This is a genomic window from Joostella sp. (assembly GCF_048266025.1).
Classification (GTDB): domain Bacteria; phylum Bacteroidota; class Bacteroidia; order Flavobacteriales; family Flavobacteriaceae; genus Galbibacter; species Galbibacter atrarenae.
In genome coordinates, this window is record NZ_JBLXAF010000001.1 from 367,789 (window position 1) to 425,459 (window position 57,671).

The window sequence follows — 57,671 nt, forward strand, 5'->3', positions numbered from 1 at the left end:
CATCGCAAAACCAGAGAAGATAGCCCCAGCAACGAAGTACGGAGGATAAATTGTACTGTGCCAACCAGGAATTACCGACGTAGCAAAGTCAAAAGATACAATGGTGTGTACAGAAAGTACTAATGGAGTTGCTAAACCTGCCAACACTAAAGATACTTCTTCAAAACGTTGCCAGTCTTTCGCTCGACCACTCCAACCGAAACTTAATAAACTATATATTTTTTTCTGAAAAGGCTTAACTGCTCTATCTCTAAGCATTGCAAAATCTGGAAGTAAACCAGTCCACCAGAAAACCAATGATACTGATAAGTACGTGGAGATTGCAAATACATCCCAAAGTAATGGAGAGTTAAAGTTCACCCAAAGAGAACCAAATTGATTAGGAATAGGAAGTACCCAATATGCTAACCATGGTCGACCCATGTGAATTATTGGAAACAATCCTGCTTGTACTACCGAGAAGATAGTCATAGCTTCTGCTGAACGGTTAATTGCCATCCTCCATTTCTGACGGAATAACAATAATACTGCCGAAATAAGTGTTCCAGCGTGACCGATACCTACCCACCATACAAAGTTGGTAATATCCCAGGCCCATCCAATGGTTTTATTTAATCCCCATACACCAATACCAGTTGATACAGTATAGATAATACAGCCTATTCCCCAAAGGAAGGCTACTAAAGCTATTGAAAAGACAATCCACCATAGTTTGTTAGCTCTTCCCTCAACTGGGGCAGCAACGTCTACAGTAACATCATGGTAAGATTTTTCTCCCGTTACTAAAGGTTCACGTATAGGTGCTTCGTAATGCGACGCCATAATACTTTATATAATTATTCTTGTTAATTCTTTTTTTTATGCTTCTTCTGTATTTCTAACTTTCACGTGATAGAATACATTTGGTCTAGTTCCTTTAAACCCAAGTAAGTGATACATACGGTTGTCTTCTTTCAATTCAACTATCTCACTTTCCTTATCGTTAACATCTCCAAACTTAATTGATCCAGAGCTACAAGCTGCAGAACAAGCGGTCTTAAACTCACCATCTTTAATCGGTCTACCCTCTCTCTTAGCGTCTAAGATTGTCTTCTGTGTCATTTGTATACACATAGAACATTTCTCCATAACACCACGAGATCTAACCGTTACATCTGGGTTTAATACCATTCTACCAAGGTCGTCATTCATATGGAAATCAAACTCATCATTCTCACTATATAAGAACCAGTTAAAACGACGTACTTTATACGGACAGTTGTTTGCACAATAACGAGTACCTACACAACGGTTGTATATCATTTGGTTTTGACCCTGCTTACCATGAGAAGTTGCCGCAACAGGACAAACAGTTTCGCAAGGAGCATGGTTACAATGCTGACACATTACCGGTTGGAATGCCACCTGAGGATTCTCAGAAGGGTGCTCTAACTGATGATATGTACTTATTGAATTTGGAGCAGCTTCCACTACTTCATTATCTCCTTCAAAACTTTCTTCTGAAGAATAATATCTATCGATACGCAACCAATGCATATCTCTGTATTTTCTAACTTCGCTCTTACCTACAACTGGTACATTATTTTCAGCGTGACATGCTATAACACAAGCCCCACAACCAGTACATGAGTTAAGATCTACAGATAAGTTAAAATGATGACCAACACTAGAATCAAATTCTGCCCAAAGGTTAGCTTCTTCTGCCGCAACCTCCTGATGATTTACAGAAACCTCTGGTTGAGGATTCCAATCGTGAGAATTTTTAGTATTGAAAATCTCTAGAGAAGTTTCTCTTAAGATATCACCTCTTCCGTCCATAGTACTTTTCATTTGCACAGAAGCAAACTCATGAGTACCAGAAACTTTTTCTAACTTAACTTCTTGAGAAGCATTAAAACCTAAGTAAAGCGGATATGCATTTACTCCAGTTTTCATTTCTTCTTTCACACCAAGCGTTTTACCGTAACCGAAAGAAAGACCTACAGTCCCCTTTGCTTGTCCTGGCTGAATTAACGCTGGTACTTTATCTAATGTAACACCTCCAACAACTACTTTTACGTAGTCACCATTTAAGGCTCCATCAGAAACAGTATAATTTTCTACTCCTAAAGCTTCAGCATCTGCTAAAGATATAGTAAGGTAGTTATCCCATGTATTTCTTGTAATAGGATCTGGCAACTCTTGTAACCAAGGATTGTTTGCCTGACGTCCATCACCTAATCCTGTTTTAGGATATAGTGTAATTTCCATTCCATTTGCAGTTGCACCAGCAAGCTGATTAACAGCAGAAGCAACAGATGCTACCGCAGCTTCAGCATTCATTGGCTCTGTATCTGCAGGAGCAGCAAAAGGAACCGCATCTTCATCAGCTTCAGCAGTTACATTTCCATTTCCAACAAAAACACCATCGTGCAATGCAGTATTCCAAGAAGAACCACCAAGAATAGTAGATCTCCAAGTTTCTTTTATATAATCGCTATAACTAGCATCACTACCAGTCCATTTTAATAAAGAGTCTTGAAATTGTCTTGTATTAAATAAAGGACGAATAGTAGGCTGCATTAAGCTATAATGACCTTTTTTCATTTCTACATCACCCCAAGATTCTAAGTAATGAGGCTCAGCTGCAATGTATCCAGCTTTTGTAGAAGTTTCATCTTCTTTTAAAGAGAATGCAACAGATAAATCTACATTTGCCAACCCTGCCTCAAACTCAGCAGCATTTGGTAATGTATAAAGCGGATTAACACCACTCATAATCAATGCACCAACTTTACCAGCATTCATATCTTCAACTAAAGCAGCAACTTGTTTTACATTTCCTTGGCGAGTCATTCTAGGTGCATCTGCATCCATAACAACACTTCCAATAGATTTATTTATTGATAAAACAACTTTTTGAGCATTTACGTCGGTTATTCCAGTAACAACTACTGCATTTTTACCTGCTCTTGCTACTTGCGCAGCTGCATTTTTAACAGCTTCATCAATTTTTGCTGGCAACTCACCTCCAACAGATTTTCCATTTAAATACCCATAAAACTTAGCTAAAGCTACTTTTTGCTGAGATGGTGTTAACGGAACTCTCTTATCGGCATTTGCTCCAGTTAAGCTCATATTAGACTCAAACTGAATATGTCTCGACATTTTACCATGCGCAGGAACACGTCCTTTAGCATAACCAGTATCGAAACCTCCACCTTGCCAATCTCCTAAGAAATCAGCTCCAAACGAAACTATAACTTCAGCTTTAGAGAAGTCGTAATCCGCTAAAGCGCGAACTCCATATGACGACTCAAAAGCATCTAATGCTGCATCTTCAGATATGGCATCGTACTGAATATGCTTTACGTTTCCGTACTTAGCAGAAAATTCAGCAATTAATCTTTTTACAGAAGGACTAGCAAAAGTTTGTGTTAATAACACAATTTGTTTTCCACTAGCCTTAGCAGCGTTAAGTCCGTTTGTTACATTTGTATCAAGATCTCCCCAAGAAATATACTCGCCTTTTGCTTTTGGTCCTTGAACACGCATGCTATCATACAATCCTAAAACAGATGCATGAACTCTAGCATTTGCGCCACCATTAACTTTAGCGTCATTATTACTTTCAATCTTAATAGGTCGACCTTCACGAGTCTTTATTAATATGCTAGCAAAATCGTATCCATCTGCAATTGTAGTAGCATAGTAATTTGCTACTCCAGGAATAATATTCTCTGGCTGAACAACGTAAGGTATAGATTTTGTTACTGGACCTTCACAGGCTGCTAAAGAAGCAGCAGCTGTAGTAAATCCTACATATTTAAGAAAATCTCGTCTACTCGTAGACGAAGAACCTAATGAATCTTCATCTCCTAAAAATTCATCGTTAGGGATTTCCTCAACAAACTCATTCTGTTTAAGCGTCTCAGCGATAGAGCTATTTGGATTTAGCTCCTCAACACTTGACCAGTATTTTTTGTTTGATGCCATGTTATATATAACTATTTTAAATCAACCTGCCTAAACAGGCTTATCTTAGATTCTTTTATTCTAAATTCTTTTTTTAAAGCGTCTTTATTAATAGTGACACTTAGCACATTCGATTCCCCCAAGCTGAGCAGCCGTTAACTGATCTACTCCATATTTCTTAGAAAGCTCTTCATGTATTTTTGCGTAGTACTCATTACCCTCCATCTTAACATTTGTAGTACGGTGACAATCTATACACCATCCCATAGTTAAAGGAGCTTCTTGATGTACAATCTCCATCTCTTCGATTGGACCGTGACATTTCTGACAAGCTATCTGACCAACAGTTACGTGTTGCGAGTGATTAAAGTATGCGAAATCTGGTAAGTTATGAATACGAACCCACTTAACAGGTTTTGTTTCCCCAGTGTACTGCTGATTTTCGTTATCCCAACCAACAGCATCGTATAATTTAGCAATTTCCTTATCATAAAACTCTTTAGAATACTCCTCAGTAGCTGTAGACTCAGCAACTTCTGGAATACTTTTGTGACAGTTCATACAAACATTCAAAGATGGAATCCCTGAAGTTTTAGAACTTCTAGCAGATGAGTGACAATATTTACAGTCAATCTCATTATCTCCAGCATGAATTCTATGTGAATAATGAATAGGCTGTATTGGCTGATACCCTTGATCAACACCAACCTGCATCATCCAACCATATGCAAAATATCCTGAAGCTAATAATAAAAACACTACAGAAACCAATACTAAGAATTGATTCTTAACAAAGGCTTTCCATAACGGTAAGCTCTTTTCTTTAACAGCGTATTCAACACCATTCGCTTCTGCAATTCTTCTTAAGGTCTTATTAACCAAAACAAGCATTACAACTAAAACAGCAAAGATTAAAATAAGTGCCCCTAAAATAATGTCATTCCCTACACCTCCGGAATTAGCATCACCATCACCTGCAGCCTGCGCATTTGCTTCTGCAGCTGGCGCCTCTTTTTTAGGCTCCATTGTATAAGCGATGATATTATCAATATCTTCTGTACTTAATTGAGGGAAAGCTGTCATCACAGAAGGCTGATACTCATCCCAAAGCTTATTCGCCTCTGCATCTCCAGATTTAATTAACGCTTGACTGTTCTTGATCCAAGAATGCAACCATTCGCTATCATGTTTATCTCCAACACCTCTTAGCGCAGGTCCAGTCATCTTTCTATCTAGATGGTGACATGCAGCACAATAAGTATTAAATAAAGATTTTCCTGCAGCAGGGTCTCCTTGTTGATCCTGAGCAAAAGCAGTAGTTGTAAACGCTAGCAAAAGCGCTAATCCGATACCTAAAATTCGCGTAATTGAATTAGGGTGTATCACCTTTTTCATATTAGAATATGTATTTTCTATCATAAATTGGCACGATTTTTACACTGTAAAAGTCATAAACCGTTTTATTAATCCGAGCACAAAAATACGACATAGACTCGATTTGCGAAATGTTAGGGAAGCGTTAATACATAATTTATACTTATTCTAAATAAAAAAAATTATTTTTAAACAAAATATTAGATTTACATTTGCATAAAACAGCATTCATTATGAGAATATTAGCACATAAAAAACAATTAACTTTAGTAGTTTCCGCCCTTATTTTCAGCGGAATTACTCACGCTCAGAGCAGTGTTAAAACTTCAAAAGAGGTAGGAAAAATAAATATTGAACAGGACGCGAGGATAGAAAAACTGGTTGCATATAAAACCAATATCAATAAAACTGACGACGAAAAGCACTATAAAATCCAAATTTATAACGGAACATTAGAAGGTGCTCAAAAGGCAAAACAAGAATTCAATAGAGAATTTAAAGATATAGTTTCCGACATCGCCTTCGAAACACCAAACTACAAAGTAAGAGTAGGTCAATTTAGAACCAGATTAGAGGCCGACAGATATTTAATTGAAGTAAAAGAAGATTACCCTAGCGCATTTTTATTACAGCCTTAAATTGCGTAAAAATAAGACATAAAAAAAGCGACTCATTTGAGTCGCTTTTTTTATGTTTGATACTGAAATTATTTCAGCTTTTTCTTAACCTCTACTTCTCTAAAGCTTTCTACAACATCTCCAATATGGATATCGTTGTAGTTCTTAACTTGAAGTCCACAGTCATAACCTTTAGAAACTTCTTTAACATCATCCTTAAATCGTTTTAAAGAAGCTAATTCTCCAGTGTAAACTACCACACCATCTCTAATTAATCTGATTCCAGAATTTCTATAGATCCTACCATCTGTTACCATACAACCTGCAATGGTACCAACTTTAGAAATCTTGAATGTTTCACGGATTTCTGCAGTACCTGTAATCTCTTCTTTAAGCTCTGGAGACAACATACCTTCCATCGCATCTTTAAGATCATTAATTGCATCGTAGATAATAGAATATGTACGGATATCAATTTCTTCCTTATCAGCTACCGAACGAGCATTACCCATTGGTCTTACATTAAATCCGATGATAATCGCATCAGATGCTGTTGCTAATAAAACATCAGATTCTGTAATTGGACCTACTGCTTTATGTATAATATTAATATGAATCTCTTCTGTCGATAATTTTTGGAACGAATCTGTTAAAGCCTCTACAGAACCATCAACATCTCCTTTAAGGATAATATTAAGCTCTTTAAAGTCACCTAACGCAATACGTCTTCCAATTTCATCTAAAGTAATATGACGCTGTGTTCTTACAGACTGCTCACGTTGCAATTGTGTACGCTTCGTAGCAATTTGCTTAGCCTCACGTTCATCTTCATAAACATTAAATTTATCACCAGCCTGTGGCGCTCCATCTAAACCTAGAATAGAGATTGGAGTTGAAGGCCCAGCAACTTTAACTTCATTACCACGCTCATCTTGCATTGCTTTAATCTTACCACTATGCGTTCCCGCAAGTACGTAATCTCCAATATTTAATGTTCCTGCTTGCACAAGTACAGTAGACACATAACCTCTACCTTTATCTAAGTAAGCTTCTACAACTGTACCGTTAGCTATCTTATTTGGATTTGCTTTCAATTCTAAAATCTCAGCTTCCAATAATACTTTCTCTAATAATTCTGGAACTCCTTGTCCTGTTTTTGCTGAAATATCTTGAGATTGAATTTTACCTCCCCAATCTTCAACAAGAAGGTTCATTTGCGCTAACCTCTCTTTAATCCTTTCTGGATTTGAAGTTTCTTTATCAACCTTATTGATTGCAAAAACAATAGGAACTCCAGCAGCTTGTGCGTGACTAATTGCCTCTTTTGTTTGCGGCATCACATCATCATCCGCTGCAATTACAATAATTGCAAGGTCAGTTACTTGAGCTCCACGAGCACGCATTGCCGTAAAGGCCTCGTGACCAGGAGTATCTAAAAATGCAATTTTATTCCCATTTTTTAAAGTAACACCATAAGCACCGATATGCTGCGTAATACCTCCACTCTCTCCAGCAATAACATTTTCTTCACGGATATAATCCAATAAAGATGTTTTACCATGATCTACGTGTCCCATTACCGTTACAATTGGCGCACGGAATACTAAATCTTCAGGAGCATCTACTTCTTCAACTACTGCTTCTTCAATATCGGTTGTTATAAACTCAACTTCATATCCAAATTCATCAGCAATAATAGTTAATGTTTCAGCATCTAATCGCTGATTCATAGTAACCATCATTCCTAGAGACATACAAGCAGAAATAATTTGCGTAACAGGAACATCCATTAATGTTGCAACCTCACTTACAGTAACAAACTCTGTTACTTTAAGCACTTTGCTTTCTGCTTCCTGCTGCGCTTGTTCTTTCTCAGTTTTCTGTCTATGGAAATCTCTTTTCTCTCTACGATACTTAGCACCTTTAGACTTACTTGATTTACCTTGCAGTTTTTCAAGCGTCTCTCTTACTTGTTTTTGAACTTCTTCTTCAGTAGGCTCTACTTTCTCAACAGGAGCTGATCCACGTCTACCTCTTCCCGGTCCACCAGAATTTCTGCCTTTAGCAAATCTTCCGCCACCACCAGATGTGTTATTTGGTCTAGGCCCTTTATTATTATTGTTGTCTTTACTTATTCTACGACGACGTTTCTTTTTGTCATCAGCAGCTTTAGAACCACCTTTTTTATCAGTTGACTTAGCGTCTTCTTTCTTTTTCTTAGGCTTATTAAACTGGGAAAGATCTATTTTCTCTCCAGTAAAGTTAGGACCAGATAATTTAGTATACTTTGTCTTAACTTGTTCAGAATCTACTTCCTCACCATCTACAATAACCTTTTTAGTTTCCTTAGGAGCATCTGACTCTTTTTTGGCAACTGGTTTAGACTCTTGTTTAGGTTTTTGCTGAGTAGCTTCTTGCTTCTCTTTAGGAGCCTCCTGTTTAGCTTTAACAGGCGCCGCTTCTTCTTTCTTTTCAGTTTTACTTTCCACAGGTTTATTTGCTTCAGGTTTTTTATCTTCAACCTTTTTCTGTTCTACCTGTTTTGGCTCAACTTTTTTCTCCTGCACCTTCTCTACTTCAGCCTGCTTTTTCTCCTCCACCTTCTTAACCTCAGGTTTTTTTACTTCTTCCTTAGGCTCTTCTTGTTTGTTTTCTTGCTGAGGCGTCTCTAATTTCTCGGCTGGCTTTTCTTCCTTCTTCTCTGGAGCAGCTTTTTCTTTCTTACCATCAAGATCAATCTTACCAACAGTCTTTGGACCTGCTAAATTCGCCTTAGCCTTCACAATTTCTTGCTCTTCTTGCTTCTGACGCTTTAGCTCATTCTCTTTTTCCAATTCCTGCCTGATCGCTTCTTTCTCTTTACGCTTTTCCTCCCCAACCTCTTTAGAAGCAACTTTCTTACTTCTGTCCGTTTGAAATTCGTCTAAGAGAACATTATATACCTCATTGGTGATTTTTGTGGTAGGGCGTGCCTCCACATCATGACCTTTTGACGATAGATATTCTACCGCACGATCCAATGAAATATTTAACTCTCTTAAAACTTTATTTAGCCTCAATTTTGCGCTTTCAGCCATACAATATTTGTTATCCTAAATTTTATTTACCCACCCATTGTGAGTTGAATGTTTCGATATCAATCGAAATTCATTTATTATTCCTTTCAAAAACCTCGCAGGCATTACCCGAGGTTGTGCACTCTAAAAACTAGTCATCAAACTCTTCCTTAAGAATTCTTACTACTTCTAAAATTGTTTCTTCTTCAAGATCTGTTCTACGAATTAAATCGTTCACATCTTGATCTAGAACACTCTTAGCCGTATCAAGACCAATTTTTCTAAACTCATTAATAACCCATGCTTCAATTTCGTCAGAGAATTCTGTTAACTCAACATCTTCCTCTACACCTTCACGAAGCACGTCAATTTCATAACCGGTTAATTGACCAGCTAAACGTATATTGAAACCACCTTTACCAATTGCTTTAGAAACCTCTTCTGGTTTTAAAAGCACTTCAGCATGCATAGTTTCATCATTCAAAGTTACTAAACTTACTCTAGCTGGGCTCAATGCACGGCTAATAAACAACTGTGGGTTGTTAGTAAAATTAATAACATCGATATTTTCATTTCCTAATTCACGAACTATTCCATGAATTCTAGAACCTTTCATCCCAACACAAGCTCCAACAGGATCTATTCTATCATCATAAGAATCTACCGCTACTTTTGCTTTCTCACCAGGAATCCTAACAACTCTCTTAACAGATATCAATCCGTCAAAAACTTCTGGGATCTCTTGCTCAAATAATTTCTCTAAAAATGCAGGTGCAGTTCTAGACATAATTATCATTGGCTTATTACCTTTCAGCTCTACGCCTTCAATAATACCTCTTACATTTTCTCCTTTTCTGAAAAAATCTGAAGGGATTTGCTTATCCTTCGGAAGAAGAATCTCATTACCTTCATCATCTAACAAAATAACAGCTTTATGACGAATATGATGTACTTCCGCAGTATAAATCTCTCCAATAAGATCTTTAAACTGTTTGTATACAGTTGTATTATCGTGTTCGTGTATCTTAGAAATTAAGTTCTGTCTTAACGCAAGAATAGATCTTCTTCCAAGATCGATCAACTTCACCTCTTCAGACACATCCTCTCCTACCTCAAAATCTGGCTCAATTTTTCTAGCCTCTGTAAGTGAAATTTCTTGATTATCATCTTCCACCTCATCATCTGCAACAACAATTCGGTTTCTCCATATCTCTAAATCTCCTTTATCAGGGTTTATAATGATATCAAAATTATCATCAGATCCAAACTTTTTCTTTAGCGCATTTCTGAATACATCTTCCAAAATGGCCATTAACGTTACACGATCTATGAGTTTGTCGTCCTTAAACTCAGAAAATGATTCGATCAATGCAAGATTCTCCATGTCAATTTCTTAATTAAAATGTTATCATCACTTTAGCTTCTTTAATATCCGCAAAAGGAATCTCTTTTTCGTACTTTACGGTTACCTTACCCTTACCTACCGGCTTAGGTTCACGAGCTTTCCAACTTAAATGGATCCCGTTATCTGTAACAGCCGTAAGTTCACCTTCAATTTTCTCTTCAGCAGTTTTCACCTGAAGCTTTCTTCCTACACTTTTTTTATACTGCCTGTTGTGTACTACAGGTTCTGTTGCTCCCGGAGAAGCTACTTCTAGAGCGAAATCATGTTCATCTCTATCAATATTATGCTCAACATGCCTACTTACAGTCATACAATCTTTCAAAGTAACCCCATTGTCACCATCAATAACTATCTTGATTTTGTTATCTGGAGTCATAGAGAAATCGATCAAAAAAATTGACTCATTCTCTGCTAATACTTCATTCAAAAGCGCTGTTACTCTTTCCTTCAACATGTAATATTTGTATAAAAAGAGGGGACTTTTTGTCCCCTCTGAAATAGATTATTCATTTTCAACGGTGCAAATATACAATTTTTTTTAAACCTAAAAACACCTTGACACATCTTTATATTACATATCTTTCTATAAATGAATTTATTCCTACCCAAAAAAGACAAGCTCCACAGAAAATAATTCTGATTCTGAAGCAATAAAACACCTTAATATTTCGTCAATATTTCGTCTAAATAAATTACAACCTCCCACAAAAGGGATGTGTAGTATATACAATTTTACTAATATTTCATAATAATTTAAAGAACAAAACAAGATAAAAACCACTGCTATTATTAAAATCAGCTATTATCTTTTGAGATGATAATTACTAACTAAAACGGAAGCGGATATATGTAGTGTTCGCTCCAACTCTCTTATCATTTCGACAGTTAATTTCTTTCTTCGATTTAAAATTTCAGAAACACGACTCTTACCTCCAATTACTCCTACCAAATCCTTCTGACGCATATTTAATTCTTCCATTCTAATTTTTATCGCCTCAATTGGATCGGGTGCTTCAATAGGATAATGCTCATTTTCATAGTTTTCGATAAGCAAAGAAAGTATTTCCGCCTCATCTCCCTCTTCACTATCAATTGAGGCATCAAAAATCACCTCTAAACGACTAAGTGCATCTCGGTAATCTTTGTCAGATTTAATTGGTCTTAACTTCATAACAGTTTTTCTTAAATTGTATCAGCATCAATTTTATCATATTCAGCATGCGTACCTACAAAACGTATAAATGCCCATTGTTTTTCATAATTAAATTTAACAATCAATCGATAAGAATTACCTTTAATATTAAAAACAACTCGGCCATTTTTTAAAATACTTGCATTAATATAAGTCTGCTTAACATCACTTGGAGTAAACCATTTTGCACTTTTAGCAGTGTCATACCAAGTCTTTAAATATTGTTCGGAATCAGCATGACTTTCCCAATATTCTCGAAGCGTACTTTTTGCAATTATTCGTTTCATTTATCCGACTCTAAACCAAAGATACAACAAGTTCTCTAATAACGAACTAAATAACTTCTAATAAATCACTCTTAAAACAAACACACAACACCTAATCAATTTGTTTTAATAAAACCTAAACTGTACTTTTAAAGACAGATAATCTAAATATAATTTAATGAAAAAAATACTATTCTTACTTGCCTTAGCTGCAAATATTTGCACCGCACAAGAAAAGTTATCCTACCAAAAGCCATCAAGCGAAATTCTAGAACTCGCAGATGTACAATTAGCTCCATCAGTAAAAATAGCAAGCAATCAAGAATACATGATTATGCTATACAGAGATCGTTACAAAAGCATCAACGAGCTTTCTGAATCGGAATTACGTCTTGCAGGACTCCGAATAAACCCTAAAACGAATATCGGCAGCAGAACTACTTACTACAATAATATCACAATAAAAAACCCTAAAGAGAAAGAAGCCTCTGAAGTTAAAAACTTACCTAAAGAATTGCGTCTTTCTAACTACAAATGGTCTCCAGACGAATCCAAAATTGCCTTTACAAACACCGTAGATAATGGCGTAGAGCTATGGGTAATTGACTTAAAAAGTAAGTCTGCAAAAAAACTTACGGATGCAAATGTTAATGCAAACCTTGGAGATGTTATAAACTGGTACAAAGACAGCAACTCTCTTCTTGTAAAAATGATTCCTAATGAAAGAAAAGAACTTATAAATCAGAATGAAAGCGTCCCTACTGGACCTACAATTTCCACAAACAACGGGAAAAAGGCACAAAACAGAACATACCAAGATCTTTTAAGTAATCCTAATGACGAATTTAATTTCGAACAATTAGCGGTTTCCGAAATCTACAAAATCTCTCTCGACGGAAGCAAAACTAAATGGAAAGATAGCGATATGTACAGAAATATTAGCTTTTCTCCTGACGGAAACTATGTAATGACCACAACTATAAAAAGACCATTTTCATACCTAGTTCCTTATTATAGATTCCCATCAGTAACAACTATTTACAAGAAAGACGGAACACTCGTAAACGAAGTCCTTAACGCACCTCTTAACGAAGATTTACCAAAGGGATTCATGGCTACTGAAGAAGGTAGAAGAGACATTTCATGGAGGAAAGATAAAGCTGCAACTCTTGTTTATGTTGAAGCGTTAGACGGTGGAGATCCTGAAAATGATGTAGAATACAGAGACGAAGTTTTCACACTAGAAGCGCCATTCAGTGGAAATGGAACGAGCATATTAAAAACAAAGAATAGATTCAGTGGAATTATTTGGGGAAATGAAACAACAGCTATCGCCTATGATAGATGGTGGAACAACAGAAACACTAAAATATACCTTTTTAACCCTGAAAACACTTCAAAAGCACCAAAAATAATTTCAGATAGAAATTACCAAGACGTTTATAGCGATCCAGGTTCTTTTGTAACACATGAAAATAGATACCACGAAAACATACTTTATTTAGATAATAAAGAAAATACTTTCCTTATTGGAGATGGTTTTTCTGAAGAAGGACAACATCCATTTGTAGATAAGCTAAACTTAAACACACTAAAAAAGGAAACCCTTTACAAATCTAACTTAAAAGATAAAAAGGAAGACTTATTGGAGTATGATCCAGAGACAGATCAATTACTAACGAGAATTGAATCTCCAAGCGAATACCCAAATTACTATTACAAAAACATTAAATTAAGAAAAGCCGCACAACAACTAACATTCTTTAAAAATCCGTTTGATAAAATTAAAGACATTCACAAAGAGGTTATTACTTACAAAAGAGATGATGGATTAGAACTCTCTGGGACACTTTACCTCCCTGTAGGCTACGACATGAATAAAAAGGAGAAAATGCCAATGATTTTATGGGCATACCCAAGAGAATACAAAGACAAAAACAGCGCTTCTCAAAACACTCAGAATCCAAATGAATTTACATACCTATCCTATTCATCTCCTATTTTCTGGGTATCTAAAGGTTATGTAGTTTTAGATGATGCTGCTTTCCCTATAATTGGAGAGAATAATGAGCAACCAAACGATACTTTTAGAAAACAACTAGTTGCAAATGCAAAAGCAGCTATAGACGCAGTTGATAACTTAGGATATATTGATAGAGACCGTGTTGCTGTAGGCGGACATAGCTACGGTGCTTTCATGGTGGCCAACTTACTATCACACTCAGATTTATTTGCAGCTGGAATTGCAAGAAGCGGTGCTTACAACAGAACACTTACTCCTTTCGGATTCCAAAGCGAAGAACGTAACTATTGGGAGGCTCCAGAAATTTATTACAACATGTCTCCATTTATGCATGCTGAAAAGATGAACAATCCTCTTTTACTAATCCACGGAGAGGCAGACAACAACTCAGGAACTTACCCAATGCAAAGCGAGCGCTATTTTAATGCATTAAAAGGATTAGGAGCCACAGTAAGACTTGTAATGTTACCAAAAGAAAGTCATGGATACAGAGCTAAAGAAAGTATTTTACATGTTATTTGGGAGCAAGACCAATGGCTAGAGACGTATGTGAAAAATAAAAAGACAGAAAAAAGCAACTAACAGAAAGTATATAAAAAACAAAAATCCCGATTTTCATCGGGATTTTTTTTGGTTGGCCTACTAGGACTCGAACCTAGAACGACTGGACCAAAACCAGCTGTGTTGCCAATTACACCATAGGCCAATCAATCTTGCTTCACTTGACACGTGGTCTTTAAAAGCAGGTGCAAATTTAATACAAACTTTGATATGCACAAACATTTTTTTAAATTATTTTTAAATCATTTAAAACTCTCTTGTTAACATTTATCAAAAGTGGGGTACATTCGCTTATAATTTATTAAATTCGCCTGCTATATATGAAAAACAGTTACATGTCTGCAAATCAATTTAAAAAATGGGATACAATCCTTGGATGGATCGTATTTTTGATCGCATTAATTACCTACCATTTAACGGTTGAGCCCACCTCAAGTTTTTGGGATGCTGGGGAATACATTGCCACATCTGCAAAATTACAAGTAGGACACCCACCGGGAGCTCCTTTCTTTCAGATGATGGGTGCATTCTTTGCAATGTTCGCTCCAGATGCAGAAGCAGTAGCTGTAACCGTAAATCATATGTCGGTTTTTTCGAGTGCTTTTGCCATTCTATTTATGTTTTGGTCAATAACTAATATCACTAGAAAGTTAGCTTTAAAATCAGGAGAACTTACTACTGCAAACTATATTGCTATCTTAGGAAGCGGTGTAGTTGGCGCATTAGCATTTACATTTTCAGATAGTTTTTGGTTCAATGCTGTAGAAGCTGAAGTATATGCAATGGCCATGCTTCTTACCTCTTTAATGGTTTGGCTTGGACTTAGATGGGCAGACGAAATGAACACTCCACGAGGAAATCGCTGGTTGATTCTAATCTCTTTGGTAGTAGGACTTTCTTTTGGAGTTCACTTTATGGCATTACTTACCATTCCTTCCCTAGGAATGATTTATTACTTCAAAAACTACAAAGACTATAACGCAAAATCTTTCATAATAGCCAACATTGTTTCGATAGCAATTTTACTTTTCCTATTTAAATTACTCCTTCCAAACGTTCTTAAAGTATTTGGATATTTAGAGGTTTTCTTTGTAAACAGCATCGGACTTCCTTTTAATTCAGGAACAATTATCGCGGGGATTATAATTATTGCAATATTCTACTTCGCTTTAAACTATACGAGAAAGAAAAATTATAAACTCATAAACACGATCGTTTTAAGTGTTATGTTCATATTAATTGGGTTTTCCACTTGGATGATGATTCCTATCCGTGCGAATGCTGGAACGGTAATTAATGAGAATAGCCCAACAGATGCACGTCAGTTATTAGCCTATTATAATCTAGAGCAGTATCCAGAAACACATTTGTTTTACGGACCTATGTATTCTGATGCTTTTGCTGGTCAAGATCCAGACAATCCATATAAAGACGACAAACCTAAGTACGAAAGAAAAGGCGGTAAATATGTTATTGTAAACAAATACAAGAATTCTAGAGTAGCTCCAAATAGCAGTCAAGAAGGATTCTTACCGAGAATGTGGAGTAGCGAACACGCTGCTAACTACATGAAAATTACTGGACCATTAGACATAAAAGTAAAACCAGAATATCGTAGTGAAAAGCAACTGACCGATGCGGTTAGTCAGTTTAAAAGAGATCTTGAAAATGGTACTATTGATGAAGATGAATACATAAATTTCATCAAACAATTTAATGAATATCTCACCATAGAGAAACCTTCATTCATGCAAAATATGCGATATTTATTTGAGTTTCAAATGGGATATATGTATTGGAGATATTTTATGTGGAATTTTGTTGGACGCCAAGATGATATCCAAGGAAGGTTAGACAATCATGGAAATTGGCTAAGTGGAATTAAGTTCGTTGACGAATGGCGATTAGGATCTCAAGACAACTTACCTTCAGATGTACTAAATAATAAAGCTAGGAACACCTATTTCTTCCTTCCATTAATTTTAGGACTGATAGGATTTCTATTTATATTAAAATCCAGTAAGCAACAATTCTGGATTCTCTTTACGCTCTTCCTATTTATGGGGATTGCATTAAAAATATACCTAAATGAGCGCCCATTTGAACCTAGAGAACGTGATTATGCCTTGGTCGGCTCTTTCTTTGTCTTCTCTATGTGGATTGGAATGGGAGTTTATGCGCTTTTTGATGAATTTAAAAAACACCTAACTCCAAAAATATTAGCTCCGATTGTTACAGTAGTTTGCCTATTGGCAGTTCCTACAGTAATGGCTTATCAAAATTGGGATGATCACGATAGATCAGACAGATATACAGCACAATCTATGGCGAAATCGTATCTAAATTCTATCGAAGAAGATGCTGGTGCCATGCTATTTACTATTGGAGATAACGATACTTTCTCATTATGGTATGCACAAGAGATTGAAGAATACCGTACCGATGTAAGAACCATAAACACAAGTTTATTTGCTACGGATTGGTATATCGATCAGATGAAACGTGCTGCATACGAGAGCGCACCAATTCCTTCACAACTTACTCACGATAAGTATGCCTTTGGAGTTAGAGATGCCGTTTACTACCAACAGCTTACAGACGAACGCTGGGATATCAAGAAATTTATGGATTGGATTGCGAATGATGATAACACCATTCGAAACCTCATTAAGAAAAGAGGAGGCGATACGAGTCAGTATCCAGAAAGTTATTTAAACCTTCCTTTCTATCCTACCAATAAAATCCGTGTTCCTGTAAATAAGAAAAACGCTTTAGCTACAGGACTAGTAAAAGAAAAAGATGCTGCAGAAATTGTAGATTATATAGACATCGATTTACCTAAAAGCGCCTTGCCAAAAAACCGACTATTAATGTTAGATTTATTGGCAAATAACGATTGGGAACGTCCAATATATTTCACTGGTGGTAGTTTTGATCCTGCGGAATATCTATGGATGAAAGATTACCTTCAATTAGATGGATTGGTTTATAAGTTAGTGCCTATTAAAACACCTATCGATAAGAACAATCCATACGAAATGGGTAGAATTGATGAAGATCTTATGTATGATATCGTTATGGATTGGGATTGGGGTAACTCCGACTCACCAGATATTTATCACGACCCTGAAACTCGTAAAAACAGTATTTCTTATCGTGGTAATTTAGCGAGGCTTACAGAAAAACTTATCAATACTGATAAAAAAGAGAAAGCTAAAGATGTTTTAGATTTAGCTATGGATAAAATGCCATTTGGATACTTTGGATACTATGTATTCTTAGAACCTTATGTACAGGGTTATTACAAAGTAGGCGAAACAGAAAAAGCAAGAGAACTATATTTAAATGTAGCTAAGAAATACCAAGAGAGCTTAAATTACTATAGCAACCTTCCTATAGATGATCAATATGATTATGCTTCAGACATTGTTAGCGACATAGAGCGCTACAGAAGCCTTCTAGACATCGTAGTAAGTAATGACAGCAAAGAGTTTGGATTGCCAGAAACTACTAAATTCAACGAATATTTAGAGCGTTTTAATCATTTCTATAGAAGACCTCCTGGAAGTGCGGAGCCTACTCCTACTCCTAATGAAGAACCTATAACTGATGGAAATGCAATGCCTCAAAATATAGATTCTACTATTCTAGAAGATAATACTCCTATTAATGGAGATATAATTCCAAAGAGTGAATAGCAACAAAAATCTTATCCATAGAAATTAAAACTCTTTGGATAGTATAAAACAAATGCTACCTTTTTATACGAAGTCGAGAAAATTAAGATTTTAAATTTCTCGACTTCGTTAAAAGTAGCGACAAAATTCTGCTACTACGTGAAGCCCTATTTAATAAAAACACCTCGTGCCGTAAAGCTCATCTTCAAGAAACTTACTTGGGATATTAAAACGGAGAAAAAAGAGGTTTTTTTAACTTTTGATGACGGTCCAACTCCAGATGTTACCACTTTTGTCCTGGAACAACTACGGAAGTATAATGCCAAGGCTACGTTCTTCTGTATCGGTAAAAACGTCTCACTGTACCCAGAAATTTTAAAAGCTATTTTAGCTGAAGGACACTCTATTGGAAATCACACCAACAATCATTACAACGCAAGTAAGCATAAGTTAGCAGCTTACCTAGAGAATGTAACCCTAGCTGAAAATACAATTGCAGAGCACATTAATTTCTCTACAAAACTCTTTAGACCTCCTTACGGAAGGATTTCTTCAAAAGCATCTAAAGCCATCAGAAGAAAAGGGTATACTATAATAATGTGGGATGTACTAAGCGCCGATTTCGACACTTCTATTTCAGCAGAAAAATGTATTAATAATGTTATTAAGAACGTAACATCAGGGAGTGTTGTTGTTTTTCATGATAGTAAGAAATCCTATCCTGTATTAAAAAAAGCACTTCCTGTCATATTAGAAAAACTCCAAACAGAAGGCTACTCTTTTAGCGCTATTTAACCAATAAAAATCGAGAGAATAGGCTTAATTGCTAACCTATTTATACAACTAAAAAGGCAACTATATATAATCTTGCAACAAAGCTATTAGCGAATTTGCGTCTTGTTCTCCACTTTTACGCCATACCATTTCGCCAGCTTTATAGATCATTAATGTAGGCAAACCTTTAACTCTTAAAGCCTCTGCCAACTCCTGGTTTTTATCAATATCGATTTTTATAACTCTAGCTTTATCTCCCAATGCTGCTGCCACATCTCGAAGAACAGGATGCATCGCTGTAGAAGATTCATTCCAATCTGTATAAAAGTCTAATAAAACAGGTATGTTACCATGAATTAACTCACCAAATTTTGACATATATATCCAATTTTAACATCTTGATAAATCAAATGTAATAAAAAAACCGTTAAAATGCTCTAAACAAGGCTTTTTAGCTACTTTCAACCTATAAAAGGACAAAAACTTAAGAAACTACTCCTTTAGGTTTTTTCTTTAACTCTATTACCGTTACTTCTGGCCAGATACCTACTCTACCAGGGTATCCTATAAAACCAAGACCTCTATTTACATTAATAAACTGCCCTGCTTTTTCATAAACTCCAGCCCAATATTTATATCTATATTTTGCAGGACTCCATTTAAGCCATCCTGGAATTTCAACTCCAAATTGCATTCCATGCGTGTGTCCGCTTAAAGTTAAATGATAATGATAAGGGTGGTCTATAACTTGATATTGCCAATGAGAAGGATCATGACTCATCAATATTTTAAAATCATTGCTATCGATATTCTGAATTGCCTTCTCTAAATCTCCAGCCTTTTTAAAACCACCTTCTCCCCAATTTTCAACTCCTACAAGCGCTAATCGTTCGCCGTCTTTTTCTAAAAATCTGCTGTCATTCAATATCAAATCAAATCCCATATCTTTTTGAATCTGCTTCAATTCATCAAGATTAGCTTTTTTTGCTTCTTCTGAAGGCCACTCTGCATAATCACCATAATCGTGATTCCCTAGAACGGAATACTTCCCATCTTTAGCACTTAATTTTGAAAATGTATCTTTCCAAGGATGCATTTCTGCAGCCACATTATTTACAAGATCCCCAGTGAATAATAAAATATCTGAACCTTGCTCATTAATAAGACCCACAACATATTCTATCTTCTCCTTATTATCGAAACTACCACTGTGAATATCTGAAATCTGAGTTATTTTATATCCATCAAAAGCATCTGGAAGATCGTCAAATTCTAACGTATGTTTTATCACTTGGAAGTCGTACTTCCCTTTGTACATACCATATAATAATGATAAAAATGGTACGGCAGCAACACCAAGCGCAACCTGACTCATAAATCTTCTACGTGAAGGAAATCCTTCAGCAGAAACCGTATCCGACTGAAATAATTTTCCGAATATCCATCCGAAAAAGCGAACGATATCTTCTATTAACATAAAAATACCTGTACAAAAACCTAACGCCATAAAAGCCAAAAAGAGACCTACAGAAACTCCCATAGCATGACTCATTCCTTGAGAACGATCAAAATGATTAAACTGCACATATACATTAACCAAAACTGCTACAAAAACAAGGGCATAACCTATTTGCAGATATGGATTTTTAACAAGAGTTCTAAAGGCTTGAAAGCCATAAAAGGCTCCGATGAGATAAACTATTCCTAATACTATAAAAAAACGCGACATATATTTCTTTCTCTATTTAAAGCAAAATTATCTTATATACAGCCAAATAGAACGCTTTTAGAGTTTATTTAACGTTCTCTACCATTTGCTGAACTATAGATGAGTCGGATTTTCTGACAAAACTTTCATCAAAAGCATTCCCATTAAAAGAGATTGGAGCAGCTACAAATACATTTTTATAAAGTTTACTTGCTGAAAAATGAATCTCCGAAAAGCCTTCCTTTTTAAAAGCCTTTACATTGTCGATATTTACCCCACTGCCTGGCATAATTTTAATTTTGTCTTTATATTCCTGCTGAAGTTTTACCAGCAATGGAAGACCATCAGTAGCCTTATTTGCTTGCCCACTGGTTAAGATTCGATCACAACCCATTTCTATTATCTGCTGTATTGCTTCCTCTGGATTCGGAATCCAATCGAAAGCCCGATGGAAAGTAAATGATAATGGTTTTGCTAACTCAACCAACTCTTGAGTTCTCTTAAAATCTAACGTGTTATCATCATTTAATACTCCAGAAACAATTCCGCTACAACCTATCTTTTTACAAAGTAGAATATCCTCTTTCATCACCTCAAACTCTTCATCAGAATACGTAAAATTCCCACTTCGCGGTCTAATAAGTACAAATACAGGAATTTCAAGTTGAGCTACAACCCGTTTTAAAACACCGTAAGAAGGAGTAATTCCACCTACTTCCAATTCTCCACAAAGCTCAATTCTACTAGCTCCTCCTTTTTCAGCATTCAACGCAGATTCCACAGAGTTTGCACAAATTTCTATAATCATATTTCTTATATTTAACCCGAAATTATCATTAACACCCTTGTAAAAATAAACAAGATATAGCCATGCAAAGAAGAAATTTTCTAAAAAAGACAGGATTAGGAGCCACAGGAATTCTATCAATTCCATTTTTAGCCTCTTGGACAGAGGAAGATATTAAAGTGAATCCTAAAACGATAGCTACACCAATGACTCCAATTGCAATCTGCACATGGAATTTTGAAAATGCTACCGCAAAAGCATGGGAAGTTTTAAGTAATGGAGGAACTGCTTTGGATGCTGTAGAGCAAGGGGTAATGATTGAAGAAGCTGATGAAACCAATCAAACTGTTGGAAAAGGAGGACGCCCAGATAGAGATGGAAACGTAACTCTTGATGCGTGCATTATGGATAAAGATGGAAACTGCGGTTCTGTTGTGTATTTACAAAATATAACACATGCTGTTTCGGTTGCCAGAAAAGTAATGGAAGATACTCCACATGTAATTTTAGCAGGAAAAGGAGCTGAGCAATTTGCGTATGAAAAAGGCTTTAAGAAAGAGAATATCTTAACAGAAAAATCAAAAAGAGATTGGTTAAAATGGAAAGAGAAATCTCAATATGAAACTATTATAAACATAGAGAATCATGATACGATAGGAATGCTAACCATAGATAAAAATGGTGATATTGCTGGCGCTTGTACAACAAGTGGAATGGCTTATAAAGTTGGCGGAAGAGTTGGAGATTCTCCTATTGTTGGAGCTGGACTTTTTATAGATAATGAAGTTGGTGGCGCTACAGCAACTGGTGTTGGGGAAGAGGTTGTAAGAACTGTTGGTTCTTTTCTTATTGTTGAATTAATGAGACAAGGGAAATCGCCTCAAGAAGCGTGTGAAGAAGCTGTAAAAAGAATCATCGCTAAAAATAAAGATCATGATTCTTTCCAAGTAGGCTTTTTAGCTATCAATAAAAAAGGAGAAACTGGAGCATATTGTATTCATCCAGGGTTTAGTTTTAGAAAATATACCGAAGAAGGGCATACCAATAATCCTGCTGGATCATACGTAAAAGAAGAATAAAAAATACATCAAAAGAGAATAGAGAATCAATTTAAAGAAATAGAGTTAAAAGAAACGGACAAACACCTTCTCTTCTTAAATCTTTATAACTTTACACATTATATAATTTATCATAGAAAACATGGCAGACCAAAAAAGGTTATTTCTTTTAGACGCATACGCATTAATTTTTAGAGGCTATTATGCATTTATAAAAAACCCAAGAATTAATTCTAAAGGAATGGACACCTCTGCGGTTCTAGGATTTATGAATTCTCTTTTAGATGTTATAAAAAGAGAGCAGCCAGATCATTTGGCTGTAGCCTTTGATAAAGGAGGAAGCAAGGATCGTGTGGAAATGTTCGAAGAATATAAAACCAATCGTGATGAAACTCCAGAAGCCATCCGCATTGCTGTGCCTATTATTCAAGACATCTTAAAGGCAATGCATATTCCTTGCATTGTAAAAGACGGTTTTGAAGCTGATGATATTATTGGGACACTAGCCAAGCAAGCAGAAAAGGAGAACTATAAAGTGTATATGGTTACTCCAGATAAAGATTTTGCTCAATTGGTTTCTGAGAACATATTTATGTATCGCCCAGCAAGAATGGGGAACGGTATAGAAATATTAGGAATTCCTGAAGTGCAAAAGAAATTCGAAGTAGAAACTCCTGAGCAGGTAATAGATTTCTTAGGAATGATGGGAGATGCTGCGGATAATATTCCTGGACTTCCTGGAGTTGGAGAAAAAACAGCTAAGAAATTTTTAAAAGAATTTGGAAGCATGGAAAACCTTTTAGCAAACACCGATAAGCTAAAAGGAAAAATGAAAGAGAAAGTAGAAGCAAATAGAGAGCTGGGATTACTATCTAAAGAACTCGCTCGAATTATGCTCGATGTTCCTGTTCAGTTTCATGAAGACGACTACAAACTCGACACTCCAGATATCGATAAAGTACAAGAAATTTTCCAAGAGTTAGAATTTAGAAGACTTGCAGACAGTATTTCTAAAATCTTCGGAAAAGAAGTTGCTATAGAAGAATCTAAAAATGCAGACAATAAAGCTAAAGTCAACGATGGTTTAGAGGTTCAATATGATCTTTTTGGAAGTAATGAAAAAGCAGATAGCTCAACTACTGGGCATGTTACTGGCTATAAAACGATAAAAGATGTACCGCATTTTTATCAGCATGCCAATACTGCTCTTGCTAGAAAATTATTAATCAAAAACTTACTACAGCAAAAAAGCGTTTGTTTTGACACCGAAACTACAAGCTTAAAATCTTTGGAAGCTGAATTAGTAGGTTGCGCATTTTCATGGGAACCAGGAACAGGATTTTATGTTTCTTTTCCAGAAAATCAAGAAGAAGCAAAAGCTATTTTAGAAGAATTCCGCCCATTTTTTGAAAATAAAGAAATTGAAAAAATTGGTCAGAATTTAAAGTACGACATAAAAGTGCTCTCCAATTATAACATGCCTGTTGAAGGCCCTATTTTTGACACTATGATTGCGCATTATCTTATAAATCCAGATATGCGTCATAATATGGATATTTTAGCAGAGACTTATTTAAACTATAGTCCTGTTTCTATTGAAACTCTAATTGGAAAAAAAGGTAAAAACCAACGTTCCATGAGAAGCGTTGCTTTAGAAGAACAAACAGAGTATGCTGTTGAAGATGCTGATATTACCCTTCAGCTAAAAAACATTTTTGAAAAAGAACTACCAAATCTAAATGCTAAAAAGCTATTCGATGAAATTGAAGCGCCACTTGTAAAAGTATTAGCAGAAATGGAAATTGAAGGTATTAATTTAGATGAAGAGTTTTTATTCTCTCTTACAAAAGATCTTAATAGCGATATTCTAAGATTAGAAAGTGCTATTTTCGAACAAGCAGGAGAAGAGTTCAATCTAGCATCTCCAAAACAACTTGGCCTTATTTTATTTGATAAATTAAAGTTGGTAGACAAACCTAAAAAGACTAAAACTGGACAATATTCTACTGCAGAGGATGTACTTTCTTATCTAGCAAAAGATCATCAAATTATAAACGATATTTTAGAGTGGCGACAATTAAATAAATTAAAAAGCACCTATGTAGATGCGTTGCCAAATGAGATCAATTACAAAACGAAGCGTATTCATACTGTATACAGTCAGGCAGTAGCCGCAACAGGAAGACTAAGCTCTAACAACCCTAATCTTCAAAATATTCCGATAAGAACTGAAAGAGGTCGCCAAGTAAGAAAGGCCTTTGTTCCAAGAGATAAAAACTACACATTGCTAGCAGCCGATTATTCGCAAATAGAACTTCGTATTATTGCTGCTCTAAGTGAAGAAGATACAATGATAAAGGCTTTTCAAGATGGAGTGGATATCCACACCTCTACCGCCGCAAAAGTATTTAATGTTCCTCTCGAAGAAGTAACCCGTGAGCAACGTAGTAATGCTAAAACGGTAAACTTTGGTATAATATATGGTGTTTCCGCTTTTGGTTTAAGTAATCAAACTACATTAAGTAGAAGTGAAGCTAAAGAATTAATAGACACCTATTATGAAACATACCCAAAACTAAAGGCATATATGAGCAAACAAGTTCATTTTGCACAAGACAATGGCTATGTGGAAACTGTTCTTGGTAGAAGGAGGTATTTGAAAGATATTAATTCTAGAAATCAAGTGGTTCGTGGGGCTGCAGAGAGAAATGCTGTAAACGCACCTATTCAGGGTAGTGCAGCAGATATCATAAAGATTGCAATGATTAATATCCAGAAAAAGCTTAAAGACGGTAACTTCAAAACAAAAATGCTTCTTCAGGTACATGATGAACTAGTTTTCGATGCTTACAATGAAGAACTCGACACTATAAAAACTATGATTAAGACCGAAATGGAAAGCGCCTACAAGCTAAATGTACCTTTAGATGTAGAAATAGGACTAGGAAAAGACTGGCTTGAAGCGCATTAGAAATTAACCTATATTAAATAGTATTTAATATATTTAAAGTAGAAATTTTTCTATTTATTGGCTTTTTTTTGTTTTCTTTAACAAAATTAAAAGCTAATTAAAATGGAGTTAAAAATTAAATGGATCTTAACACTCTTGTGCATAGCTGTCACACAATTTGCACTATCCCAAGAGAAAACAATAACAGGTACTGTTGTTTCTGCAGCAGATGGTTTTCCCTTACCAGGGGCTAACATTGTTGTTTTAGGTACCACTAACGGGGTTCAAACAGATTTTGATGGAAAATTCAGCCTTAACACTAAAGTAGGGGAAACTATAACCATATCGTATATTGGTTTTAAATCAATCGATGTAAAAATTAGCGGTGCTAATAATATAAACATTTCCCTACAAGAGGATGCTCATTCTTTAGACGAAGTAATTGTTGTTGCTTACGGTACTACTAAAAAAGAGGATTTTACTGGTTCAGCTACACAAATCAATTCCGAACAACTAGAAACTAGAGTTATTACCAATGCTATAAATGCTTTAGATGGAGCATCTGCAGGGGTTAATGTTTCTGCCCCAAGCGGGCAGCCTGGTTCAACTCCTAATATTAGAATTAGAGGTACAGGATCTTTTAACGCTTCTAGCTCACCACTTTATATAGTAGATGGAGTACAATTTACTGGTGAACTTTCTAGCATAAACTCAAATGATATAGAAAGTATGACAGTACTTAAGGACGCTGCATCAACTTCTCTTTACGGGAGTAGAGCAGGGAATGGAGTCGTCTTAATTTCTACGAAAAAAGGAAAACAAGGGAAAAGCAAAGTATCTCTAAATGTTAGTCAAGGTATTACTACTAGATCTATAGAAGAATATGACCGTGTAAATGCTCAACAATATTACCCACTTATGTGGGAGGCTTATAGAAATGGCCTTTCTATCTCAGGCAATACTCCTACTGAAGAAGCAAACATGCAAGCTTCTTCAGAAATTTTCGAAAGGTTAGGATACAATCCTTTCAATGTAGCTAATGATCAAATAGTTTTAACAAATGGACAACTAAACCCAGATGCACAGTTAAAAATTGATCCACAAGATTTAGATTGGCAATCACCCCTAATCAGAACGGGAGCAAGACAAAACGTAGATTTCTCATATCAAGGAGCAAATGAAAATACTGATTATTATGCTTCTCTAGGATATTTAAATGAGGAAGGATATCTAGCTAATTCTGATTACGAAAGGGTATCTGCTAGAATAAATGTAAATTCAAAACTAAAGGAATGGGTAAAAGCGGGTTTAAATTTGTCTGGAGCGAGTTCCATATCAAATCAAGCTGCAGACGGGAATAGTACAGGGTTATCCAACCCATTTTTTGTTACCCGACGCATGAGTCCTATATATCCAGTTCATCTACACGACGTAGATACTGGCAATTATATTTTAGATGATGAAGGGCAAAGAATTTATGATTCGGGTGAATATAGAATCGGAAGTTCTAATGGAAGAAATATTGTTCAAGAAACAGAATTAAATGTTGATAGAGACAAAATATTTTCATTTTCAGGTCGAACTTATGCTGAGTTTTACTTCTTAAAAGACTTTACATTTACACTTAATGCTTCCTTAGACAAAAGGTTTTATCACAACGAAGAATTCGACAATCCAATTGTTGGAGATGGTGCACCAGACGGTAGAGCGGGAAGAACTTCGACAACACGTAGTACTCAAAACTACAACCAATTATTAAGGTATGATAAAGAATTCGGCAAACACTCTATCTCTGCTCTTCTAGGGCATGAAAACTTTGAAACTGAATATAATTATTTGGATGGGACAAGACGAGAAGAAATTATTGAAGGAAACACAGAACTTGTGAATTTCACAAACATAACCGACTTAGAGTCTTATACAAATAGACAAACTACTGAAGGTTATTTCTCGAGAGTTAACTACGATTTTGATAACCGTTATTATATATCTGGATCTTTTAGAAGAGACGGATCTTCTAGATTCCATGAAAACACTTGGGGTAATTTCTATTCTGTTGGTGGAGCATGGAGAATAGACCAAGAGGCTTTTATTAAACAGATAGATTGGATAAACTTAATAAAGTTAAGAGCATCATATGGTGAAGTTGGGAACGATGATTTGGGCGGATATTATGTAAGCCAGGCACTATTTGACTTAGGCTTTAACAATGCTACCGAGGGAGGAATATTGTTAGAGTCTGCAGGAAATCCCAATTTAAAATGGGAAACGAATGTCCAAACTGATTACGCACTTGAATTTGGTTTCCTTCAGAATAGAATAACTGGTACATTAGAGTATTACAGACGTAAATCTCAAGACATTCTTTTTGAAGTTCCACTTCCAATTTCCTCAGGTCTTGATGATTATCCTGCTAATATCGGAAGCTGGACAAATAAGGGAATAGAAATTGAACTTCAACTCGGAATTGTAAGAAATCAAAATTTCAGTTGGGATTTAGGAATTAATGCATCTACACTCGACAATGAAATTAATGAACTACCCCAAGAAGAGATAATTGATGGTTCTAAAAAATTAGTTGTTGGAGGAGATATTTACGATTATTGGTTAAGAGATTGGTATGGTGTAGATCCATCCGATGGTGCAGCATTATATATTGCTGATCCTGAATTGATAGAAGAAAATGATGATGAAATTAGAACTATTGACGGTACTAATGTTACTACAAATCAAAGTAAAGCGTTATATGACTTTGTAGGATCTGCTACTCCTGACTTATTTGGTTCAATCAGAAACAACTTTAGATACCATGGAATAGAGCTTGGCTTTATGTTCACATATCAACTTGGAGGTGAAACTTATGATAGAAATTACTCAGGAATAATGCATTCAGGAACATATGGTACAGCACTGAGTACAGATATATTAAACCGCTGGCAACAACCGGGGGACATTACTGATGTACCTAGATTAGATACAACAAAAACAACTGCTTTTGGAGCAGGGTCAAGCAGATGGTTAACAAGCTCAGACTATCTTGCGCTAAGACAAGTAAGCTTATCTTATAATTTTGATAGCTCTCTTATTGACGCACTTGGTCTCGGCAGCCTTAAAATATATGCATCAGGAGAAAATTTATTTAAAATAACTGATAGAAAAGGTATGGATGTAGGAGAGAACTTTAATGGTACAACTAGCAATAGATTTACACCTGCTAGAGTAATATCATTAGGATTAAACGTAACTTTTTAAATCGTAATCATGAAAAAAATACTTATAAATAAAATACTAATCGTCTTAGTTATTTTAAATTTCAGTCTGTTTTCATGTAGTGATGACTTCTTAGAAGAAGTTCCTACAGAAAGCATATCAGAACAAGCAGTTGCAACAACAACTGGTAATCTATTTTTAGTAATTAACGGAATTCACAGGTCTCTTTACATAAGATATGATTCTAATGGTAGGGCTGGAGCAGGATCTCTTATGATTCAAAATGATGCGCTAGGTGAAGATTTTGTGATGACAGGAGAAGCTAATAAATTTTTCATCCAAATGGCAGGATGGTCAGATCACACGGATGCTAGTGACAGTTATGACTTATATCCATATAGATTCTATTATAGAATTATTAGAAATGCTAATGTAGTGATAAATGGCGTTGGTAATGCTGAAGGTCCAGAAATTGAAAAAAACACTGTTTTAGGAGAAGCTCTTATTTACAGAGCATGGTCTCATTTCCAATTAGTACAATTATATGGAGAAAGATATGACGCTTCTAGTGAAAACACCCAATTAGGTGTACCTATAAGACTTACCACAGATAACAATCCTATAACTAGAAATACTGTGAAAGAAGTTTACACACAAATTCATACAGATTTAGATCAAGCTATTAAAGTATTGGAAGATTACTCAAGGGCAAATAAATCTCACCTAGATAAATCCATAGCACTTGGCATTAAAGCAAGAGTAGCACTAGTACAACAAGATTACACCACTGCTGCAAGCTATGCAAACCAGGCAAGAAGTGGATATAGTCTTATGTCTAGAGACGATTATTACGCTAATTTTAATAATTATGAAAATATTGAATGGATGTGGGGAAGTCATATTCAAGAAGATCAAGTAGGAACTTTTAGTACTTTTGGAGCCTATGTATCTAGAAACTTTAGCTCATCAAACATTAGAGGAAATCCTAAAGCGATTAACAATCTACTTTACGACAAAATAACTTCAACAGATATAAGATCAAAACTTTTTGATCCTACAGGACAGCATGACAGTCTACCTCCAGGACATGAGGAATTGAGTTCTAGATTCAGCAAAAAGCCATATACTAGTCAGAAGTTTTTAACAGAGAGTACTGGAAGCAGTAAAATGGACGTTCCATACATGAGAGCTGCAGAAATGTATCTAATTGAGGCAGAAGCTCTTTCATACTCTAATGAAAGTGAAGCAAAACAAGTTCTTTTTGAGCTAGCTTCAAATAGGGATCCTAACTATACACTTTCCAAAAACTCTGGAAGTGCATTAAAAGAAGAAATATATATTCAACGCCGAGTTGAATTATGGGGTGAAGGTTTCAGGTTTTATGACTTAAAACGGCTAAATATCCCTTTAGATAGAATAGGCACTAATCATACTGGAGAACTTATAAATTATGTTTATGAAGTACCTGCTGGAGATAATAGATGGCAATGGCTTATCCCACAGGATGCACTTAATGCTAACCCATTATTAGAACAAAATCCTATATAAAGTAACAACATAGATATCTTTATAAAACCAACAAGCTCGTTATTTATTAGAATAACGGGCTTGTTTTGCATTATAGTAAGTCTCTTAGAGCTATAAATAAAAGCCTTCCTTTATATTTTTACTTCCTATTTATTTAAGGAGTAATAATATTCAGATTAGACAGAAAAATCAAAAATGATGAAAGTGTTTCCTTAAGCCAATTATGTAATACATTTGTTATAAATGCTAGGTACTTTCGTTAATTATTAACGAAGATTACTCTTAAACCATAAAAATATGAAATACAAACTAATCATATTTCTATCAATTACTATTACTGTTTTTTCTATTGAAAAAGGTTCTGCTCAAGAGTTAGATCATGAAATTTGGAATCAACTACTTAAAAAACATGTATCTGAAAATGGAACTGTAGCATACAATAATTTTGATGAAGATTTATTAAATACATATTTGAAAGAACTAGAAATCAATCAGCCAAATGATTCATGGAGTAAAAATAAAGTATTGTCCTATTGGATCAATGCATACAACGCATTTACAATAAAACTTATATTGAAAAACTTTCCACTTAATAGTATTAAAGACATAAAAGACCCGTGGAAGCTGAAGTTCATTCCCTTAAAAGATGAACAACTAATATCTTTAAACGATATCGAACATAGGATTTTAAGAAAAATGAATGAACCTAGAATACATTTTGGGATAAATTGCGCCTCTATCTCATGTCCAAAACTATTAAACGAAGCATTTACAAGCAAAAATGTAGATCTACAGCTTAATAAAGCAAGTCTTGATTTTATTAATGACAAATCAAAAAATAATATTTCTACATACAGAATTGTAGTTTCTCCTATTTTTGATTGGTTCAAAGAGGATTTTACAAAAAACCAAACTCTTATTGAATTCCTGAATAAATATAGCGATACAACTATTAATGAACATGCAACACTTTCGTATTTAAAATACAACTGGAATCTAAACGGCAAATAATTACAAACTTTAAATAATAAATAGAGTTGAAATTTAGGTTTTCAACTCTGTTTTACATTATATGAAACTATAAATTGCGGTTCTATTCAAAATTGTTAATTTGCAGCTTCTTACCGTGTTGTTTTAACTTACTAAAAACCAAACGGTTCAAAACAACAAATAATTAACACCCCCTATTTGTATATAACATAAATAGTTGTACTTTTGCACCCCATTATCCCGAATTCACGTTTGGGTATGGGAATGGAATGTTTAATTTTTTAAAAAATTTAGTGTGGATACATTAAGCTACAAAACAATTTCAGCAAACAAGGCTACTGTTAACAAACAGTGGGTTTTAGTTGATGCTGATGGTCAGACGCTAGGACGTCTTTCTTCTAAAGTGGCAAAGCTACTTAGAGGTAAGTATAAGCCTAATTACACACCGCATGTTGACTGTGGAGATAATGTAGTTATTATCAATGCAGAGAAAATCAACTTGACGGGTAAAAAATGGGATGCAAAAGAATACGTGCGTCACACAGGTTACCCAGGTGGTCAAAGAACAACAACAGCTACGGAACTTTACAAAAAAGATCCTACACGTTTGTTGGAAAAATCTATTAAAGGAATGCTTCCTAAAAACAAATTAGGTGCAGAGCTATTCCGTAATTTAAAAGTGTACGTTGGTACAGAGCACGCTCAAGAAGCTCAAAAACCAACTGCTATTAACTTAAACGATCTTAAATAATGGAAGTAATTCACAAAATCGGCAGAAGAAAAACTGCAGTTGCAAGAGTTTACGTTTCTGAAGGTGAAGGTAAAATCACCATCAACAAAAAAGAATTTGCACAATACTTCCCAACGCCAACTTTACAGTACAAAGTTAAGCAGCCTCTAACATTAACAGAGAATGTTGAAAACTTTGACATTAAAGTAAATGTTTTTGGTGGTGGAGTAACAGGACAAGCTGAGGCTATCCGTCTTGCAATTTCTAGAGCTATATGTGAAATCGATGCAGAGCATAGATTAACTCTTAAACCAGAAGGATTACTTACAAGAGATCCAAGAATGGTAGAGCGTAAGAAATTCGGTCAGAAGAAAGCACGTAAGAAATTCCAGTTCTCTAAACGTTAATCTGTATCAGATTTTTTACATGTGTTTTATACACATTGTTCATTTATTATTGAATTTAAAACATGTCGTTGCTTCGTTTCTTGAAAAAGAAAAGGAGAGCAGTTTAGCATCCAAATGGTAAAGGCAATCGATTTTTTATCGTGACCACTTTAACATTGCTAAATATTCAAACCCACTTAGTGGGCAACGGAAAGTAAACTATTACAAAAATGGCAAATAACATAGAAGTTAAAGACTTACTAGAAGCAGGTGTACATTTTGGTCACCTTACTAGAAAATGGAATCCAAACATGGCTCCTTATATCTACATGGAGCGTAACGGGATTCACGTTATCAATTTATACAAAACAGTTGCTAAGATTGAAGAGGCTAACGAAGCCCTTAAAAAAATAGCACAATCAGGTAGAAAAATCTTATTTGTAGCTACCAAAAAACAAGCTAAAGATATCGTTGCTGAGAAAGCAGGAGCAGTAAACATGCCTTACATCACAGAAAGATGGCCAGGTGGTATGCTTACTAACTTCGTTACTATTAGAAAAGCTGTTAAGAAAATGGCTGCTATTGATAGAATGAAGAAAGACGGTACTTTCGATACTCTTTCGAAAAAAGAAAAATTACAAGTAGATCGTTTAAGAGCTAAACTTGAGAAAAACTTAGGTTCTATTACAGACATGACTCGTTTACCAGGAGCATTGTTTATTGTAGATACTTTACGTGAACACATCGCAGTAAAAGAAGCACAGAAATTAAACATTCCAATTTTTGCAATGGTAGATACAAATTCTGACCCAAGAGAGGTTGATTATGTAATACCATCTAATGATGATGCTTCTAAATCTATCGAGAAAGTTCTTACTCACGTTACTGCTGCTCTAGCTGAAGGTCTTTCTGAAAGAAAAGCTGACAAAGATGCTGAGAAGAAAGCAGAACAGGAAGAAGAAAGTAAAGCAGAACAAGAAGCTAAAGAGAAAAAAGCTAAAGCTTTAGAGACTGAAGACAACGATTAAATAACAATATAATAAAGTCGTTATCCTCTTACCTTCTATACTTTTGTACAGAAATTAATGGATAACGACTTTACTAATTAAAACTGATATAGAAATGGCAAAAATTACAGCCGCTGAAGTAAATAAACTTAGAAAGGCTACCGGTGCAGGTATGATGGATTGCAAAAATGCATTGGTTGAAGCTGAAGGCGATTTTGATACAGCAGTAGAAGTTCTTCGTAAAAAAGGACAAAAAGTAGCAGCTAAAAGAGCAGATAGAGAATCTACTGAAGGTGCAGTTATCGCTAAGGTAAACGACGCTAACAGCAGAGGTATTATTATTTCTCTTAACTGTGAAACAGATTTCGTTGCTAAAAATGATACTTTCGTTGCTTTAGCTAACGAACTTGCAGATTTAGCTTTAAATTTTGACTCTAAAGAAGCATTTTTAGATGCAGACTTTAAAGGAGTTAAAGTTTCAGATAAATTAATCGAACAAACTGGAGTCATCGGTGAGAAAATCGAAATTGGTGACTTTAGAACTTTAGAAGCTCCTTTCGTAGGTTCTTATATCCACGCAGGAAACAAAATCGCTACACTTGTAGGTTTATCTGCTGGTGTTGAAGGTGCAGATGTTGCTGCTAAAGATGTTGCAATGCAAGCTGCAGCAATGAACCCAGTTGCTTTAAACGAATCTGGTGTAGACCAAGAAGTTATCGATAAAGAAATCGAAATTGCAAAAGATACTTTAAGAGCAGAAGGGAAACCAGAAGCTATGTTAGAGAACATTGCAAAAGGTAAATTAAAGCGTTTCTTTAAAGACAACACTTTAGTAAACCAAGATTTTATTAAAGATAGCAAACTAAGCGTTACAGATTATGTAAAATCTTACGACAAAGAACTTACAGTTCTTGCTTTCGAAAGAGTAGCTTTAGGATAAGTAAGTTACATACTTATATATACATATTGAAAAACCCACTTTTATAATAATTATAAAAGTGGGTTTTATTATTTCAGATCTGCTTTTTCTAATGCTTAAAAGATGAAAATGACTTAGTAAAGGAAGTGAATAATGCCTTAATAATGACTATAATTACAAACCCTGTAATCACCATGACTAAAAAGAATACTATATGTTTCCATATTGACACATTATAATCATGACGGAAATATTGAAATATTCCAATACAAAAAGATATGATTACGGATAAATATAAGCTCTCCAAAAAACTCTTTTTCCTATACTTTTCATACCTATCATCTCCTTTTCTGTAATACTTCATATTCATAACAAAAATTTAAAAAACACTAAAAAGTTTCACCTCCATTAGCACCTGCCTTTCCAGAAAGTATAGCTACAACCACTCGAAAAAGTGATCCAATTGCAAATCCTGCCAAACTACCTTTAATTGCTCCAGTAGCTATTCCTATAACTCAACTCACTTAAACAGAATATAAAGCAATAATAAGATGCTAATTTTCTATAATGTAGTAAAAAAATATTTTATTTTATGGTAAAATGCTGTTTTTAAAGGATTAAAAGATAGAAACATTCTTTAATCATAAGTTTTTTCTTATTAATATTATGTATTTCAACAATAACATGTAATCATGTAGTCACTCTATTTCAAACATTCTTTATACACGATATTTCTACTACTACGACTTAATTATTTTGCTTATTTTTGCTGAGGAAATTTTTCAGAAATAATCTTCAACAGAAAAACATGCAATACAAAAGAATACTTCTAAAGTTAAGCGGAGAAGCTCTAATGGGCAACAAACAGTACGGAATAGACCCAGTTAGGCTAAAAGAATATGCTGAAGAAATAAACTCAGTGATCGCAAAAGGTGTTCAAGTAGCTGTTGTAATAGGTGGCGGGAATATTTTTAGAGGACTTGCAGGCGCTAGTAATGGAATGGATAGAGTTCAAGGTGATCATATGGGAATGCTTGCTACCGTTATAAACGGACTTGCGCTACAATCTGCTCTAGAAGATGAAGGTGTACAAACTCGATTACAATCTGCTATAAAAATAAACGAAGTTGCTGAACCTTTTATTAGAAGACGTGCCATAAGACACCTAGAGAAGGGCCGTGTTGTAATTTTTGGTGGTGGAACAGGAAATCCTTATTTTACAACAGATTCTGCAGCTGTATTGAGAGCGATAGAAGTAAAATGTGATGTTATCTTAAAGGGAACTAGAGTTGATGGAATCTATACTTCAGACCCTGAAAAAGATAAAGACGCAACCAAATTTGATAATATTACATTTAAAGATGTACTTACAAAAGGACTAAAAGTAATGGATACTACAGCCTTTACATTAAGTCAAGAAAACGAATTGCCAATTATCGTTTTTGATATGAATAAACCTGGGAATCTGCTAAAAGTAGTATCAGGAGAAAAAATTGGTACAAAAGTTAATCTTTAATTATCTTGTAATTTAATAAGCTAAACTATTTTAAACATTAATAGTTATGAACGAAGAAACACAATTTATATTAGATACCGCCAAAGAATCTATGGACGGTGCGCTAAAGCATTTAGAGAAGGAGTTTGTAAACATCCGTGCCGGTAAAGCTAGCCCAGCAATGGTTGGTAGCGTTATGGTAGATTACTATGGTTCTCCAACTCCACTTAGCCAAGTTGCCAATATAAATACCCCAGACGGAAGAACAATTTCTATCCAGCCATGGGAAAAAGGAATGATTCAGCAGATAGAAAAAGGAATCATGATTGCCAACTTAGGGTTTAATCCTATGAATAATGGTGATATGGTGATTATTAACGTTCCACCGCTTACAGAAGAAAGAAGAAGAGACTTAGTAAAACAAGCAAAAGCTGAAGCTGAAGATGCTAAAGTATCTATAAGAAGTGCTAGACAAGAGGCTAATAAAGAAATAAAAAAATTAGATATCTCTGAAGATCTTAAAGCAAATGCAGAAGTAGATGTACAAGCATTAACAGATGAGTACATCAAAAAAACTGATGCTAGTTTAGCTACCAAAGAGAAAGAAATAATGACAGTTTAATTTTAGTTAAACTTTCAATAAAAAATTAAAGCGGCTCCAAGGAGTCGCTTTAATTTTTTGTAACATTACAAGATATTTTCAAAAGACCCGTTTCTAATAAATGAAAAATAAAGCGTCCTTTATTTTAATACTATTCTTACTACTGGCAAACGCAAGTTTTGCCCAAGATATCATATCTGGAAGAGTACTATCTGAAGAAAATGCTACCCCGCTTCCATTTGCCACCATTGTTACTAATAATGGCAAAAACACAATTACTAATTTAGATGGAGAATTCTCCATTTTTAAGACTGATAGCCTCCAAATTCTAACTATAAGCTACATTGGCTATAAGCCAAAAAAGCAAGCAATCTTCTCCAACGATGATATTACTATAATTCTAGAAAAAAATATCGAAGAATTAGATGAAGTAATTTTAAGAGAAAAAGGAACAGATGGCTTAGCTATTATAAAAAAAGCAATTGAAAATCGTGAGAATAACAACCCTGAAGACATCCTAAACACATATTCTTACGACAACTATAGTAAACTAATTATTACTGCTGATAAAGATTCTATCAACGGAACAATCGATTCTATATTTAAGGTAAAGAGAAATGATAGATTAAAATTTAAAAAAATAGATTCAACTAACTATCAGCTAAAAAAGCAACTCGAAAAGTCTCATTTATACATTATTGAAAAAGCTTCTAAATTTTTGTATTCTAAACATAAAGGGGAGCGAGAAAATATCATTGGGACACATATGGCTGGTTTTAAGAAACCAATCTATGAAGCGTTAGCTCTAGAAATGCAATCTTTTTCTTTTTACGACAATCATTATAAAGTATTCGGAACCGAATTTGTAAGCCCACTTGGAAAAAATGCATTAAAAACATACAATTATAAAATTTTAGATACCGTAAACGAACAAAATCGTGATGGCTATATAATTCATTATTTCCCTAAAAAAGATAAAGAAAGAGTAGGCTTAGAAGGCGTTTTATATATCGACACAAAAAGCTATGCAATTCAAAAAGCCATTTCTCAATTAAATGCTGCAATAGATGTTCAAGCCGTACAAAACTATACTTATTTTGAAAAGGAAAATATATGGTTTCCTTCCAAAAGTAATGTTATGGTCGGAAAAGGAGAAAACAATAATGTAGTTACCTTATTTGGAAAATTAAGGATAGCCTCTAGCTCTAAAATGGAAGATTCTACTTTTGTGAGCACCAATCCTGATGATATTACTAAACATATTTATCTTATTGCAGAAACGAATAATTCTAATATCAACCTCAATCAACCAGTAACAATAGAAAGGAGAGACACTGCAATTGATCTTCTAAACGTAGCTGCAGATAGAGAGGAAGATTTTTGGAGAAGCTATAGAACTGATAGTATTACTGATAAAGAAAAAGAAACTTACATAGCAGTAGATAGTTTAGTGGAAGCTAATAACTACGAAAAGAAACTATCTTTTATAAGAAAAGTGATGGTGGGATATGTGAGTACAAAATATATTGATTTTGATTATAAATCATTACTAAAGTTCAATAGGTATGAAAACTTTAGACTTGGACTAAGTGCTGTAACCAATAATAATTTCTCTACAAAATATAAAATACATGGTTATGGTGCCTATGGAACGAAAGACGGAGAATTTAAGTATGGTTTTGGCGCAGAAAGGAGATTAGATAAATATGATGACACCCGAATTGGAATAAACTATAAAGACGACTTAGTAGAAACTGGAAGTTTAACTTTTATTACTGACGGAAGGGCTTTTTATTTATTTGAACCGAGACTATTTAACATTAGTCAGTTTCATAAAGTAAACGACATAAGTGCTTATGTAACCCATGATTTTACACCTAAAATAAGTTCTAGATTCGAGCTCTCTCACCAAGACGTAAAACCTACTTACGATTATACTTTTACCAATAATGGGCAAACCTATGAAACTTACCAAACAAGCTCCATTACAGCTGCAATTCAATGGAACCCATTTAATAAATACATGCAAACTAATGAAGGTAAAGTTATTATAGAAAACAAATACCCACAATTTACCTTACAAACTACTCAAGCGCTTAGGAATCTATTTGACAGTGATTTAAGCTTCTCAAAAGTAGCTATGAGAGTCATGCATGAAATAAGTCCACTCAACAAAGGAAAAACAACATTTCTATTTGTTGGAGGGATAGGATTTGGCGACCTCCCAATAACAGAATTGTTTAACACCTCTCCAAACCAGCCAGACGGAGAAGTAATATTAGACAGATTTTCTGTTGCTGGACGTGATAGTTTTGAGACTATGTACTTTAATGAGTTTTTCTCTGATAGATATGCTGTCTTACAAGCAAAACACTACTTTAAGCGTTTCAATATTACAAAGAATTTTAGGCCAGAATTGGTGCTAATATCAAGATTCGCAATAGGGAATGTATCCGAAAGGCAACAACATGAGGGAATCGATTTTAACTCTTTAGAAAACGGATATTTAGAAAGCGGGATAGAAATAAATAAAATTCTCAAAGGTTTCGGACTCAACTTTATGTATAGGTACGGAGCCTATCACTTACCTAATTTTGATGACAATATCTCCTTTAAGTTTACCTACTATTTTAGTTTAGGTTTTTAGGCACATTCGCAGAGGTTTTCTACCTTTGCATTGAAATTTTTTTTGATGATAAACAAGATCAGTAAAGGCTTTTGGAAGAAAACAGCTAGAATAATTCTTCGCAATCGCATCGTTATTTTGTTGATTCTACTTGGAATCACTGTTTTCCTTGCTATGCAGTGGAAAAATATGCGCTTCACTTTTACAGAAGCTAATCTACTTCCAGATCACCATCCGGTAAATGTAGAATACAATAAGTTTCTTGACGCCTTTGGGGAAGAAGGAAACCTAATAATCATCGCTATAAAAGATGATAGCCTGTTTACTCCTGATAATTTTAATGAATGGAATAAACTGAGTAAAAAGCTGCAAGCAAAACCTGAAGTAGACCTCGTAATATCTACAGACAACCTTCAGAAACTAGTAAAAAATACTGAGAAGCAACAGTTTGAAATGGAACCTTTAATTAAAGGGGAAATTAAAAACAATGTTGAAATAGATAGTTTAAAGGAGGAGTTATTCCATAGACTTCCATTCTATGAAAGCCTTCTTTACAATAAAGAAACACACACTATAAGAACAGCTATTTATATTGATAAAGAGATTGTAAACACTAGTGTACGTAAAGATTTTGTGCTTAATGACTTTGAACCGCTAATTGACGATTTCGAAGCCAAAACAGGACTTGACGTTAGAGTTTCTGGAATGCCATACATAAGAACACTAAATTCTCAAAGTATCATAGACGAAATAAGTATGTTTATTGGTGCAGCCTTAGGTGTTACTTCTTTAATATTCTTTTTCTTCTTTAGATCCTTTAGAGCTACTTTCATTTCAATGATAGTAGTGATAATTGGAGTTATGTGGGCATTTGGAATCTTAGGTCTACTTCATTATGAAATTACAGTTTTAACTGCACTTATACCTCCTTTAATCATTGTTATTGGAATCCCCAATTGTATATTCCTCATCAATAAATATCAACAGGAGGTTCAAAAACACGGAAACCAAGCTAAATCACTACAGCGTGTAATATCTAATGTTGGGAATGCTACATTGATGACCAATATTACCACTGCTGCTGGTTTCGCCACTTTTATCATTACAGAGAGTAAGCTTTTAAAAGAGTTTGGTATCGTTGCTTCTTTAAACATATTTGCAATTTTTGTATTATCGTTACTTATAATTCCGATTATATACAGTTTTATGCCTTTGCCTAAAACAAAGCATTTAAAACATTTAAACACAAGGTGGATCAACACATTTGTTGGTTGGATGGAAAACACTGTCCGTAATCATAAAATTGCTGTATTTATAGTTTCCCTATTAGCTTTAATTAGTAGCATCATAGGTATTTATCAAATTAGAATCTCTGGGAGTTTAATAGAAGATATGCCTCAAGACGCAGCTTTCTTTGATGATATTCGTTTTTTCGAAAAAGAGTTTGATGGAATCCTTCCTGTCGAAATAATGGTGGATACAAAGAGAAAAAATGGCGTTTTAAAACTCTCTACTCTTAGGAGAATGGAAGAGCTGGAAGACCTTATTAAAGAGATTCCAGAACTATCAGATCCGATTTCTGTAACTAATTTGGTAAAATACTCCAAACAAGCTTATTATAATGGGAATCCTGATTACTACCAGCTTCCTAATAATCAAGAAAATGCATTTATCCTTTCTTACGCAAAAAAATCTTCTAACAATGCCAATCTACTTAAAAGCTTTGTAGATTCTACCGGGCAAGTGGCAAGAATCACCACTTTTATGAAAGATATTGGTACTGATAAAATGGAAGGGATAGAAGCTGACTTATGGAAAAAAATACACAAAGTTCTTCCTGAAGATCGCTACGACATCACTCTTACTGGGAAAGCATTGGTGTTTATGAAAGGAACGAAATACTTAGTGAAAAATTTAGTGATGTCTCTTGCGCTAGCAATTTTTCTTATTTCTCTATTTATGGCCTATATGTTTAGGTCCTTTAAAATGATCATAGTTTCCTTGATTCCAAATATCCTTCCACTCATAATTACAGCGGGAATGATGGGATTCTTAGGAATACCAATTAAGCCGTCTACAATTTTAGTTTTTAGTGTTGCTTTTGGTATTTCTGTAGATGATACTATTCACTTTTTAGCAAAATACAGACAGGAACTTACAAAGAATCATTGGAACATAAGAAAATCTGTATATAACGCACTAAGAGAAACTGGAGTGAGCATGTTCTACACCTCTATAGTATTATTCTTTGGCTTCTCTGTTTTTATGTTAAGTAGCTTCGGCGGAACAAAGGCTTTAGGAGGACTTGTTTCTTTTACCTTATTAACAGCCATGTTAGCAAATCTAATTTTACTACCTGCCCTTTTATTAGCGCTAGAAAGAAACATAGCAAACAAAAAAGTTCTTAAAAAACCTAATATCGATGTGCTTCCTAAAAGCAGTAAACAGTAAAATTTTTCTTATTAAGAAATAAATCATTGAAAAAAAGTCATTGGCGAATTATTAAAAATTTGCTAATGGCTTTTTTTTATAAGATCTAATCAAGAAAGAAAATATTCATAGGGATTCTAAGTGCTTAGAAATAAAAAAAGCCTGCCGGAAACAAGTTTCCGAACAGACTTTAAGGTTCCCCCAAACCTACAATCTTATATATTTTGAATTGCTTTTAAAGCAATATTTTTTACGAACTATTTTCTACAAAGGTAGAAATTAATATTAAATACACAACAGGAAAAATCCCTATTTTTATATTATAAAATTATCTTAAATTTCTTATTGTTATGTTAAATGTACAAAAAAAATACATTCAACAATTACTAAATACATTAAAATTAATGTATTTAATGAAAAATTAATATTACGTGATAAATAAATAAAATTTTCTAATGGCTATTGAGTTTATATGTAGCTTTAAAATTTTATCTTTGCTTCCTCACTTATTGAAGTAACTCATAATGAAATTAGATAGTATAAAAGAACTACTTGGAGGAGACAAACTTCTTCAAGAGGTGAACGTTAAAGGATGGATCCGTACTTTTAGAAGTAATCGTTTTATTGCTTTGAATGATGGTTCTACGATTAACAACATACAATGTGTTGTTGATTTTGAAAACACTTCAGAAAAAATCCTTAAAGAAATCAATACTGGAGCTGCCGTAAGTATCACTGGTACTCTGGTCGAAAGCCAAGGTAAAGGTCAGAATGTAGAGATTCAAGTAAAAGACATCTCTATATTAGGGCAAGCAAATCCAGATGAATATCCTATTCAACCAAAAAAACACTCTTTAGAATTTCTTAGAGAAAAAGCACACCTTAGAGTACGTACAAGTACTTTTAGCGCTATCATGAGGGTTCGATCTGCGCTTTCTTTTGCTGTTCACCAATACTTTAATCAGAATGGATTTTATTATGTTAATACACCAATAATTACAGGTTCTGATGCTGAAGGTGCTGGAGAGATGTTTAGAGTTTCTTCTTTAGATCCTAAAAACCCACCACTTACAGAAGACAACGAGATAAACTATAAAGAAGATTTCTTCGGAAAGGAAACAAATCTTACCGTTTCTGGGCAATTAGAAGCAGAGACATATGCTATGGGATTAGGGAAAGTATACACTTTTGGACCTACCTTTAGAGCAGAAAACTCCAATACTTCTAGACATTTAGCAGAATTTTGGATGATTGAGCCAGAAGTTGCCTTTCTAGATTTAGACGGGAATATGGATTTGGCTGAAGACTTTATAAAGTATGTTATTAAATATGCTTTAGATAATTGCAAAGAAGATCTTGAGTTTTTAGAAGAAAGATTACTAAACGAAGAAAAAACTAAACCACAGGCAGAAAGAAGCGAAATGAAGCTTACAGAAAAACTTCATTTTGTTCTAGACAACAACTTTAAAAGAGTTAGCTATACAGAGGCTATAGATATTTTAAAGAACTGTAAACCTAATAAGAAGAAGAAATTCAATTATATTATTGAAGAATGGGGAGCAGATTTACAAAGTGAGCACGAGCGTTACCTTGTAGAAAAGCATTTTAAAACTCCAGTGATATTATTTGATTATCCAGCGGACATAAAAGCTTTTTACATGAGAGCTAATGAAGATGGTAAGACGGTAAGAGCTATGGATATTCTTTTCCCTGGTATAGGTGAAATTGTTGGTGGAGCTCAAAGAGAAGAGCGCTACGACGTGCTTATGGAAAAGGTAAAAGCCATGGGAATCGACGAAAAAGAACTATGGTGGTACTTAGATCTTAGAAAATTTGGTACTGCAACTCACAGTGGTTTCGGTTTAGGTTTTGAGAGATTAGTGCTCTTTGCTACTGGAATGACTAACATAAGAGACGTTATTCCTTTCCCAAGAACGCCACAAAGTGCAGAATTTTAGAATAAATTAACACTATACAGTAATAAAACTAGCTTGTGAAGCCATTTCATAAAGCTAGTTTTTTTATTTTTATATAAAGGTTACAAGACATATGCTTAAACAGCACTTACAATTTAAATTATCGCAAAAATTATCGCCGCAACAGATACAGTTAATGAAACTGATACAGTTGCCGACACAAGCTTTTGAGCAACGCTTAAAACAAGAGCTTGAGGAAAATCCTGCCTTAGAAAACGGTAAGGATGATACTACTGATTATGATAATGACGATATCGATAATTCTACTCAAGAAGATGATTATGATAGTGAGTCTATAAATGCTGAAGACATAAATGTTGATGAATATCTTAGTGATGATGAAGTACCTGAATATAGACTACAAGCCAACAACTACAGCAGTGACGATGAAGATAAATCTGTGCCTTATGCAGCGGGAACATCTTTTCACCAACATCTTATAAATCAACTAAACACCTTTAGATTGAATGACGACCAAAGAGATATCGCTGAATTTCTTGTTGGAAGTGTTGATGAAAGTGGATACATAAGAAGATCTGTTCCAGATATTGTAGATGATTTAGCCTTTACTCAAAATGTTTTTACTGAAGAAAGTGAGGTAGAAAAAATATTTCAAGTAGTACAACAGTTAGATCCTGCTGGAGTCTGTGCAAGGGACTTACAGGAATGTTTACTTATACAACTTGACAGGAAAGAACCCACCAAAAGCATAGAACTTGCGTATGAGATATTAGATAAATCTTTTGAGCAATTCACTAAGAAACACTACAGCAAGCTTATACAGAAATACGATATTACTGAAGAAGAATTAAGAGATGCCATTCATGAAATAGAACGGCTAAATCCTAAACCTGGCGGTTCGTATGCTGGTAATAATAGAATTGTAGAACATGTAATTCCCGATTTCACAATTAAAATTATTGATGGGGAGCTGGACCTTTCTTTAAATGGAAGAAATGCTCCAGAGCTACATGTATCTCGTGAGTATAATAACATGCTTAAAGGATATAAAGACACCAAAGCAAAATCTAAGTCGCAAAAAGACGCCGTACAGTTTATAAAACAAAAATTAGATGCGGCAAAATGGTTTATAGATGCTATAAAACAAAGGCAAGAGACACTATATGTCACCATGAACTGCATTATGCATTACCAAGAGGAATATTTTTTAACTGGGGACGAGCGTAAACTTAGACCCATGATTTTAAAAGATATTGCCGACACAATTGGAATGGATGTTTCTACAGTCTCTCGAGTTGCAAACAGTAAGTATGTTGACACTCCTTATGGAACAAAATTGATTAAAGAATTCTTTTCTGAATCAATGAAAAATGATGAAGGAGAAGACGTATCTACGAGAGAAATAAAGAAAATATTAGAAACTGTAATCAATGAAGAGGATAAAAGAAAACCACTAACAGATGATAAACTTGCTGTAATATTGAAAGAAAAGGGATACCCAATAGCTAGAAGAACTGTAGCAAAATATAGAGAACAACTTAACATCTCTGTTGCCCGCTTAAGAAAAGAAATTTAATGCGATTATTCTCAAAGTTAATTAGCCACATCTTTAATCCTATTTTCTTACCGCTAGCAGGTACGATACTGTATTTCCTTATATCACCAAAATACAACCCGCCAGAAGCTAGGAAATTAATTCTTTTAGCAATATTAATTATCACCGTAGTAATACCATTTATATTCTTTTTACTATTAAAAAACTTAGGATGGATAACTACAAATAGTCTGAGCAACGTAAAAGAAAGGAAAGTGCCGCTCTATTTATGTATTATATTGATTTATATAACGTTAAAAAAAGTAGCTACAATAAATTTTTCGATAGAACTTTACTTCTTCTTTATTGGCATTTTGGGAGCGCTTATAAGCTGTTTAATTATGGTTTACTTCAATTTTAAAGCAAGTATGCATATGATAGGAATTAGCGGCTTAGCGACGTTTATTTTAGGCCTATCTTTTCATTATGAAATCAATATTACTTTTGGCATTGCATTATTAATCTTGTTGCTGGGAACAATAGCTACCGCACGACTCTATTTAAAGTCTCATAATTATGCTGAAATAATGGTTGGAATGTTTTTAGGAGTTGTTACCCAGTTCTTAACTTTTGGGTACTGGTTATAATATATAAAATATTAATCCTGCATTAAATATTTTTGGAGCTACAAGCTCACCATCAATAGTATATATATCATCTTCAAATACATTGGTAAGATCGTATTGCGCATAGAAATTCCACGTATTATATCCGAAACTAATATAGATTCCGTATTGCAGGTCTCTTACATCCTTATTTGAGAATTTGATTGTCTCATCGTCTGTAATAAACTTAGAATTGCCAGAAATTAAATAAGATAACTTAACTCCACCATATATTCGCCAAAAACGATAATCTTCTGCTCTTGAAGAACGCCAACGAAATTCAATTGGAATTTCTACAAAACTCATAGAAAGCTTATTTCTACTATAAGAAACATCATCAGGCACTTTTTGATACGTAATAGTGCCATCTGCTTCTTCTGTAGCTAATAAATCACTATAAATAGCATTAAAAGATAATCCGGCTCCAATACCTAACCCAATATTTCTTCTCCTATTAATTGGTAAATCCTTAATAAAACCTCCAATAATTCCATAAGAGAAACTGCTTTGACCTATATCGCTAGGCGCTTGTGTTAACAAGTTATAATTAATACCGAAATAAAACTGGTCTTCAAAATACTTTTCATCTGCTTCTACCACTACAAGAGAATCTTGTTGCGCCCAAAGCAATGAGTTAAAGCATAATAAAAAAAAGAAAATAATTCTTTTCAATGAATTCAGTTTTAATGATTTATAAAAGTAATTAAAATAAAAAACGCTTCATATCCAATTGGAAAGAAGCGTTTTTTAAATATAAGTTTAACCGAAATGGATTATTACTTTAAGTTTTGAAAAGCACTACCACCTTTGGTAGTATAGTTAATTTTTAATGCATTAACTTTTCTCAATTCTTGTTTAATATCCGAAACGAGTCCCATATTGGTTTCGTTATCAACTTTCAAAGCAGTTGTAAGTACGTTTTGTAACTCCTCACGCTTTGAAGCTCTTTCAGCAAGTACATAGTTAGCTACCTCAGAAACATCAGCAAATTTATCATTCAATTGAATTTTTGCTGCTGTTCCAAATTTCTCTTGGTAACGTTGACTAGGTTTACCTGCATAGATATAAATTACCCTGTCTTTTTTATCAAGCTTTTGAACTTGATCAGCATAAGGCAATTCATTTTTAACCATAAGAGAACTATCTTTCATTGTGGTAACCGTCATGAAGAAAAATAACAACATGAAAACGATATCCGGCAATGATGCGGTTGAAACCGCAGGTAAATCCCCTTTCTTTTTCTTTGTGAATTTTGCCATAATAGCTTGTACTAATTTAATTAGTTATTTTTTGGTTCAGCCTCAGATAATTTTTGAGGATACATTTTCTGAATACGCTCTAACTTAGGCTTAAGCTCATCTTTAATAGCATCTGAAGTTTTAGGATCTAAATAAGTATCATTCATTTCCGTAAAATCTCTACCATAAAGTCTTTGCGCTTCTCTGTTTCTCAACTCATTATAAGCAGCTACCAATTCATTCTGTACTGCTATATACGTCCCATATTCAGTTAATCTATCATTCTGTAAAGAAATAATAGCTTTACTTGGGTGATCTGAAGACTCAGGATTTTTTGCTCCTTTACAATAGTCGCAAGGCTCTCCTTTTTCTCCTGTTCCTCCACCATTATCCAAAAATTTTACAGCAGCTTCGCGAAGGTTTTTAAGGTCCATCACTTCTTCTTCAACAAGTAAGTCGTTATTTTTATTAACAACTACCGTAAAGATATTTTTCTGCTTAATAATTGGCGGATTTTCTGGCGGCTCTATTGGTGGCAACTTACGATCTAATCCTGCATCTGTTTCTATAGTTGTTGTTACCAAGAAAAAGATCAGAAGTAGGAAAGCGATATCTGCCATTGAACCTGCGTTAACTTCAGGCGGTGCTCCTCTTCTTGCCATTTTATATTGTTTTTATTGTTATTGTTTCTTAAATCCTCCTACTACCATTGCTAGTATAGCTAGTACAGCCAATATATAGAAAGTCCATAAACCTGCATCAACAGCTTTAACAGTCCCTTCTGTAACATCGATTCCTCTATCTGCCATTTGTTGTAGATTTACATCTGATCCATTAGCAAATACGAAGTAACTAACTAGTACGATTACAGCAAAAGCAGCAACAGAAATTAATGCTTTCTTCAATTTATCTGCATCAGATGCTAGACCTACTATTGAAAAAATAAATGTAATTCCAGCAACAATAACAGTTAACCATATTCCTAGATTAATCATTATACCGATAAAACCTTCGTTGTCGTCATTTTGCGCTATAAGAACCCACAGCACTAATCCGATCACACTAAGTATTATCGCTAATATTTTAGCTATTTTATACATATCATTAATTATATTAAGTGCTTATTATTTTTTGTGATCTACCAACATGTCTACTAAGATGATTGAAGCATCTTCCATGCTGTTAACTATACTATCAATTTTAGCGATAATGTAGTTGTAAAAAATCTGAAGTATAATAGCCACAATAAGACCAAATACTGTTGTTAATAAGGCAACTTGAATATCTCCTGCAATAAGAGATGCATCTAGTCCACCAGCAGCACTAATTTTTTCGAAGGCCTGAATCATCCCGATTACAGTACCCATAAATCCTAACATCGGCGCAATTGCGATGAATAGAGATAACCAAGAAACGTTTTTCTCTAATTGACCCATTTGTACACCACCATAAGCTACAACAGCTTTTTCAGCAGCATCAACTCCTTCGTCAACTCTGTCTAAACCTTGATAATAAATAGATGCAATAGGACCTCTTGTGTTTCTACAAACTTCCTTAGCAGCTTCTACTCCTCCAGACGCTAATGCATCTTCTACTTTCTGAGTAAGCTTTTTAGTGTTTGTAGTTGCCATGTTCAAGAATATAATTCTTTCGATAGCCACAGCTAATCCTAAGATTAAACATAAAAGTACAATACCCATGAAGCCTGCGCCCCCTTGGATAAATTTTTCTTTAAGGACTTGTTGGAATCCTTTTGACTCAGCTGCAGGAGCTTCATCTTGTACTAATGCTGTTGAAGCATCATCAATAGCAACAATTTCTGAGATTTGATCAGCCACAACTGGAGTTAAATCCTTTGCGTTGGCAGTTGTTGCATTAAAAGCCAATAATCCGGCAATCGCCAGCATAGAGAATAGTCTTTTCATTTCTTCTAAACTTAAATTTGTTCGTTAATAGGGTTAAAGATAAAAAAAAAATGTTATTAAACATTAAAAACTACAGCAGAGAGGAAGGGATTCGAACCCTCGATACGCTTTTGACGTATACACACTTTCCAGGCGTGCGCCTTCGACCACTCGGCCACCTCTCTATATTTCATATAGCTTTAGACTGCCAAATAACGAATTTTTTTTTAGTTGTTAAAATTTATGCCGTTAATTTTAAGACATTTCACCTCTTAAAGGTGTTTCATATATGGTTTTGAACACTTTACGTTGAATATTATTCCCCATAAGATACATTAATTTTGTGATTGCAGCTTCCGTTGTTACATCTTTTCCACTAATAACACCTACTTTTCGTAAGTGAGAACTCGTTTCATACTGTCCCATTATTACACTTCCACCAGAACATTGCGTTACATTCACAATTATCTTACCTGATTTTATGGCCTTTTCTAATAATTCTTCGAACCATTTTTCAGTAGGAGCATTTCCAGCTCCATAAGTTTCTAATATTATAGCCTTTGTATTTGGATTGCATAACAAACAGTTTAATGTACTCTCTGTAATCCCAGGAAATAATTTTACCAAAGCTATATTTACATCCATTTTTTTATGGATCTTCAATTTTTTACGCGTTGGCTTCAACAAATATTCATAATTAACCTTTAAATGAACACCACTTTCCGCCAATGGTGGATAATTTAAAGAAGCAAATGCCTGAAAATGCTCCGCATTTATTTTTGTTGTTCTATTTGCTCTGTATAATTTATATTCAAAATAAAGACAAACCTCTCTAATAACCGCACTATTATTTTTTCTCAATGATGCAATCTGAATAGAAGTTATTAAATTCTCTTTTGCATCGGTACGTAAATCTCCAATTGGAAGTTGAGATCCAGTAAAAATAACTGGTTTTGAAAGATTTTCTAACATAAAGCTTAAAGCAGATGCCGTATAACTCATCGTATCACTTCCATGAAGCACTACAAATCCGTCATAATCTTCGTATCGTTCTTCAATAATCTCCACAATATGAACCCATGAACTCGGATTCATATTTGAGGAATCTATAGGCTCATCAAAAGAAACTGTATTTATATTACAATCTAAAAGGGAAAGCTCTGGGATGCTCTTTAATAATTTATCAAAATTAAAAGCATGCAAAGCACCAGTGGCAGAATCTTTAACCATACCAATAGTCCCTCCTGTATAAATAAGTAATATTCTAGCCTGCAATCGCTTTATGTTTTAAATGATTCGTAACAGGATTAGCATACATGCTTAAAAAATTTTGTAATTCAATTTCATTCGCTGCCTGCACCCTGCGCTTTATACGTCTATTAAATTGTCGCTTTTCTTTGTCTGTATATTTAGACTCAAATCTCGTGGTATTATTAAGCATATCATACGCTAAATAATTAGAAGGCCACAATTTATAATTTAGATGTATTTTTTCATCAATAATATCTGCTAACATCTGAAACTGCTTATTATTAGGCTCTCCGCTATCTCTAATAAGATCTAATTCATCAGAAAGAACATCGCCAGCAGTAATTTGAATACGTTTTTTCTTTCCAGTAACTCCTTTTAATATACTATTAAAATCCTCATTACTCGATTTCACATATTCAATCTCCTTATGTTTCGCCATTAATTCTGGCATTTTCCAGATATCTGTTGGATCGTATTCGTAAGAAATGGCTATTGGAACAATTTTTAATTTCTTAAAATAATCCATCACCTCAGCTTCATCACTAGCTAATGCTAACATCTTCAATACTCCCTGCTGTGTTTGATCATCTCCATTTTTAGTACGCCCTTCTCTTTGCGCTATCCAAACAGATCTTTTTTCCTGCTGAAGTAAATCTCCAATATAGGAAGATACCAACTTAGAACTCTTAAGCATTTCCCTTGGTGACAAATCCCTCTTGATTAAAAAATTTCTATTCAATCGAGATAAAGCCATTAAAAATGGTTTTTTAACAAGGTTATCACCAATTGCAGACGCCGTCATCACCAAATCATGCTCGTACAAAGCGACATTCAATAAAGATGTGTCAAGAATAATATCCCTATGATTACAAACAAACAAGTACGACTCATTTGGATCTAATTTATCAAAACCGGAAGTAAAAAAACCTTCAGAGCTCTTTTCGAGCACCATACGGACACTATTATATATTATCTTAGTTTGGAAATCTCTTATAGAATGACAACTCTTTGCTATCTCCATAATTTCATCTACTTCCTTATCTGGAAACGTAAATTGAAGCATAGCAAGCACCATGGGATGCTTCATGAATTGCAGTAAAGCATCATTTACTTCGGTATCATAATAAGGTCTTATATCGTCTATCGTTATCACTCGATTCTAAGTTTAATGGCAAAAAAACAAAATTTAGTTTACTTTAACTTTAAAAGCTTGTTAAACTCCAAATACTTCTTTAGAGTTATTAGTCGTAGTTGTTACGATTTCTTCCAAAGAACTACCGTAAACATCTACTAATTTTCCAGCTACTTGTGTTAAATAAGAACTTTCATTTCGTTTCCCTCTATATGGAGTAGGCGCTAAATAAGGCGCATCGGTTTCTAAAACTATTTCTGAAAGAGGAATTTCATTTAAAAAAGTATCTATTTTTCCATTTTTAAATGTTACCACACCGCCAATACCAAGTTTCATATTATAAGAAACTGCTTGTTTTGCCTGCTCTAATGTTCCCGTAAAACAATGAAAAATACCATAAAGATTATCTCCCTTTTCACTTTCCAAAACTTCAAAAACCTCATCAAAAGCATCTCGACAATGAATAACTATAGGAAGTTTATATTTTTTCGCCAACTGAATTTGATGCTTAAAAGCTGCTTGCTGTTCTCTTAAAAAAGTTTTATCCCAATAAAGATCTATTCCTATTTCTCCAATAGCATAAAAACTTCTTTTCGCCAGCAACTCTTCAATATGAGCTAACTCCTCTTTATAATTATCTTTTACATGAGTTGGATGCAATCCTGTCATTAAAAAAACATTTTCAGGATAGCTAGCCTCTAACTTTAACATCGCTTCTGTATATGTAGAATCTATTGCAGGCACAAAAAAACGTTCTATTCCTGCATCCATCGCTCTTTTAATCATCTCATCACGATCATCATCAAAAGCCTCACTATATAAATGTGTATGTGTATCTGTAAAAATCATGCTGCAAAAATAATAGTTTAAACGGCTATATTTGCATAAAACTAAAGAGATAATGCAAAGCCTAAAAAAATTCTTATTACAGAAGGGATATATTAAAACCCCGCTAACACTCACTAAAACAAATCATTTTGAAGTTGTAGCTAAAATTAACGGTGTTACTGGAAGGTTTATCCTAGATACAGGAGCGTCAAACACCTGTATTGGCTTTGACTGTATTGAACATTTTAACCTGAAAACAGAAGACTCTGAAGTTAAAGCTGCTGGTGCTGGTGCCACTAATATGCTAACACAAGTTTCTAAAAAGAATGTTTTAGAGATTGAAAGCTGGAAACGGAAAAAGCTTAAAATTGTTCTTTTTGATCTTACCCATGTAAATTCTGCTCTTACAGTTCATAACTCACTTCCTGTTCACGGCATTATTGGAGCTGATGTTCTTAAAAGAGCTAAGGCTGTGATCGACTACAATAAAAAGACGCTTTATTTAAAACCTTAAATATCCTAATCCATTTAACTAATTTTCCTGTAAGTTACCCTCTTTAAAAAGGGGGAATTTCCTGTTGATTTGACACTGTATTATATAGACATTTACACAAATCAACAATCGGGGCCATGAAGACAGACATTAACTACCAAATTAGCAAAAACTCAAACGACATTCATTTAGCGGTTATAATTATTGCTCTTGCAATGATTACATTTCTTCTGAATATATTTTTGGTTTTATCTATTTAATAATCCTATACATATATTAGCCAACCAAAACCAAAAAAACGCCCGAACTAAATTTCAGTTCGGGCGTTTCCTATTTTATAAGTTATTTTTAAAATACTATAACTCTAAAGCCTTCTTAACATTTCCATCCATCAATAACTCTTCAGGACTTTCTAAAGCTTCTTTTATTGCTACTAAGAATCCAACAGACTCTTTACCATCAATAATACGGTGGTCATAAGACAATGCAACATACATTATTGGCGCAATTGCAATAGCTCCATCTCTAGCGATTGGACGCTCTACAATATTATGCATTCCAAGAATAGCACTTTGTGGCGGATTGATTATTGGTGTTGATAACATAGAACCAAAAACTCCTCCGTTGGTTATTGTAAAAGTTCCACCAGTCATTTCATCTACTGTAATTTCACCTTCACGAGCTCTGATCGCTAATCTTTTCACCTCAGCTTCTACACCTCTAAAACTTAAGTTCTCTGCATTTCTAATTACAGGAACCATTAATCCTTTTGGTCCAGATACTGCGATACTAATATCACAGAAATCGTAGCTTATCATTTCCTTACCGTCAATCATTGAATTAACAGAAGGATACATTTTTAATGCACGTACTACTGCCAATGTAAAGAAACTCATAAACCCAAGTCCTACTCCGTGCTTAGATTTAAATTCTTCTTTATACTGCTTACGCAATTCGAAGATAGGATTCATATCCACCTCGTTGAAAGTAGTTAGCATTGCTGTTTCGTTTTTCACAGAAACTAAACGCTCTGCTACTTTACGTCTCAACATTGATAATTTTTTACGCTCAGTACCACGACTTCCAGTACTTGGAGTTCCCATAGAAGGCGTTGCTTTTACAGCATCGTCTTTAGTTATACGTCCGTCTTTACCTGTACCTTTAACTTCTTTAGTATCTACTCCTTTTTCAGCAAGTACTTTTTTTGCAGCTGGACTTGCAGTACCAGTTGCATATGTTTCTTTTTTCTCCGGTGCTTTTTCAGCTGGAGCTGCTTCTTTTTTAGGTTCTTCTTTAGCTACTTTTTCTTCTTTTGGAGCATCATCTCCTCCAGCAGGTTTTTCAGCAGAAGTATCTATTAAGCATACAATTGCTCCTACAGCTACTGCATCCCCTTCTTCCGCTTTTAGTGTAATAATCCCACTAGCTTCCGCTGGCAATTCTAAAGTAGCCTTGTCAGAATCTACTTCAGCAATTGCTTGATCTTTTTCAACATAATCTCCATCTTCAACCAACCATTCTGCGATCTCTACTTCTGTTATCGATTCCCCAGGAGAGGGAACTTTCATTTCTAAAACCATTATTCTTCTATTTAGTTTTATATTTTATTGTCTTGTTATTATAAATATACTCTTATTTAGCTTTACGTTGCATATTGTCTTTGGATTTATCAAAAACATATTCAATTACTTGCTGATGTCTACGCTTAGAACGTGTTGCACTACCTGCTGCTGGAGCGGCATAGAAACGTCTTGAAGCTACTCTAAAAGTTCTAGCCTCTTCAAAATGTAATAATAAATGACTCCAAGCACCCATGTTTCTTGGCTCTTCTTGCGCCCAAACCACTTCCTCTGCATTACTATATTTATCCATTATCTTACGCATTTCTGTAGATGGCAATGGAAATAATTGCTCTAGCCTTACTAAAGCCACATCATCTCTACTTTCTTTTTCTTTAGCATCTAATAAATCATAATAGAATTTACCTGTACAGAATACTAAAGTTTTTACTTTTTTAACTTCGGCTTCAGCGTCATCAATAACGGTTTGGAAGCTTCCATTTACAAATTCATCTACTGAAGAAACCACTTTAGGATGTCTCAATAAACTTTTAGGAGTAAAGACGATTAAAGGTTTTCTATAATCAGCCTTCATCTGCTTTCTTAATAGGTGAAATAAATTGGCAGGTGTAGTAACATCAACAACAAACATATTGTCTTTTGCACACAACTGTAAGTAACGTTCCATTCTTGCAGAAGAATGCTCCGCTCCCTGACCTTCATAACCATGAGGAAGCAACATTACTAATCCATTTTGGATTTTCCATTTATCTTCAGCAGCAGAAATATATTGGTCGATCATTATCTGAGCACCATTACTAAAATCTCCAAACTGAGCCTCCCATATTGTTAAAGTATTTGGACTCGCCATGGCATAACCATAATCAAATCCAACTACCCCATATTCTGAAAGAAGTGAATTGTAAACATCAAAATGTCCATTTTGATTGTCTTTTAACTCATTTAGTAATACTATTTCCTCTTCAGACTCTTCTACTTTTATTACTGCATGACGGTGAGAAAAAGTACCTCTTTCTACATCTTGCCCAGACATACGCACATTAAAACCTTCTTCTAAAAGAGTTCCATATGCTAATAACTCTCCCATTGCCCAATCAAGCTTATCTGTATCAAAGAACATTTTATTACGCTCTTTTATCAGCTTCTCAATTTTACGCATGAATTTTTTATCCTTCGGAAGGTTTGTTATCTTCTCTGCAATCTGAGTCAATTTATCTTTTGGATAACTAGTATCTATAGACTCCATCATTCTATCTTCCAAGCAAGGATTAAAACCTTTCCACTCATCTTCCATAAATGGAGTAATCACGGTTTTATCTTCCTTACGAGAATCTTCAAGCTCTTCTTCTAAAGAAGCCTTATAATCATCCTCTAATTTCTTAACATAAGAATCGTCTATAACGCCTTCTTTCTTTAATTTATCAGCATAGATATTACGAGGATTATCATGCTGAGAAATTGCCTTATATAATTTAGGCTGTGTAAACCTAGGCTCATCTCCTTCATTATGACCATACTTTCTATATCCAAGAAGATCTATAAAAACATCTCTTCCGAATTTCATACGGTAATCTAAAGCAAAATTCACTGCATGAACAACAGCCTCTGCATCATCTGCATTTACATGAAGTACTGGCGAAAGGGTTACTTTTCCTACATCAGTACAATAAGTTGACGACCTTCCATCTAAATAATTTGTAGTAAATCCTATCTGATTATTAACTACAATATGTATCGTACCTCCAGTTTTATAACCATCTAATAGCGCCATTTGCACCAACTCATAAGCAAGTCCCTGCCCAGCAATTGCTGCATCTCCATGAACTACAATTGGTAAAACCTTAGAGAAATCGTCTTGATAATGTGTATCTTGTTTTGCTCTTGTAATTCCTTCTACAACTGCTCCCACAGTTTCTAAATGAGAAGGGTTTGGAGCGATATTCATGTTTATTTTCTTCCCGCTATTTGTTTTTCGATCACTCGTCCAACCTAAGTGGTATTTAACATCTCCATCAAAAATATCTAGCTCATAATCTTTACCATCAAATTCACTAAATATATCTTTTGCTGACTTTCCAAATATATTTGTCAATACATTCAACCTACCACGGTGAGCCATTCCCATCACAAACTGTTGAACGCCCATATCCGCAGCCTTTTCTACTAATGCATCTAAGGCAGGAATTAATGATTCATTTCCCTCTAAAGAGAAACGCTTTTGACCTACATATTTAGTATGTAAAAAATTCTCAAAAGAAATAGCCTCATTTAATTTACGAAGAATATTCTTTTTAGAATCATCATCAAATTTAGGATGGTTGTCATTAACATTCAACCACTCTTGAATCCATTGCTTACGCTCTGGATTACGAATGTACATATATTCAATCCCGATTGCATCACAGTAAATAGACTCTAAATGATCTATAATTTCCTGCAATGTAGATGCTCCAATTCCTAGAATATCTCCAGCATTGAAAACGGTATTTAAATCTGATTTTTCTAATCCAAAATTATCGATTGCTAATGTAGGGGAATACTTTCGGCGTTCTCTTACAGGATTTGTTTTGGTAAACAAATGCCCTCTGCTTCGATAACCATCTATAAGACGTACAACTTGAAATTCTTTATATACATCTTGAGGAATATCAATCTTTTCTCCTGTACTAGGATTTTTGACTGAAACAGTATCATTTTCTGAAATGGCTTCTCCGCCTTCTGAATCTGAACTTTCTATTCCGAAATCAAAACCTTGAAAGAAAGCTCTCCAACTTGGTTCTACACTATCCGGATTAATTAAGTATTGATCGTATAAATCCGCAAAAAAAGCGGTATTTGCCGCATTTAAAAAGGAATATTTATCCATGTTTTCTTTTCAATGTCTCTAATTAGACAAAATTTATACAAAAGTACAATATTTGAGAAAATTGATACAATGTTTTAATATATTTATAAGATAAAAATTACCAATATGCATATTTATAACAATACCTGTTTCAAAAAATACACCTTATTCTTTATAATGTTAGGAATTACTCATTTTGCCTCTGCTCAAATGACTCAAAATTATAGAAGTCCACATTTTTGGGACAATGTTAGCTTTGGAGGTGGAATAGGATTAGGGTTTGGAAGTGACTTTTTTAGCGGTTCCATTACTCCAAGTGCTATTTACAGAGTAAATGATAAGTTTGCAACAGGTGTAGGTTTAAATTTCACATACAGCGATGACCATAATTATACCGCCACCGTATTTGGAGCAAGTGTCTTAGGATATTACAACCCAATCAGAGAGATTCAACTTTCTGCAGAATTCGAAGAACTCCATGTAAATAGAAAATTTGATTACGGCGGCAACATTCCAGATTATAAAGACGAATACTGGTATCCAGCACTCCATCTTGGAGTTGGTTTTAATACTGGACATGTAACCATGGGGGTACGTTATGATGTTTTATACGATGATGACAAAAGTATTTATGGAACACCATTTATGCCATTCATTAGAATTTACTTCTGATAAATAAACTTATACAAATAAAAAAACCTCTTCATATAAAAATAATGAAGAGGTTTTTTATTGCAAAATTTAACTAAATCCTGAGTCTATAAAGACCAGGCTTTACCTTTAGTAGCTTCTTCTACTGTCATACATCCATTATAAACTCCAGGAACAGGATCGTAAGCTAACACTTCTTCACCTATTTTCTGACTGTTTTTATATGCATTGATAGTAGTCCAACGAAGGTCGTTTATCATTCCGAAAGCAAGCGCTTCATTGTCTTCTAC

The 57,671-nt window shown here is 34.5% G+C and carries 44 protein-coding genes and 2 tRNA genes (2 of these 46 only partly in view); 22 read left to right on the plus strand and 24 right to left on the minus strand.

Annotation, left to right across the window (positions count from 1 at the left end; genetic code table 11):
• The 3 genes from nrfD to ACN0TY_RS01590 all read right to left on the minus strand — a co-directional run.
• On the minus strand, positions 1–822 hold the beginning of the coding sequence (gene nrfD, locus ACN0TY_RS01580) for an NrfD/PsrC family molybdoenzyme membrane anchor subunit (protein WP_417443104.1). Its footprint begins 915 nt before the window's first position; only the first 822 of its 1,737 coding nucleotides appear in the window; the start codon lies at positions 820–822; its stop codon lies beyond the left edge, outside the window.
• A gap of 36 nt (positions 823–858) precedes the next feature.
• Positions 859–3,975 (minus strand): TAT-variant-translocated molybdopterin oxidoreductase, encoded by a 3,117-nt coding sequence (locus ACN0TY_RS01585; RefSeq protein WP_417443105.1) that lies wholly within the window; start codon positions 3,973–3,975, stop codon positions 859–861.
• A gap of 87 nt (positions 3,976–4,062) precedes the next feature.
• Positions 4,063–5,349, minus strand: coding sequence for a c-type cytochrome (locus tag ACN0TY_RS01590; RefSeq protein ID WP_236958047.1), 1,287 nt, complete (start codon positions 5,347–5,349; stop codon positions 4,063–4,065).
• A gap of 212 nt (positions 5,350–5,561) precedes the next feature.
• Here ACN0TY_RS01590 and ACN0TY_RS01595 point away from each other — a divergent pair, with 212 nt between their 5' ends.
• Positions 5,562–5,966, plus strand: coding sequence for an SPOR domain-containing protein (locus tag ACN0TY_RS01595; RefSeq protein ID WP_236957323.1), 405 nt, complete (start codon positions 5,562–5,564; stop codon positions 5,964–5,966).
• A gap of 68 nt (positions 5,967–6,034) precedes the next feature.
• Here the strand turns inward: ACN0TY_RS01595 and infB are convergent, their stop codons facing one another.
• From infB to ACN0TY_RS01620, 5 genes are all read right to left on the minus strand, one after another.
• Positions 6,035–9,022, minus strand: coding sequence for a translation initiation factor IF-2 (gene infB, locus ACN0TY_RS01600; protein WP_417443106.1), 2,988 nt, complete (start codon positions 9,020–9,022; stop codon positions 6,035–6,037).
• A 130-nt stretch (positions 9,023–9,152) separates the two neighbouring features.
• Positions 9,153–10,385, minus strand: a complete 1,233-nt coding sequence (nusA, locus tag ACN0TY_RS01605) for a transcription termination factor NusA (protein ID WP_236957325.1) — start codon at positions 10,383–10,385, stop codon at positions 9,153–9,155.
• Between the two features lie 13 nt (positions 10,386–10,398).
• Positions 10,399–10,860 (minus strand): ribosome assembly cofactor RimP, encoded by a 462-nt coding sequence (gene rimP, locus ACN0TY_RS01610; RefSeq protein WP_236957326.1) that lies wholly within the window; start codon positions 10,858–10,860, stop codon positions 10,399–10,401.
• A 348-nt stretch (positions 10,861–11,208) separates the two neighbouring features.
• Complete coding sequence (locus ACN0TY_RS01615; RefSeq protein ID WP_236957327.1) at positions 11,209–11,577, minus strand: helix-turn-helix domain-containing protein; 369 nt, start codon at positions 11,575–11,577, stop codon at positions 11,209–11,211.
• An 11-nt stretch (positions 11,578–11,588) separates the two neighbouring features.
• Positions 11,589–11,885 (minus strand): type II toxin-antitoxin system HigB family toxin, encoded by a 297-nt coding sequence (locus tag ACN0TY_RS01620; protein WP_417443107.1) that lies wholly within the window; start codon positions 11,883–11,885, stop codon positions 11,589–11,591.
• A gap of 157 nt (positions 11,886–12,042) precedes the next feature.
• Between ACN0TY_RS01620 and ACN0TY_RS01625 the strand changes: the two genes are divergently transcribed.
• Positions 12,043–14,469, plus strand: a complete 2,427-nt coding sequence (locus ACN0TY_RS01625; protein ID WP_417443108.1) for a prolyl oligopeptidase family serine peptidase — start codon at positions 12,043–12,045, stop codon at positions 14,467–14,469.
• Between the two features lie 49 nt (positions 14,470–14,518).
• Here the strand turns inward: ACN0TY_RS01625 and ACN0TY_RS01630 are convergent.
• A tRNA-Gln gene (locus ACN0TY_RS01630) sits at positions 14,519–14,593 on the minus strand.
• A 190-nt stretch (positions 14,594–14,783) separates the two neighbouring features.
• On the opposite strand from ACN0TY_RS01630, the gene ACN0TY_RS01635 reads away from it, so the two are divergent.
• Both ACN0TY_RS01635 and ACN0TY_RS01640 read left to right on the plus strand, forming a co-directional pair.
• Positions 14,784–18,146 (plus strand): protein O-mannosyl-transferase family, encoded by a 3,363-nt coding sequence (locus ACN0TY_RS01635; RefSeq protein WP_417443693.1) that lies wholly within the window; start codon positions 14,784–14,786, stop codon positions 18,144–18,146.
• A 138-nt stretch (positions 18,147–18,284) separates the two neighbouring features.
• Complete coding sequence (locus ACN0TY_RS01640; RefSeq protein WP_417443109.1) at positions 18,285–18,920, plus strand: polysaccharide deacetylase family protein; 636 nt, start codon at positions 18,285–18,287, stop codon at positions 18,918–18,920.
• 60 nt (positions 18,921–18,980) lie between these two features.
• On the opposite strand, the gene ACN0TY_RS01645 is transcribed toward ACN0TY_RS01640, so the two are convergent.
• The 3 genes from ACN0TY_RS01645 to ACN0TY_RS01655 form a co-directional block, all read right to left on the minus strand.
• Entirely contained in the window at positions 18,981–19,277 is a 297-nt protein-coding gene (locus ACN0TY_RS01645) for a thioredoxin family protein (RefSeq protein ID WP_236957331.1), read from the minus strand.
• 106 nt (positions 19,278–19,383) lie between these two features.
• Complete coding sequence (locus tag ACN0TY_RS01650) at positions 19,384–20,628, minus strand: metallophosphoesterase (RefSeq protein ID WP_417443110.1); 1,245 nt, start codon at positions 20,626–20,628, stop codon at positions 19,384–19,386.
• A 64-nt stretch (positions 20,629–20,692) separates the two neighbouring features.
• Positions 20,693–21,415, minus strand: coding sequence for a copper homeostasis protein CutC (locus ACN0TY_RS01655; protein WP_417443111.1), 723 nt, complete (start codon positions 21,413–21,415; stop codon positions 20,693–20,695).
• Between the two features lie 62 nt (positions 21,416–21,477).
• Between ACN0TY_RS01655 and ACN0TY_RS01660 the strand changes: the two genes are divergently transcribed.
• From ACN0TY_RS01660 to ACN0TY_RS01735, 16 genes are all read left to right on the plus strand, one after another.
• Positions 21,478–22,473, plus strand: a complete 996-nt coding sequence (locus ACN0TY_RS01660; protein WP_417443112.1) for an isoaspartyl peptidase/L-asparaginase family protein — start codon at positions 21,478–21,480, stop codon at positions 22,471–22,473.
• Positions 22,474–22,594: 121 nt separating this feature from the next.
• Positions 22,595–25,423 carry a DNA polymerase I gene (gene polA / locus ACN0TY_RS01665; RefSeq protein WP_417443113.1) on the plus strand — a complete coding sequence of 943 codons (2,829 nt, stop codon included), beginning with the start codon at positions 22,595–22,597 and terminating at the stop codon, positions 25,421–25,423.
• A 102-nt stretch (positions 25,424–25,525) separates the two neighbouring features.
• Entirely contained in the window at positions 25,526–28,654 is a 3,129-nt protein-coding gene (locus ACN0TY_RS01670) for a SusC/RagA family TonB-linked outer membrane protein (RefSeq protein ID WP_417443114.1), read from the plus strand.
• A 9-nt stretch (positions 28,655–28,663) separates the two neighbouring features.
• Positions 28,664–30,160, plus strand: coding sequence for a RagB/SusD family nutrient uptake outer membrane protein (locus ACN0TY_RS01675; RefSeq protein ID WP_417443115.1), 1,497 nt, complete (start codon positions 28,664–28,666; stop codon positions 30,158–30,160).
• Positions 30,161–30,436: 276 nt separating this feature from the next.
• Positions 30,437–31,150, plus strand: coding sequence for a DUF547 domain-containing protein (locus ACN0TY_RS01680; protein ID WP_417443116.1), 714 nt, complete (start codon positions 30,437–30,439; stop codon positions 31,148–31,150).
• Between the two features lie 274 nt (positions 31,151–31,424).
• Positions 31,425–31,880, plus strand: a complete 456-nt coding sequence (gene rplM, locus ACN0TY_RS01685) for a 50S ribosomal protein L13 (RefSeq protein ID WP_417443117.1) — start codon at positions 31,425–31,427, stop codon at positions 31,878–31,880.
• Positions 31,880–32,266, plus strand: a complete 387-nt coding sequence (gene rpsI / locus ACN0TY_RS01690) for a 30S ribosomal protein S9 (protein ID WP_417443118.1) — start codon at positions 31,880–31,882, stop codon at positions 32,264–32,266. The genes rplM and rpsI overlap by 1 nt, the downstream gene beginning before the upstream one ends.
• A gap of 209 nt (positions 32,267–32,475) precedes the next feature.
• Positions 32,476–33,273 carry a 30S ribosomal protein S2 gene (gene rpsB, locus ACN0TY_RS01695; RefSeq protein ID WP_236957343.1) on the plus strand — a complete coding sequence of 266 codons (798 nt, stop codon included), beginning with the start codon at positions 32,476–32,478 and terminating at the stop codon, positions 33,271–33,273.
• Between the two features lie 94 nt (positions 33,274–33,367).
• Complete coding sequence (tsf, locus tag ACN0TY_RS01700; RefSeq protein WP_236957344.1) at positions 33,368–34,192, plus strand: translation elongation factor Ts; 825 nt, start codon at positions 33,368–33,370, stop codon at positions 34,190–34,192.
• Between the two features lie 787 nt (positions 34,193–34,979).
• Positions 34,980–35,687, plus strand: a complete 708-nt coding sequence (pyrH, locus tag ACN0TY_RS01705; RefSeq protein WP_236957345.1) for a UMP kinase — start codon at positions 34,980–34,982, stop codon at positions 35,685–35,687.
• A 46-nt stretch (positions 35,688–35,733) separates the two neighbouring features.
• Positions 35,734–36,288, plus strand: coding sequence for a ribosome recycling factor (gene frr, locus ACN0TY_RS01710; RefSeq protein ID WP_236957346.1), 555 nt, complete (start codon positions 35,734–35,736; stop codon positions 36,286–36,288).
• A gap of 100 nt (positions 36,289–36,388) precedes the next feature.
• A complete protein-coding gene (locus ACN0TY_RS01715; protein ID WP_417443119.1) occupies positions 36,389–38,914 on the plus strand; it encodes a DUF5686 family protein in 2,526 nt (841 codons plus the stop codon).
• A 45-nt stretch (positions 38,915–38,959) separates the two neighbouring features.
• Entirely contained in the window at positions 38,960–41,344 is a 2,385-nt protein-coding gene (locus ACN0TY_RS01720) for an efflux RND transporter permease subunit (RefSeq protein ID WP_417443120.1), read from the plus strand.
• Positions 41,345–41,847: 503 nt separating this feature from the next.
• Positions 41,848–43,281 carry an asparagine--tRNA ligase gene (asnS, locus tag ACN0TY_RS01725; RefSeq protein ID WP_236957349.1) on the plus strand — a complete coding sequence of 478 codons (1,434 nt, stop codon included), beginning with the start codon at positions 41,848–41,850 and terminating at the stop codon, positions 43,279–43,281.
• Between the two features lie 91 nt (positions 43,282–43,372).
• Positions 43,373–44,836, plus strand: a complete 1,464-nt coding sequence (rpoN, locus tag ACN0TY_RS01730) for an RNA polymerase factor sigma-54 (protein ID WP_417443121.1) — start codon at positions 43,373–43,375, stop codon at positions 44,834–44,836.
• Positions 44,836–45,441, plus strand: a complete 606-nt coding sequence (locus ACN0TY_RS01735; protein WP_236957351.1) for a hypothetical protein — start codon at positions 44,836–44,838, stop codon at positions 45,439–45,441. Before rpoN ends, ACN0TY_RS01735 begins: the two co-directional genes overlap by 1 nt.
• On the opposite strand, the gene ACN0TY_RS01740 is transcribed toward ACN0TY_RS01735, so the two are convergent.
• The 9 genes from ACN0TY_RS01740 to ACN0TY_RS01780 all read right to left on the minus strand — a co-directional run bounded on the left by ACN0TY_RS01740 (position 45,436) and on the right by ACN0TY_RS01780 (position 51,833).
• Positions 45,436–46,131 carry a porin family protein gene (locus tag ACN0TY_RS01740; RefSeq protein ID WP_417443122.1) on the minus strand — a complete coding sequence of 232 codons (696 nt, stop codon included), beginning with the start codon at positions 46,129–46,131 and terminating at the stop codon, positions 45,436–45,438. The genes ACN0TY_RS01735 and ACN0TY_RS01740 overlap by 6 nt on opposite strands.
• 104 nt (positions 46,132–46,235) lie before the next feature.
• Positions 46,236–46,718, minus strand: a complete 483-nt coding sequence (locus ACN0TY_RS01745; protein WP_236957353.1) for an ExbD/TolR family protein — start codon at positions 46,716–46,718, stop codon at positions 46,236–46,238.
• 20 nt (positions 46,719–46,738) lie between these two features.
• On the minus strand, positions 46,739–47,359 hold the full coding sequence (locus ACN0TY_RS01750; RefSeq protein ID WP_236957354.1) for an ExbD/TolR family protein: 621 nt from the start codon (positions 47,357–47,359) through the stop codon (positions 46,739–46,741).
• An 18-nt stretch (positions 47,360–47,377) separates the two neighbouring features.
• The gene (locus tag ACN0TY_RS01755) at positions 47,378–47,797 is read right to left on the minus strand and encodes a hypothetical protein (protein ID WP_236957355.1); all 420 of its coding nucleotides are present in this window, start codon (positions 47,795–47,797) and stop codon (positions 47,378–47,380) included.
• 24 nt (positions 47,798–47,821) lie between these two features.
• The gene (locus tag ACN0TY_RS01760) at positions 47,822–48,622 is read right to left on the minus strand and encodes a MotA/TolQ/ExbB proton channel family protein (protein ID WP_236957356.1); all 801 of its coding nucleotides are present in this window, start codon (positions 48,620–48,622) and stop codon (positions 47,822–47,824) included.
• A gap of 76 nt (positions 48,623–48,698) precedes the next feature.
• Positions 48,699–48,786, minus strand: a tRNA-Ser gene (locus tag ACN0TY_RS01765).
• Positions 48,787–48,856: 70 nt separating this feature from the next.
• Positions 48,857–49,876, minus strand: coding sequence for an asparaginase (locus ACN0TY_RS01770; protein WP_417443123.1), 1,020 nt, complete (start codon positions 49,874–49,876; stop codon positions 48,857–48,859).
• Positions 49,866–51,005 carry a 1-acyl-sn-glycerol-3-phosphate acyltransferase gene (locus tag ACN0TY_RS01775; protein ID WP_417443124.1) on the minus strand — a complete coding sequence of 380 codons (1,140 nt, stop codon included), beginning with the start codon at positions 51,003–51,005 and terminating at the stop codon, positions 49,866–49,868. The genes ACN0TY_RS01770 and ACN0TY_RS01775 overlap by 11 nt, the downstream gene beginning before the upstream one ends.
• Positions 51,006–51,065: 60 nt before the next feature.
• Positions 51,066–51,833 carry a TatD family hydrolase gene (locus tag ACN0TY_RS01780; protein WP_417443125.1) on the minus strand — a complete coding sequence of 256 codons (768 nt, stop codon included), beginning with the start codon at positions 51,831–51,833 and terminating at the stop codon, positions 51,066–51,068.
• Between the two features lie 52 nt (positions 51,834–51,885).
• On the opposite strand from ACN0TY_RS01780, the gene ACN0TY_RS01785 reads away from it, so the two are divergent.
• Positions 51,886–52,326 (plus strand): retropepsin-like aspartic protease family protein, encoded by a 441-nt coding sequence (locus ACN0TY_RS01785; protein WP_417443126.1) that lies wholly within the window; start codon positions 51,886–51,888, stop codon positions 52,324–52,326.
• A gap of 335 nt (positions 52,327–52,661) precedes the next feature.
• Here ACN0TY_RS01785 and odhB read toward each other — a convergent pair whose 3' ends face one another.
• On the minus strand, positions 52,662–53,885 hold the full coding sequence (odhB, locus tag ACN0TY_RS01790) for a 2-oxoglutarate dehydrogenase complex dihydrolipoyllysine-residue succinyltransferase (RefSeq protein WP_417443127.1): 1,224 nt from the start codon (positions 53,883–53,885) through the stop codon (positions 52,662–52,664).
• 52 nt (positions 53,886–53,937) lie between these two features.
• Positions 53,938–56,751 carry a 2-oxoglutarate dehydrogenase E1 component gene (locus ACN0TY_RS01795; RefSeq protein WP_236957362.1) on the minus strand — a complete coding sequence of 938 codons (2,814 nt, stop codon included), beginning with the start codon at positions 56,749–56,751 and terminating at the stop codon, positions 53,938–53,940.
• A 105-nt stretch (positions 56,752–56,856) separates the two neighbouring features.
• Between ACN0TY_RS01795 and ACN0TY_RS01800 the strand changes: the two genes are divergently transcribed.
• Positions 56,857–57,402 carry an alpha-ketoglutarate decarboxylase gene (locus ACN0TY_RS01800; protein ID WP_417443128.1) on the plus strand — a complete coding sequence of 182 codons (546 nt, stop codon included), beginning with the start codon at positions 56,857–56,859 and terminating at the stop codon, positions 57,400–57,402.
• A gap of 86 nt (positions 57,403–57,488) precedes the next feature.
• Here ACN0TY_RS01800 and ACN0TY_RS01805 read toward each other — a convergent pair whose 3' ends face one another.
• Positions 57,489–57,671 carry the 3' end of a gluconate 2-dehydrogenase subunit 3 family protein gene (locus tag ACN0TY_RS01805; protein ID WP_236957364.1) on the minus strand. Its footprint extends 465 nt past the window's final position, so 183 of the gene's 648 nt are visible here — the last part of the coding sequence; its start codon lies beyond the right edge, outside the window; the stop codon is at positions 57,489–57,491.

Bases quoted from the DNA above. Each gene is read 5' to 3' on its own strand.
- ACN0TY_RS01585 (WP_417443105.1), bottom strand. From the start codon at position 3,975: ATGGCATCAAACAAAAAATACTGGTCAAGTGTTGAGGAGCTAAATCCA.
- ACN0TY_RS01590 (WP_236958047.1), bottom strand. From the start codon at position 5,349: ATGAAAAAGGTGATACACCCTAATTCAATTACGCGAATTTTAGGTATC.
- ACN0TY_RS01595 (WP_236957323.1), top strand. From the start codon at position 5,562: ATGAGAATATTAGCACATAAAAAACAATTAACTTTAGTAGTTTCCGCC.
- infB (WP_417443106.1), bottom strand. From the start codon at position 9,022: ATGGCTGAAAGCGCAAAATTGAGGCTAAATAAAGTTTTAAGAGAGTTA.
- nusA (WP_236957325.1), bottom strand. From the start codon at position 10,385: ATGGAGAATCTTGCATTGATCGAATCATTTTCTGAGTTTAAGGACGAC.
- rimP (WP_236957326.1), bottom strand. From the start codon at position 10,860: ATGTTGAAGGAAAGAGTAACAGCGCTTTTGAATGAAGTATTAGCAGAG.
- ACN0TY_RS01615 (WP_236957327.1), bottom strand. From the start codon at position 11,577: ATGAAGTTAAGACCAATTAAATCTGACAAAGATTACCGAGATGCACTT.
- ACN0TY_RS01620 (WP_417443107.1), bottom strand. From the start codon at position 11,885: ATGAAACGAATAATTGCAAAAAGTACGCTTCGAGAATATTGGGAAAGT.
- ACN0TY_RS01625 (WP_417443108.1), top strand. From the start codon at position 12,043: ATGAAAAAAATACTATTCTTACTTGCCTTAGCTGCAAATATTTGCACC.
- ACN0TY_RS01635 (WP_417443693.1), top strand. From the start codon at position 14,784: ATGTCTGCAAATCAATTTAAAAAATGGGATACAATCCTTGGATGGATC.
- ACN0TY_RS01645 (WP_236957331.1), bottom strand. From the start codon at position 19,277: ATGTCAAAATTTGGTGAGTTAATTCATGGTAACATACCTGTTTTATTA.
- ACN0TY_RS01650 (WP_417443110.1), bottom strand. From the start codon at position 20,628: ATGTCGCGTTTTTTTATAGTATTAGGAATAGTTTATCTCATCGGAGCC.
- ACN0TY_RS01655 (WP_417443111.1), bottom strand. From the start codon at position 21,415: ATGATTATAGAAATTTGTGCAAACTCTGTGGAATCTGCGTTGAATGCT.
- ACN0TY_RS01660 (WP_417443112.1), top strand. From the start codon at position 21,478: ATGCAAAGAAGAAATTTTCTAAAAAAGACAGGATTAGGAGCCACAGGA.
- polA (WP_417443113.1), top strand. From the start codon at position 22,595: ATGGCAGACCAAAAAAGGTTATTTCTTTTAGACGCATACGCATTAATT.
- ACN0TY_RS01670 (WP_417443114.1), top strand. From the start codon at position 25,526: ATGGAGTTAAAAATTAAATGGATCTTAACACTCTTGTGCATAGCTGTC.
- ACN0TY_RS01675 (WP_417443115.1), top strand. From the start codon at position 28,664: ATGAAAAAAATACTTATAAATAAAATACTAATCGTCTTAGTTATTTTA.
- ACN0TY_RS01680 (WP_417443116.1), top strand. From the start codon at position 30,437: ATGAAATACAAACTAATCATATTTCTATCAATTACTATTACTGTTTTT.
- rpsI (WP_417443118.1), top strand. From the start codon at position 31,880: ATGGAAGTAATTCACAAAATCGGCAGAAGAAAAACTGCAGTTGCAAGA.
- rpsB (WP_236957343.1), top strand. From the start codon at position 32,476: ATGGCAAATAACATAGAAGTTAAAGACTTACTAGAAGCAGGTGTACAT.
- tsf (WP_236957344.1), top strand. From the start codon at position 33,368: ATGGCAAAAATTACAGCCGCTGAAGTAAATAAACTTAGAAAGGCTACC.
- pyrH (WP_236957345.1), top strand. From the start codon at position 34,980: ATGCAATACAAAAGAATACTTCTAAAGTTAAGCGGAGAAGCTCTAATG.
- frr (WP_236957346.1), top strand. From the start codon at position 35,734: ATGAACGAAGAAACACAATTTATATTAGATACCGCCAAAGAATCTATG.
- ACN0TY_RS01715 (WP_417443119.1), top strand. From the start codon at position 36,389: ATGAAAAATAAAGCGTCCTTTATTTTAATACTATTCTTACTACTGGCA.
- ACN0TY_RS01720 (WP_417443120.1), top strand. From the start codon at position 38,960: ATGATAAACAAGATCAGTAAAGGCTTTTGGAAGAAAACAGCTAGAATA.
- asnS (WP_236957349.1), top strand. From the start codon at position 41,848: ATGAAATTAGATAGTATAAAAGAACTACTTGGAGGAGACAAACTTCTT.
- rpoN (WP_417443121.1), top strand. From the start codon at position 43,373: ATGCTTAAACAGCACTTACAATTTAAATTATCGCAAAAATTATCGCCG.
- ACN0TY_RS01735 (WP_236957351.1), top strand. From the start codon at position 44,836: ATGCGATTATTCTCAAAGTTAATTAGCCACATCTTTAATCCTATTTTC.
- ACN0TY_RS01745 (WP_236957353.1), bottom strand. From the start codon at position 46,718: ATGGCAAAATTCACAAAGAAAAAGAAAGGGGATTTACCTGCGGTTTCA.
- ACN0TY_RS01750 (WP_236957354.1), bottom strand. From the start codon at position 47,359: ATGGCAAGAAGAGGAGCACCGCCTGAAGTTAACGCAGGTTCAATGGCA.
- ACN0TY_RS01755 (WP_236957355.1), bottom strand. From the start codon at position 47,797: ATGTATAAAATAGCTAAAATATTAGCGATAATACTTAGTGTGATCGGA.
- ACN0TY_RS01760 (WP_236957356.1), bottom strand. From the start codon at position 48,622: ATGAAAAGACTATTCTCTATGCTGGCGATTGCCGGATTATTGGCTTTT.
- ACN0TY_RS01780 (WP_417443125.1), bottom strand. From the start codon at position 51,833: ATGATTTTTACAGATACACATACACATTTATATAGTGAGGCTTTTGAT.
- ACN0TY_RS01785 (WP_417443126.1), top strand. From the start codon at position 51,886: ATGCAAAGCCTAAAAAAATTCTTATTACAGAAGGGATATATTAAAACC.
- odhB (WP_417443127.1), bottom strand. From the start codon at position 53,885: ATGGTTTTAGAAATGAAAGTTCCCTCTCCTGGGGAATCGATAACAGAA.
- ACN0TY_RS01795 (WP_236957362.1), bottom strand. From the start codon at position 56,751: ATGGATAAATATTCCTTTTTAAATGCGGCAAATACCGCTTTTTTTGCG.
- ACN0TY_RS01800 (WP_417443128.1), top strand. From the start codon at position 56,857: ATGCATATTTATAACAATACCTGTTTCAAAAAATACACCTTATTCTTT.